This window comes from Klebsiella sp. GN_Kp190 (genome assembly GCF_040061795.1).
Classification (GTDB): domain Bacteria; phylum Pseudomonadota; class Gammaproteobacteria; order Enterobacterales; family Enterobacteriaceae; genus Klebsiella; species Klebsiella michiganensis.
The window spans coordinates 1-56213 of sequence record NZ_JBEAFN010000005.1 but is presented as its reverse complement, the minus strand read 5'-3'; the positions used below and the strand labels follow the sequence as shown (position 1 = coordinate 56213).

At 56.4% G+C, this 56213-nt stretch carries 53 protein-coding genes and 3 pseudogenes (1 of these 56 running past the window's edge); 33 read left to right on the top strand and 23 right to left on the bottom strand.

The annotated features are described in order from the left end of the window. From ABLU67_RS02275 to ABLU67_RS02250, 6 genes are all read left to right on the top strand, one after another. Window positions 1–360, top strand: the end of a protein-coding gene (locus ABLU67_RS02275) for a LysR substrate-binding domain-containing protein (protein WP_009653045.1). The gene continues 558 nt to the left of window position 1, outside the view; the window shows 360 of its 918 coding nt (coding positions 559–918); its start codon lies off the left edge, out of view; its stop codon occupies window positions 358–360. Between the two features lie 169 nt (window positions 361–529). Then, window positions 530–1789 (top strand): NAD(P)/FAD-dependent oxidoreductase, encoded by a 1260-nt coding sequence (locus ABLU67_RS02270; RefSeq protein ID WP_348852135.1) that lies wholly within the window; start codon window positions 530–532, stop codon window positions 1787–1789. Between the two features lie 23 nt (window positions 1790–1812). Then, window positions 1813–2247: a RidA family protein gene (locus ABLU67_RS02265; RefSeq protein ID WP_014838322.1), complete on the top strand. Its 435-nt coding sequence runs from the start codon at window positions 1813–1815 to the stop codon at window positions 2245–2247. Next, a complete protein-coding gene (locus tag ABLU67_RS02260) occupies window positions 2244–2918 on the top strand; it encodes a DUF1028 domain-containing protein (protein WP_014229145.1) in 675 nt (224 codons plus the stop codon). The genes ABLU67_RS02265 and ABLU67_RS02260 overlap by 4 nt, the downstream gene beginning before the upstream one ends. Then, window positions 2911–4080, top strand: a complete 1170-nt coding sequence (gene argE, locus ABLU67_RS02255; protein WP_348852134.1) for an acetylornithine deacetylase — start codon at window positions 2911–2913, stop codon at window positions 4078–4080. Before ABLU67_RS02260 ends, argE begins: the two co-directional genes overlap by 8 nt. Window positions 4081–4103: 23 nt before the next feature. Continuing rightward, on the top strand, window positions 4104–4919 hold the full coding sequence (locus tag ABLU67_RS02250) for a phytanoyl-CoA dioxygenase family protein (RefSeq protein WP_116280026.1): 816 nt from the start codon (window positions 4104–4106) through the stop codon (window positions 4917–4919). A 109-nt stretch (window positions 4920–5028) separates the two neighbouring features. Here ABLU67_RS02250 and ABLU67_RS02245 read toward each other — a convergent pair. After that, window positions 5029–5344, bottom strand: a pseudogene (locus tag ABLU67_RS02245) (DUF4158 domain-containing protein); the annotation flags it as partial. A gap of 379 nt (window positions 5345–5723) precedes the next feature. Between ABLU67_RS02245 and ABLU67_RS02240 the strand changes: the two are divergent. Further along, on the top strand, window positions 5724–6521 hold the full coding sequence (locus ABLU67_RS02240; RefSeq protein ID WP_064375766.1) for a hypothetical protein: 798 nt from the start codon (window positions 5724–5726) through the stop codon (window positions 6519–6521). A gap of 351 nt (window positions 6522–6872) precedes the next feature. Here the strand turns inward: ABLU67_RS02240 and ABLU67_RS02235 are convergent, their stop codons facing one another. From ABLU67_RS02235 to ABLU67_RS02210, 6 genes are all read right to left on the bottom strand, one after another. Further along, a complete protein-coding gene (locus tag ABLU67_RS02235) occupies window positions 6873–7409 on the bottom strand; it encodes a dihydrofolate reductase family protein (RefSeq protein WP_049082238.1) in 537 nt (178 codons plus the stop codon). A 72-nt stretch (window positions 7410–7481) separates the two neighbouring features. Beyond that, entirely contained in the window at window positions 7482–8600 is a 1119-nt protein-coding gene (gene asd, locus ABLU67_RS02230; protein ID WP_348852133.1) for an aspartate-semialdehyde dehydrogenase, read from the bottom strand. 373 nt (window positions 8601–8973) lie between these two features. Then, entirely contained in the window at window positions 8974–9774 is an 801-nt protein-coding gene (locus ABLU67_RS02225; protein WP_049069654.1) for a hypothetical protein, read from the bottom strand. Window positions 9775–9929: 155 nt separating this feature from the next. Then, window positions 9930–10802: an HlyD family secretion protein gene (locus ABLU67_RS02220; protein WP_116280028.1), complete on the bottom strand. Its 873-nt coding sequence runs from the start codon at window positions 10800–10802 to the stop codon at window positions 9930–9932. After that, the gene (locus tag ABLU67_RS02215) at window positions 10799–11014 is read right to left on the bottom strand and encodes a DUF1656 domain-containing protein (RefSeq protein ID WP_143440187.1); all 216 of its coding nucleotides are present in this window, start codon (window positions 11012–11014) and stop codon (window positions 10799–10801) included. The genes ABLU67_RS02220 and ABLU67_RS02215 overlap by 4 nt, the downstream gene beginning before the upstream one ends. Then, window positions 11004–13043: an FUSC family protein gene (locus tag ABLU67_RS02210; protein ID WP_202019782.1), complete on the bottom strand. Its 2040-nt coding sequence runs from the start codon at window positions 13041–13043 to the stop codon at window positions 11004–11006. Before ABLU67_RS02210 ends, ABLU67_RS02215 begins: the two co-directional genes overlap by 11 nt. A gap of 77 nt (window positions 13044–13120) precedes the next feature. Between ABLU67_RS02210 and ABLU67_RS02205 the strand changes: the two genes are divergently transcribed. Continuing rightward, window positions 13121–13915: a helix-turn-helix transcriptional regulator gene (locus tag ABLU67_RS02205; protein ID WP_009653008.1), complete on the top strand. Its 795-nt coding sequence runs from the start codon at window positions 13121–13123 to the stop codon at window positions 13913–13915. Between the two features lie 74 nt (window positions 13916–13989). Here the strand turns inward: ABLU67_RS02205 and ABLU67_RS02200 are convergent, their stop codons facing one another. Further along, on the bottom strand, window positions 13990–14364 hold the full coding sequence (locus ABLU67_RS02200) for a helix-turn-helix domain-containing protein (RefSeq protein ID WP_004850429.1): 375 nt from the start codon (window positions 14362–14364) through the stop codon (window positions 13990–13992). A 336-nt stretch (window positions 14365–14700) separates the two neighbouring features. Here ABLU67_RS02200 and ABLU67_RS02195 point away from each other — a divergent pair, with 336 nt between their 5' ends. Both ABLU67_RS02195 and oqxB read left to right on the top strand, forming a co-directional pair. Next, entirely contained in the window at window positions 14701–15876 is a 1176-nt protein-coding gene (locus ABLU67_RS02195; RefSeq protein WP_064358477.1) for an efflux RND transporter periplasmic adaptor subunit, read from the top strand. A 24-nt stretch (window positions 15877–15900) separates the two neighbouring features. Continuing rightward, window positions 15901–19053: a multidrug efflux RND transporter permease subunit OqxB gene (gene oqxB, locus ABLU67_RS02190; RefSeq protein ID WP_014229160.1), complete on the top strand. Its 3153-nt coding sequence runs from the start codon at window positions 15901–15903 to the stop codon at window positions 19051–19053. Between the two features lie 63 nt (window positions 19054–19116). Here oqxB and ABLU67_RS02185 read toward each other — a convergent pair whose 3' ends face one another. Both ABLU67_RS02185 and ABLU67_RS02180 read right to left on the bottom strand, forming a co-directional pair. Beyond that, a complete protein-coding gene (locus ABLU67_RS02185) occupies window positions 19117–19596 on the bottom strand; it encodes an Rrf2 family transcriptional regulator (protein ID WP_004121015.1) in 480 nt (159 codons plus the stop codon). Between the two features lie 248 nt (window positions 19597–19844). Continuing rightward, the gene (locus tag ABLU67_RS02180) at window positions 19845–20465 is read right to left on the bottom strand and encodes a histidine phosphatase family protein (RefSeq protein ID WP_038424436.1); all 621 of its coding nucleotides are present in this window, start codon (window positions 20463–20465) and stop codon (window positions 19845–19847) included. A gap of 283 nt (window positions 20466–20748) precedes the next feature. Between ABLU67_RS02180 and ABLU67_RS02175 the strand changes: the two genes are divergently transcribed. The 4 genes and pseudogenes from ABLU67_RS02175 to ABLU67_RS02160 all read left to right on the top strand — a co-directional run. Continuing rightward, window positions 20749–21438: a YafY family protein gene (locus tag ABLU67_RS02175; protein ID WP_064358476.1), complete on the top strand. Its 690-nt coding sequence runs from the start codon at window positions 20749–20751 to the stop codon at window positions 21436–21438. 70 nt (window positions 21439–21508) lie between these two features. Beyond that, on the top strand, window positions 21509–22255 hold the full coding sequence (locus ABLU67_RS02170; protein ID WP_025107943.1) for an SDR family NAD(P)-dependent oxidoreductase: 747 nt from the start codon (window positions 21509–21511) through the stop codon (window positions 22253–22255). 558 nt (window positions 22256–22813) lie between these two features. After that, a complete protein-coding gene (locus ABLU67_RS02165; RefSeq protein WP_014838337.1) occupies window positions 22814–23362 on the top strand; it encodes a tetratricopeptide repeat protein in 549 nt (182 codons plus the stop codon). A gap of 22 nt (window positions 23363–23384) precedes the next feature. Then, a pseudogene (locus ABLU67_RS02160) lies at window positions 23385–23522 on the top strand (RNA polymerase sigma factor); the annotation flags it as partial. An 87-nt stretch (window positions 23523–23609) separates the two neighbouring features. On the opposite strand, the gene ABLU67_RS02155 reads toward ABLU67_RS02160, so the two are convergent. Beyond that, complete coding sequence (locus ABLU67_RS02155) at window positions 23610–25106, bottom strand: PLP-dependent aminotransferase family protein (protein WP_064358475.1); 1497 nt, start codon at window positions 25104–25106, stop codon at window positions 23610–23612. A gap of 38 nt (window positions 25107–25144) precedes the next feature. On the opposite strand from ABLU67_RS02155, the gene ABLU67_RS02150 reads away from it, so the two are divergent. Then, window positions 25145–25912, top strand: coding sequence for an arylamine N-acetyltransferase (locus tag ABLU67_RS02150; protein ID WP_064358474.1), 768 nt, complete (start codon window positions 25145–25147; stop codon window positions 25910–25912). Between the two features lie 621 nt (window positions 25913–26533). After that, window positions 26534–27505 (top strand): hypothetical protein, encoded by a 972-nt coding sequence (locus ABLU67_RS02145; protein ID WP_064358473.1) that lies wholly within the window; start codon window positions 26534–26536, stop codon window positions 27503–27505. A 291-nt stretch (window positions 27506–27796) separates the two neighbouring features. On the opposite strand, the gene gap is transcribed toward ABLU67_RS02145, so the two are convergent. From gap to ABLU67_RS02130, 3 genes and pseudogenes are all read right to left on the bottom strand, one after another. Further along, window positions 27797–28807 carry a type I glyceraldehyde-3-phosphate dehydrogenase gene (gap, locus tag ABLU67_RS02140; protein WP_049078942.1) on the bottom strand — a complete coding sequence of 337 codons (1011 nt, stop codon included), beginning with the start codon at window positions 28805–28807 and terminating at the stop codon, window positions 27797–27799. 78 nt (window positions 28808–28885) lie between these two features. Next, entirely contained in the window at window positions 28886–29866 is a 981-nt protein-coding gene (locus ABLU67_RS02135) for a helix-turn-helix domain-containing protein (RefSeq protein WP_014229170.1), read from the bottom strand. Window positions 29867–30099: 233 nt separating this feature from the next. Beyond that, a pseudogene (locus ABLU67_RS02130) lies at window positions 30100–30311 on the bottom strand (hypothetical protein). A 200-nt stretch (window positions 30312–30511) separates the two neighbouring features. Between ABLU67_RS02130 and ABLU67_RS02125 the strand changes: the two are divergent. Then, the gene (locus tag ABLU67_RS02125; RefSeq protein WP_014229171.1) at window positions 30512–30964 is read left to right on the top strand and encodes a GNAT family N-acetyltransferase; all 453 of its coding nucleotides are present in this window, start codon (window positions 30512–30514) and stop codon (window positions 30962–30964) included. 287 nt (window positions 30965–31251) lie between these two features. Here ABLU67_RS02125 and ABLU67_RS02120 read toward each other — a convergent pair whose 3' ends face one another. After that, complete coding sequence (locus tag ABLU67_RS02120; protein WP_049082507.1) at window positions 31252–32163, bottom strand: LysR family transcriptional regulator; 912 nt, start codon at window positions 32161–32163, stop codon at window positions 31252–31254. Window positions 32164–32259: 96 nt separating this feature from the next. Between ABLU67_RS02120 and ABLU67_RS02115 the strand changes: the two genes are divergently transcribed. Further along, the gene (locus ABLU67_RS02115) at window positions 32260–33249 is read left to right on the top strand and encodes an NAD-dependent epimerase/dehydratase family protein (RefSeq protein ID WP_207171423.1); all 990 of its coding nucleotides are present in this window, start codon (window positions 32260–32262) and stop codon (window positions 33247–33249) included. A 114-nt stretch (window positions 33250–33363) separates the two neighbouring features. On the opposite strand, the gene ABLU67_RS02110 is transcribed toward ABLU67_RS02115, so the two are convergent. Then, on the bottom strand, window positions 33364–34191 hold the full coding sequence (locus ABLU67_RS02110; protein ID WP_049082513.1) for an aminoglycoside phosphotransferase family protein: 828 nt from the start codon (window positions 34189–34191) through the stop codon (window positions 33364–33366). A gap of 227 nt (window positions 34192–34418) precedes the next feature. Beyond that, window positions 34419–35024, bottom strand: a complete 606-nt coding sequence (gene gstA, locus ABLU67_RS02105; protein ID WP_134898015.1) for a glutathione transferase GstA — start codon at window positions 35022–35024, stop codon at window positions 34419–34421. Between the two features lie 120 nt (window positions 35025–35144). Here gstA and ABLU67_RS02100 point away from each other — a divergent pair, with 120 nt between their 5' ends. Further along, window positions 35145–36020: a LysR family transcriptional regulator gene (locus ABLU67_RS02100; protein WP_048263567.1), complete on the top strand. Its 876-nt coding sequence runs from the start codon at window positions 35145–35147 to the stop codon at window positions 36018–36020. A 47-nt stretch (window positions 36021–36067) separates the two neighbouring features. Here the strand turns inward: ABLU67_RS02100 and ABLU67_RS02095 are convergent, their stop codons facing one another. Further along, the gene (locus ABLU67_RS02095; protein ID WP_071846104.1) at window positions 36068–36295 is read right to left on the bottom strand and encodes a DUF1272 domain-containing protein; all 228 of its coding nucleotides are present in this window, start codon (window positions 36293–36295) and stop codon (window positions 36068–36070) included. 308 nt (window positions 36296–36603) lie between these two features. Between ABLU67_RS02095 and ABLU67_RS02090 the strand changes: the two genes are divergently transcribed. Both ABLU67_RS02090 and ABLU67_RS02085 read left to right on the top strand, forming a co-directional pair. Beyond that, window positions 36604–37467, top strand: coding sequence for an alpha/beta fold hydrolase (locus ABLU67_RS02090; protein WP_348852132.1), 864 nt, complete (start codon window positions 36604–36606; stop codon window positions 37465–37467). 170 nt (window positions 37468–37637) lie between these two features. Next, entirely contained in the window at window positions 37638–38063 is a 426-nt protein-coding gene (locus ABLU67_RS02085; protein WP_025107933.1) for a VOC family protein, read from the top strand. A gap of 194 nt (window positions 38064–38257) precedes the next feature. Here ABLU67_RS02085 and ABLU67_RS02080 read toward each other — a convergent pair whose 3' ends face one another. Together ABLU67_RS02080 and ABLU67_RS02075 are read right to left on the bottom strand one after the other, a co-directional pair. After that, entirely contained in the window at window positions 38258–38911 is a 654-nt protein-coding gene (locus tag ABLU67_RS02080) for a LysE family translocator (RefSeq protein ID WP_064358468.1), read from the bottom strand. 354 nt (window positions 38912–39265) lie between these two features. Then, on the bottom strand, window positions 39266–39592 hold the full coding sequence (locus ABLU67_RS02075; RefSeq protein WP_025107931.1) for a gamma-glutamylcyclotransferase family protein: 327 nt from the start codon (window positions 39590–39592) through the stop codon (window positions 39266–39268). 115 nt (window positions 39593–39707) lie between these two features. On the opposite strand from ABLU67_RS02075, the gene gcvA reads away from it, so the two are divergent. Continuing rightward, window positions 39708–40610: a transcriptional regulator GcvA gene (gene gcvA, locus ABLU67_RS02070; RefSeq protein WP_227632921.1), complete on the top strand. Its 903-nt coding sequence runs from the start codon at window positions 39708–39710 to the stop codon at window positions 40608–40610. Between the two features lie 55 nt (window positions 40611–40665). On the opposite strand, the gene ABLU67_RS02065 is transcribed toward gcvA, so the two are convergent. The 3 genes from ABLU67_RS02065 to paaZ form a co-directional block, all read right to left on the bottom strand. Next, window positions 40666–40998, bottom strand: coding sequence for a cupin domain-containing protein (locus ABLU67_RS02065; protein ID WP_046877267.1), 333 nt, complete (start codon window positions 40996–40998; stop codon window positions 40666–40668). A gap of 176 nt (window positions 40999–41174) precedes the next feature. Then, a complete protein-coding gene (tynA, locus tag ABLU67_RS02060) occupies window positions 41175–43433 on the bottom strand; it encodes a primary-amine oxidase (protein ID WP_106510550.1) in 2259 nt (752 codons plus the stop codon). Between the two features lie 190 nt (window positions 43434–43623). Continuing rightward, window positions 43624–45669 (bottom strand): phenylacetic acid degradation bifunctional protein PaaZ, encoded by a 2046-nt coding sequence (gene paaZ / locus ABLU67_RS02055; protein WP_049082512.1) that lies wholly within the window; start codon window positions 45667–45669, stop codon window positions 43624–43626. A 286-nt stretch (window positions 45670–45955) separates the two neighbouring features. Here paaZ and paaA point away from each other — a divergent pair, with 286 nt between their 5' ends. From paaA to paaK, 11 genes are read left to right on the top strand one after another with little or no spacing between them, the layout of a single operon-like run. Further along, window positions 45956–46885: a 1,2-phenylacetyl-CoA epoxidase subunit PaaA gene (gene paaA, locus ABLU67_RS02050; protein WP_025107926.1), complete on the top strand. Its 930-nt coding sequence runs from the start codon at window positions 45956–45958 to the stop codon at window positions 46883–46885. Window positions 46886–46896: 11 nt separating this feature from the next. Continuing rightward, entirely contained in the window at window positions 46897–47184 is a 288-nt protein-coding gene (paaB, locus tag ABLU67_RS02045; RefSeq protein ID WP_004850493.1) for a 1,2-phenylacetyl-CoA epoxidase subunit PaaB, read from the top strand. A gap of 7 nt (window positions 47185–47191) precedes the next feature. Further along, window positions 47192–47947 carry a 1,2-phenylacetyl-CoA epoxidase subunit PaaC gene (gene paaC / locus ABLU67_RS02040; protein WP_046877270.1) on the top strand — a complete coding sequence of 252 codons (756 nt, stop codon included), beginning with the start codon at window positions 47192–47194 and terminating at the stop codon, window positions 47945–47947. A 12-nt stretch (window positions 47948–47959) separates the two neighbouring features. Next, a complete protein-coding gene (paaD, locus tag ABLU67_RS02035; RefSeq protein WP_004850498.1) occupies window positions 47960–48457 on the top strand; it encodes a 1,2-phenylacetyl-CoA epoxidase subunit PaaD in 498 nt (165 codons plus the stop codon). 7 nt (window positions 48458–48464) lie between these two features. Beyond that, on the top strand, window positions 48465–49535 hold the full coding sequence (gene paaE / locus ABLU67_RS02030; RefSeq protein WP_046877271.1) for a 1,2-phenylacetyl-CoA epoxidase subunit PaaE: 1071 nt from the start codon (window positions 48465–48467) through the stop codon (window positions 49533–49535). Beyond that, window positions 49532–50299 (top strand): 2,3-dehydroadipyl-CoA hydratase PaaF, encoded by a 768-nt coding sequence (paaF, locus tag ABLU67_RS02025; RefSeq protein ID WP_025107923.1) that lies wholly within the window; start codon window positions 49532–49534, stop codon window positions 50297–50299. Before paaE ends, paaF begins: the two co-directional genes overlap by 4 nt. A 2-nt stretch (window positions 50300–50301) precedes the next feature. After that, window positions 50302–51090: a 2-(1,2-epoxy-1,2-dihydrophenyl)acetyl-CoA isomerase PaaG gene (paaG, locus tag ABLU67_RS02020; protein WP_202019931.1), complete on the top strand. Its 789-nt coding sequence runs from the start codon at window positions 50302–50304 to the stop codon at window positions 51088–51090. 3 nt (window positions 51091–51093) lie between these two features. Continuing rightward, complete coding sequence (locus tag ABLU67_RS02015) at window positions 51094–52515, top strand: 3-hydroxyacyl-CoA dehydrogenase (protein ID WP_301718659.1); 1422 nt, start codon at window positions 51094–51096, stop codon at window positions 52513–52515. Further along, the gene (gene paaI, locus ABLU67_RS02010; RefSeq protein WP_025107920.1) at window positions 52505–52927 is read left to right on the top strand and encodes a hydroxyphenylacetyl-CoA thioesterase PaaI; all 423 of its coding nucleotides are present in this window, start codon (window positions 52505–52507) and stop codon (window positions 52925–52927) included. The genes ABLU67_RS02015 and paaI overlap by 11 nt, the downstream gene beginning before the upstream one ends. Continuing rightward, on the top strand, window positions 52927–54132 hold the full coding sequence (gene pcaF / locus ABLU67_RS02005; RefSeq protein ID WP_025107919.1) for a 3-oxoadipyl-CoA thiolase: 1206 nt from the start codon (window positions 52927–52929) through the stop codon (window positions 54130–54132). Before paaI ends, pcaF begins: the two co-directional genes overlap by 1 nt. A gap of 28 nt (window positions 54133–54160) precedes the next feature. Then, the gene (gene paaK, locus ABLU67_RS02000) at window positions 54161–55477 is read left to right on the top strand and encodes a phenylacetate--CoA ligase PaaK (protein ID WP_004850513.1); all 1317 of its coding nucleotides are present in this window, start codon (window positions 54161–54163) and stop codon (window positions 55475–55477) included. Window positions 55478–56213: the final 736 nt, after the last annotated feature.

Sequence of the window (56213 nt, the reverse complement as noted above, 5' to 3'; positions counted from 1 at the left end):
ACGCTCCAGGAATTAAGCCGGGAACCGATGATTTTGCTCGATGCGGTCCCCAGCAAAAACTATTTTGTCTCGATATTTAAAGAGAAAGGTTATCACCCGGAAGTGGCCTACAGTTCGCCGTCCATAGAAATGGTGCGCTGTATGGTCGGGCAGGGATTAGGCTTTTCGGTACTGGTTACCCGTCCGCTGTGCGATATGACCTATGACGGCGAAAAGCTGGTGCAGCTGGATATTGCCGACGAAATGCCTGCGTCAACATTAATTATGGCGCATCTTGCCAATAATGAACCCACGCGTCCGACGCAGCTATTTATGGATTATTGCCGCAGCATAGAATTAACGCCGCATCAGCACGCGTAATTTAATTAACGCGGCCGCAAGCGTTATTTTCTTGTCGCGTTATTCAGCCTCGTAAATTTCTATTCAGACGATCGTTTTATAATAATTTACCATTTCATCACACTTACTTAACCTGAGTTCTGTCAATCCCGGCGGATAAGCCGGACAACCGTGCTTGAAGGACACAGATATGACAGAGCAGATTACAGAGATCGATACCCTGGTGGTAGGCGCGGGGCAGGCGGGCGTCGCCATGAGCGAGCATCTGACGCATCACGGCATTCCCCATCTGGTGCTGGAAAAAAAGCGCATCGCTGAGGCCTGGCGCAGCGGCCGCTGGGATTCGCTGGTGGCCAACGGCCCGGCCTGGCACGATCGGTTTCCCGGCATGACCTTTCCCGACTGCGACGCCGACAGCTTTGTCGCCAAAGAGCAGATCGCCGACTACTTCGCCGCGTATGCCAAAACCTTTAATGCACCGATCAAAACCGGCGTTGAGGTCTTTAGCGCCGAGCGTTTAAAAGGCCGTCCGGGATTTCGCGTGGAAACGTCACTGGGCGTGATTGAGGCGCAGCGTATCGTCGCCGCCACCGGGCCGTTCCAGCGCCCGGTGATACCGGCCATCGCGCCGCAGGATAGCGCTGTACAGCAGATTCATTCCGCACACTATTTCAACCCGCAGCAGCTTCCGGAAGGCGGCGTGCTGGTGGTTGGCGCGGGGTCGTCCGGCGTGCAAATCGCCGATGAGCTCCGCCGGGCGGGGCGCGCGGTGTGGCTCTCCGTCGGCGCGCACGATCGCCCGCCGCGCCGCTACCGCCAGCGCGATTTTTGCTGGTGGCTGGGGGTGTTAGGGCTGTGGGATGCGGCGGCCAATCAGCCCGGCAAAGAGCACGTGACGATTGCGGTCAGCGGCGCGCGCGGCGGTCATACCGTTGATTTTCGCCAGCTGGCGCACCAGGGAATTACCCTGGTCGGACAGACGCACGGCTTTACCGAGGGCAAAGCCGTATTCCGTGCCGATCTGGCGGACAACATTCGTCTCGGCGATGCCTCTTATCTGGCGCTGCTCGACGCAGCGGATGAGTATATCGCCCGCAACGGGCTGTCGCTGCCGGAAGAGCCGGAAGCGCGCTTTTTCCTGCCCGACCCCGATTGCCTGACCCAGCCCCTCACCGAGCTCGACCTGGCAGCCGCGGGGGTGAGCTGCATTATCTGGGCTACCGGCTATACCACCGATTACCGCTGGCTGAAGGTCAACGCCTTTAATGAACAGCAGCGCCCGCAGCACCACCGCGGCGTCGCCAGCGAACCGGGCGTCTATTTCCTCGGTCTGCCGTGGCTCTCCCGCCGTGGCTCAACCTTTATCTGGGGTGTCTGGCACGATGCGAAATATATCGCCGACCAGATTGCCATTCAGCGCCAGTATCAATGCTATCAACCTTCCTGCTAATGCCTGATTTGAGGACGCAACCTATGCCAACCCATACCCGTATTCGGATGTTTAACACCAAAGAAACCTATCCCAATCAGACGCTCAATAACGATCTGTGCCAGGCGGTGCGCGCGGGAAACACCGTGTACGTTCGCGGCCAGGTGGGTACCGATTTTGACGGCAATTTGATTGGGCTGGGCGACGCGCGCGCCCAGGCGGAACAGGCGATGAAGAACGTTAAACAGCTGCTGGAAGAGGCCGGCAGCGATCTGACGCATATTGTGAAAACGACGACCTATCTGATCGACCCGCGCTACCGCGAACCGGTGTACCAGGAGGTGGGGAAATGGCTCAAAGGCGTGTTTCCCATTTCGACCGGCGTGGTGGTATCGGCTCTCGCGCAGCCGCAGTGGCTGATGGAAATTGACGTCACGGCGGTGATCCCTGACGACTGGCATGCGCAGGAGGCACCATGACCCTCTCTATTTCCGCCCTGTGCCCGGAGTCGGGTCAACTGGGCATTGCGATTAGCTCATCCAGCATTGCCGTCGGCGCTCGCTGCCCGTGGCTGCTGGCGGGAGTTGGCGCGGTGTCCAGCCAGAACATCACGCTGCCCGCGCTCGGACCGCAGATCCTTGCCGGGCTTGAGGCGGGGCTCACGCCGCAGCAGGCCCTGACGCAGGCGCTGGGCGAAGACCGGTTTAGCGATTATCGCCAGGTGGCGGTCATCGACGCCAGCGGCGAGAGCGCCGTGTTCAGCGGCGAACATACGCTCGGCATCTGGCAGCTGGCGCAGGGCGAGAACTGCGTGGCGGCGGGGAATATGCTGGCCAACCCGCAGGTGATTACCGCCATGACGGCGGCGTTCGAAGCCGCCAGCGGCGAACTGGCCAGCCGCCTGATCGCGGCTTTGCAGGCGGGTATCGATGCGGGCGGCGAAGCCGGGCCGGAGCACTCGGCGGCGCTTAAAGTCGTGGAGGATTACGCCTGGCCGGTGGTGGATTTACGCGTCGACTGGGCGGAAGAACGCCCGGTAGCGGCGCTGGAAGCGCTGTGGCTGGCCTACGAGCCGCAGATGGAAGCGTACATCACCCGCGCGCTTGACCCGCGCGAAGCGCCGACCTACGGGGTGCCGGGCGATGAATAACCGCGTGCGTGAGATCCTCGGCGAGCTGCTGGCGTTTGATACCACCAGCCGCGAGTCGAATCTGGCGCTGATTGCCTGGATCGGCGACTTTCTGCGCGCGCGCGGCGTGACGTCGCAGCTGTTTTATGACGACGAAGGGCGCAAGGCAAACCTCTATGCCCGCCTTGGGCCAACCGGCCCCGGCGGGGTGATGCTCTCCGGCCATACCGACGTGGTGCCGGTGGATGGTCAGGCGTGGACGGTGCCGCCGTTCGCCCTTACCGAACGTGACGGGCGCTACTACGGTCGCGGCAGCGCGGATATGAAAGGGTTTATCGCCTGCGTGCTGGCGTCGCTGGAGGCGTTTCTTGCCGCGCCGCTGCGGATGCCGCTGCACCTGGGATTCTCTTATGATGAGGAGGTTGGCTGCCTGGGCGTGCGCAGCCTGGTGGATTTTCTCCGCGCCTCCGCCGGGAAACCGGCGCTGTGCATTATCGGCGAGCCGACCGACATGCGCCCGGTCTACGGCCATAAAGGCAAGCTCGCGGTGCGCTGCCGCGTGGAAGGGCACGCCTGCCACTCGGCCTACGCCCCGGAAGGAGTTAACGCGATCAGCTACGCGGCCAGGCTGATTTCCCGGCTGGACGCGCTGGGTGAAAGCCTTGCGCAGCAGCAGGATAGCCGGTTTTCGCCGCCCTCGGGCACGCTGCAGGTGGGGACGATTCACGGCGGCGCGGCGCTGAATATCGTTCCGCAATCCTGCTGGTTCGACTTTGAGATTCGCTATTTACCCGGCACGCGCCCGCAGGCCGTGACCGACGCCCTGGGCGATTATGCCCGCGAGCAGCTGCTTCCGGCGATGCGCAAGGTGGCGCAGCGCAGCGATATTCATTTCCAGACGCTGAGCCACTATCCGGGGCTGCTGAGCGACCCGCAGTCAGAGTTCGCCCGCTGGCTGGCGCAGTGGTGCGGCAGCGACGATTTCACCACCGTCGCCTACGGCACCGAAGGCGGCCTGTTTGACGAGGCGGGCGTCGCGACGCTGATCTGCGGGCCGGGCAGCATGGCTCAGGGCCACAAGGCGGACGAATATATCAGTATCCCCCAGACCGAACGCTGTATGGCGATGCTGGAAAACCTTTGCGCCTGGATGCGCGCCGATCCCTCCGATTCTCTTCGCTGATTTATCAACACAGGATGGCGACTATGCAAAACCCGAACTCCCCGCTTATTGATCAACAGACCATCGACCGCTGGCAGGCCGACGGCGTCGTGCTACTTAAAGGCGTGTTCACGCCGTGGATCGAGAGCCTGTCGCGCGGCGTCGCCGCGCTGATGGCGAACCCCAGCGAGTACGGTCACGCGCGAACGGTGATCCCCGAGGACGGCTCGGCGCCGTTTTTTCAGGACTATTGCAACTGGCAACGAATCCCGGAATTTCGCGATTTTGTTTTTCAGTCGCCAGCGGCGGAGATCGCCGCGGCGCTGATGGGGTCGCAGACGGCGAAGTTTTTCCACGAGCACACGCTGGTGAAACAGCCCGGCGGCAGTACGGTAACGCCATGGCACCACGATCAGCCCTATTACTGCGTGGAGGGGCGGCAGAATGTCAGTCTGTGGATCCCGCTCGATCCGGTAGCGGAGGCGATTTCGCTGCGCTGTATTCGCGGTTCCCATCGCTGGGACGATGAGTTCAGCCCAACGCGGTTTAACGGTTCAAAGCTCTATTCCCATTCGCGCTTTAAAGAGCTGCCGGACATTGATGCCCATCAGGAGGATTACGATATCGTCAGCTGGGCGCTGGAGCCGGGCGATGCGGTCGCTTTTCATTTCCGCACGCTGCATGGGGCAAAGGGCAATTCAACCGCCCGCGCGCGGCGGGTATTTTCCGCCCGTTGGGTAGGGGATGATGCGACATTCGCCGACCGCGGCGGCGTGACGTCGCCGCCGTTTCCGGGGCTTAAGCTTCGCAACGGAGAGCCGCTTGTCGCCGATGAGTTTCCGCAGGTCTGGCCGCGGTAGCGTGCCCAACCACGTTGCGGATAGATGTTTTTACTCTACGACTGAGGGGATCCAAAGCCCATTCCCTCTTCTTTTTCTGGTTGTTCCAGTTGCCAACCAGCTTTGTCATAAGTTCGATTGAATGCTCACAATGGGTCGTATCCCTGCCGCAAAGGTAAGCGGGCCAGAGGTTCCCTGTGAGTTTTAACCTGTTGGCGATATGCTTCAGTAGCGCATCAGAGGGGGGGGGATATCCGGGGCAAAGCCGAAATTTTTCAGATAGCAAAGAAGGACGGCAAAACCAAAACGGCTGGCGGGTTTACGTTGACCACTTATAAGGCCAGATCATGCTTACTGAATGGCCCACTTGGACTGCGTTAATTCATCGTATGGCAATGCGAGTAATGATTCTCTTCCGACAGAGAAAAAATATGCCTCCTTGCCATATAGTTTCCCTAATAAATTATTCGATTTCTTATTTTTAACAAAAATGGTTATCGCATCAGGGTAGGCCTAATATGCGATAGGTAAACCCATTCAATAAATAGCTTGCTGAATAACACTATCATAATACTGAATGCCCCTAAAAGATCATTGCGACTTATATTTCAGCGTGATTATATTCGCATAAATGATTAATCATTAAGAATTGATCGGTTTTTATAATATATACGCTAAATTTAAGATCCTTATCACATTTTAAACGTTCTTCCACGGGCATCATTATTAATGAAGGCCGTACCCGAATCATAAGGATATGTAGCATATTACATATTTTTGGCGTTTCTATGCCTTCTGTCATATATCTATTAATGAGGGGGATTTATGATTATTGAAAAATTAGTCGGAGCTGATATTTGTAAAACTGTTAATGCAGGTTCCGTCCCGTTGGATTCATACACTTTCGCATCACCTGCACTCACAAAAAATGCAGGTGGTAATTTTATGGCTGCGAGTAACGGTGATACTGAGAAGGAAGCCCAATTCCGAATGAACCAAACGGGAAATATATTTTATGTGTCTACTACACCGGAACTTACTCACAGGACTAAAGATCTATTTGATAGTGTCACAGTATTGTTCGCTGCCATGACCGCAGCGCTTCATGAGACAAAAAAATCATTATTCGATTATGAAGCATGGAGTAATTTAATCGGTGGATCTGGATTTTTTGTTGAAGTGCAAAAGACCAGAAACATGATGACCATTAAAAACAGCGGTGTTACCGTTAACACTCAGATTATTCAGCAGCTTCTTCCTGGTTTAAGTGGCGGCAGCGCTATGGAGATTGCAAAAGGTGTACTGAGTGCAGTAAATGGTGAGTTTCAGGCGGTTGAGCGCGATGAAAATGCCAAACTTGGCCACATCCTTTTCATCTGTGAAGAGCTTTTCGGCGCTCCAAGCGTGACCGTACGCTTGTTCTTTGCGTCAAAAAAATCGCACAGTGCAATCACACAATCGCCGTGCCACAAATCTGTCACTACAACCTTTGAACAATTGCAGGAGTCCAATACGTTCCTGTTTGTATCACCGGACACTATAGCTAAATACGCCAAACTATTCACTGAGCAACCGGAGGAATATACGAACTTAATCGGTCGCCTTAAAGAATTGATTAAATAAGTCAACACAGAAATCCACGATAGGCTGTGAATCAACAGCCTATAATGATACTGAATCGCCACGGGTTTAACAGACCGACCCCCTGCGTCAGTGTGAAAAATATTAAGTAGTTCAGAAACGAATTACGTGGAAAACAATATGGTTATGGTCGCCCGAAAATAGTGAGGCAGGACTGAGGAGATGTCATGGAAGTTTACGATCTGTTTGGTTACCGGCTCTGCTTCTGTTAAAGCTAATTTGCGCTGTTCAATGCAAAGGGAGTAGCCAGAGGTATCGCAAGAACAAGGTAAGTACCGCTGGCAGGGCGGCACTGTTGCTTTAGCGTAGGCCGCCGTCAGGTTTATAGGCCGTTTATGACGTCAGCCGATAGTGCGACTGCACCAGTCCCGAAGGGAAGCTGCGGCTTGATAACAGCGTCAAATCGATATCCCTGGTCAGGGATCCGAACAATGGTTTTCCCGAACCAAGCAGGACAGGAACGGTCGTGATAACGATATCGGCGACCAGACCTTCACGCAGGAACGACTGTATTACCTGCCCGCCATCCAGATAGACGCGATGCGCGTTTTGCACCGCCAGGTCAGCAAGCACTTCCCCCGGCGTGCGGCTTGAGAGCTGCACTTTGCCCTTCAGCGCCTCGGGAATGGCGGTATCGGTTAGCTGTCGGGAGAGAACCAGCACGGGTCGATCGTAAGGCCATTGGTCAAAAGTCAGCGCTTTCTCATAGCTCCCCCGGCCCATAACGATCCAATCTTTGTCCGCGATGAATGCGGCATAGCCATGATCTTCTGTTGGGTCATCGCGCTGCAACAGCCAGTCGATATCGCCATCCTGTCGGGCGATATAACCATCAAGACTGACCGCGATAAAAACATGTGTGGTGACCATCAAGTGCTCCGTATACAGCTTATATTTATGCCGTTGAGTTTAGGGGGAGGTGTTTTGTCCACATAATATGATTCAAGCTTTTCCAGCCAAAATATTCAACATGCGGCGCAATGGTTCCGCTGCTCCCCACAATAGCTGATCGCCGACCGTCAGGACCGAGTAGATCGGTTCATTGTTTAGCGACATTTTCTTGTAACGACCAATACCCACCTTAAGCGAACCGCTGATACAGGCCGGTGTCAGGGTACTGACACTCTCTTCCTTGTTATTGGGCACATAGTTAACCCAGGGGTGGGAATTCATCACTAATTCGGCAAATTCCTCTTCGTTGACTTCACGCTTGAGCTTAAGGGTTATAGCAGCGCTGTGGCAGCGGATCACGCCGACGCGTATGCATAAGCCGTTTACCGGGATCGTACCGGGAGAAAGGCCTAAAATTTTGTTGGTTTCCGCCTCACCTTTCCATTCTTCACGGCTATTGCCATCGCCTAAATCGCTGTCAATCCAGGGAATGATGCTGCCCATCAAAGGTGCACCGAAGTTTTGGGTCGGCATATCAGCGCTGTTAATCCATTCACTGACCTTATTAACTAACGGAAGCACTGAACCTGAGGATGCCAGCTCATCCGGAGATAAATGGCGGCTTATGTAAGCACTTTGCGCAATGAGTTCCCGTACATACTGTGCACCAGCACCCGATGCGGACTGGTAGGTCATCACACTCATCCATTCGATCAAGTCAGCCTTTATCAACCCAGCCAGCCCCATAAGACTCAGCGTAATGGAACAGTTGCCGCCGACAAAAAGTTTAATACCTTCTTTAATTGCACGATCGATATTGTTGCGGTTGACGGGGTCGAGAATAATGCAGGCTTTCTCATCCATCCGCAGCGCTGAAGCCGCGTCAATCCAGTAGCCTTCCCAGCCATGGTTAAGCAAAGCAGGGTATATTGCTTTGGTATAATCCCCGCCCTGGCAGGTTATGATGATGTCCATTTCGGCCAGCGCACTCACGGAATTAGCATCTTTAAGTGTGTAGCTGACGCCATCAATGACAGGACCGGCGGCTCCTGCACTGGAGGTGCTGAAAAAATGCGCTGATATATTGTCGAAGTCGTTCTCTTCGATCATTCGCTGTAGCAAAACAGAACCGACCATTCCTCGCCAACCAACAATGCCAACCTGCTTCATTTGCTTAACCCTAATTAAGTTATGAGAATGTTAATTTTCTTCGAGGCACGTTATATCTCATTCCAAATTAAAGGTCATTACGAACAACATCCGATTCCGTCATTATTAAAATGTTTCATATAGCATCAGCGATTTTTATCTCTTCCATAGCTAAAAATCCATTGCAAGTATTTGATATGAAATCAATAATATTCAGGTCGATATCCTGCGGTATTCGCATTTAAAGGAAAGAACAGGCTTAAGACATCCGCTTCTGGCATATAGCTGCCAGACTCAACAAAGCCAGGGTTTGCAATGAGGAGGAGCGGGCCTTCAATGATGTGTATCAGACTCTCTTTTACATTCCGGCCACTTAAGCGGCCGGAAGTATCGTTTAAACCCGTTCAGAATACGCTTTCAGCATGGCAAGGAGCGCCCGTCGTGCCGCATCGTCCGCGATATTTTCAGGCAGCGCATCAGCGCGGAGATTGATATAAGCGTCAACCGCCTTGCTGATGGCGATGCTGACGGAGTCACGATCGTGCGTGGCCAGCGTGGAGGTCAGCAGGCCCTCAGGATCGATATTGTGGCATTCAATGCGGCGAACCCCACGCTGCGGTAGATTGGCGCGGCGGTACAGCATCGGTCCCAGCACTTGCTCCCGGAAGAATGACAGCATACCCATCGCTTCGAAAAGTTCGCCCCTTCCCAGTTTAACCACCGCATAATGAAGCCAGATCCAGGCTCGGGACTCAAACCACTCCGGCGTCATGTCAGGCCACTGGGCCCGAAATTGTGCCAGATGTCGCTCCAGGGCATGGCGATCGCGAGAAAATAACACTACCGGCTCCTCAACGCGTTGAGTGAGCATGTCCAGGGTGACAAATTTCAGATCGACATGGAGGAGTTCAGGGCCATACAGGCATATCAGCAGGCGAGGCTCTCCGACATGTTCCCCGGTGAACGCATGCAGCAGGTTGCCTGCTGTTCCGGCGAACGCCACACGCTGCGCCATGATTTCATCGTAGTAGAGAGGGTCTACCACAACGACAAAATCCAAATCGGAGTATTGATCAAATCCGCCATGAATAAGCGATCCGCCCCCGAGCAGGGAGTGAATCCGGGCGTCAGACTGAACGTTAAGCTTGAGTTGCTCTGCAAAACTTCTGTGTAAATCGGGTAACGTACTAAGCATACTTTTTCCTGTTCACAAAAAATACAAAGCATTACAGAATATCGAGTTCGGTATATTCGGGCCAGATATTTTTGCAGGAAGCGTCGTTTCCTCATTGAGTCTTGTGTCTACTATGGGTGGATAGCCTGAGCCACGTAGCACGCCGTCAGGGCTATTCATGGCTTTTCAGGCAGGATAGAAACGCTGGCGGATAGTCCCGCCACCAGTTCAATCCCTTCCGGTATCTTATCTAACTGAATACGAACGGGGACTCGCTGCGCAAGTCGCACCCAGCTGAAGGTGGGATTGACATCCGGCAGCCCCAGTCCGCCCGTCTCGTCATTGCTATCATCGATCCCCCGGCCGATACTCTCCACGTGCCCGGTGATGAGCGGGTCAAACCCCATCAGAGAAATGTGTGCGGCGCTTCCGACGCGAATATGACGCAGCTTAGTCTCTTCAAAATAGCCCACCACCCAGAAACTGTGCGCATCGATCACGGCGATCTTTGTCTCTCCCGCCGCGGCGTAGTCGCCGGGGCGGAGCCGAAGATGCGTCACGTAGCCGGTAACCGGGGCGCGCACCGTTGCATGGGATAAATTCAGCTGCGCCAGTTCCAGCGCAGCCAGCGCCCCCTGATAATTGGCCGCCGCGACGCGCGCTGCGCTGCCTGTTTGCTGGATATCCTCGCCGGAAATGACCCCTTTGATGAGCGCGCGTCGCCGGGCGGCATCCTGGCGCATCAGCATTTCATGACGTTTTGCTTCGACGTCGGCCTGCGCGCTGAGCACCGCCAGCTTCAGCCAGCGCGGGTCGATGGCATAAAGCACATCGCCGCGGTTAACCCACTGATTATCCCGCACCGCCACGCTGCTCACCGGCCCGGAAACATCCGGCGCAATCTGCACCACATCTGCCCGAACCCGGCCATCGCGCGTCCAGGGCGTCTGCGCATACTGTTTCCAGAAAATAAACGCCACGCAGGCCGCTACCGCTACTGCGATTAACGTCAGCGCGTAACGGCCCAGCAAAGAGAAAAAAGATTTCATGCGAATAACCCCAGTGTGGTCAGGCCCTGCAAAAGCAGGAAAAAGGTCACGATATAGGTTGAAACATCAAGCAGCGGGCGTAAGGGCAAGCGGCGGTAAAGCCTGCTGCAGGAGAAAAGCGGTACGAGTAGCAGCGTACAGACCAGGGCAATGAGCGCGGTCAGCAGCAGTCCGGGGATAAAAACACCCCCGATATTGATGTCATCTATCATGGGTGGGTTCCTCGTTCTGCGTCCGTAACGCGCAGTGCAGATCGACCAGTCGGTCGACAAACTGGCATGATTGTTCCTCCCTCGCGGGCAAGCAGCGGTTCGCCATGGCGGCAATGCGCTCGCGTAAGGCTTCGGTCTCCGTTGTGTGGGTAAGACGAGAAAGCATCTCGTGGATATCGCTGCCGGCGGGCGTTTCGCAACGGCGCAGGCGCATCACGCAGAGGCCTATGCGCAGAAAGTGCACCAGGCGATCGAGCGCCCGGGCGGAGGACTGCCCGCTGCGCGGCAAGCGTGGTAGCAGCAGGGCGGCCCGGTCGATCATCAGATTGGTCCAGTGCGTTTCGTCGCCTTTAAATACGCCGCTCACGCTGCGGCGAATATCTCGTTGGCACAGTTTCAGCAGACGCTTTATCGCCGCGTCCGCCTGTACGGTTTGCAGCAGACTCATGCCGATAACCGCAAAGCCGGTCGCGAAAAACAGGGCGATCGCGGTGTTGGCCGCGTCGGCGAAGTCGCCGCTGTAGCGCGCGCCCAGCTCGCACAGTACCGGCAGCGTCAGGGTGATCCCCATGGCCATAAAGGTCGTGGGGGGCCGCGCCTGCAGCGATCCGGCAAGCAGATAGACCGGGGCAAGCACCGCCACCAGCACGGGGAAATCGCTGAGCGGAGGAAGCAGGGCGAAGCTATAGATAAGGCTTATCACTACGCCCCAGACAGAGCCGATAATATATTTCACAATATGCGGGGCCGGCGTGTCGAAACTGCCAAACAGCGTGCAGCAAACACCAAGAATTGACACCGCCGTGCCGCCATCGGGCCAGGCAGAGTAAATCCATAGCAGACAGCCGCTCAGAATGATGACAAAAGCGCCCAACGCCGTGCGGGCGGCGCTGAGGGGATCGCGATGGAAAACGTATCCTGTCGCCGCACGATCTTCCGCCTGCGCTGGCGCAGGCCTGGCGTGATGAATGGCCTCCGAAAGCCGCTCACACTGTTGCAGTAGGGTAATCAACTCAGCGATGTAGCGTAAGAAATTTACCCGCAGCGCATCTTCAAAGGTCAGCGCCTGCGCCGCGAGCCGCTGCGCTAACTGCGCGCTGCGCTGGTGCAGCGCTTCTGCGGCGTTTTTGCGTTGGCCGGTATCGTCGCAGGTCAGCCAGACCTGCACGTCATTCAGTAGAGCCTGCATCGCGGCGGGCATCTCGGCGATGATCTGCAAACGATCGCGTACTTCGCCGTTGACAATCACTAACCGCGCCAGCCTGTCATGGAGCGCTTTCCTGGCCTGGCGGGCCGGAACCGAAAGGGCAAAATCATACGGGATATGGTGGCTGATGCCCTGCAGAAACTGTAGCGCCAGCGCCAGATGCAGCGGCTCTGACTGCGCGTCGGCCTTGCCTGCCAGGGTGTCGGCAATCCGCTGGCGCGCGGCGTGCAGCGTCTGGGCTAATTTGCTGTTAAACAGCCCTGATATCCGGGCAGGTAAAATGTAGCGGTGAATCAGCGCGGCGCAGACGATACCGATCGCGATTTCCTGTACCCGGATGAGGGCGATGTTAAACACCGTGCCGGGATCGGCGACGGCGGGAAAACCAATCAGGCTTGCGGTATAACCGGCCAGCACAAAGGCATAGGCGCGGGGCGTGCGTTCAAGCAGGGATAAATAGAGGCAGAAGGTGATCCAGCCTGCCAGAATTACGCTACATAGAATTGGCGTATTCACAAACGTCGGCACAATCAATACCGTGGCCCCCGCGCCGGCCACGGTACCGGCCAGGCGATAAAGGCTTCTGCTCAGGGACGCGCCCACCGAGGTTTGCGACACGATGTAGACGGTGATGATGGCCCATGAGGGCCGTTCAAGGCCAATCGCCAGGGCAACGTAATAGGCGAGCATCGCGGCGGCAAAACTCCTGACGGAATAGAGCAGGGCATGGGCGTCGCTCAGCAGCGAGGGAGAGGCTATGCGGCCTGACCAACGGCTTATCGCGTGTAAAAAACGGCTGTGATGGGAAGTTAATGTGCTCATGCCGGGAATTATTCCCGCTTTGCGCGTCTCCTTAAATGCTCTATTCTGTCAAAAAATACCTAAATGTTGCCAATGAGATGCCATCCAGACTTGCCCATACCCTGTTTGATCCCGATAGCACGCCGAGCCCTGCCGTCGCGCGGCATATTGATTTCGTTGATTACGCGGCAGAAGTGCCGGTTCATACCCACCGCAAGGGACAACTGATCGTTGCCCTCTATGGGGCGGTGATTTGTCGTGCGGAAAACGATATCTGGATAGTGCCGCCAGACTGCGCGGTGTGGATCCCCGGCGGGATCCCGCACAGCGCCAAAGCGACCTGGAATGCGCATCTCAACTATTTGTTTATTGAACCCGGCGCCGCCGCGCTGCCGGAGAAATGCTGCACGCTGGCGATTTCGCCGCTGATTAAAGCGTTAGTTGACCGCTTAACGAATGCGGACGTCGATTACGCCGCGGAGAGCCATGTCGGCAGGCTGACCAGAGTGACGCTCGATGAGCTGGCCACCATGCCGCAGCAGAAACTGAGTCTGCCGGTTTCGGCGCATCCTAAGATCCGCGCCATGGCGGATGCGCTGGTCAGCCACCCGGAGGATCGCAGCACCTTTAAAGTTTGGGCGAAACGGCTGGCGCTCAGCGAGCGCTCATTAGCGCGCCTGATGCTGCGCGAAACCGGCCTGACCTTCGGGCGATGGCGTCAGCAGCTGCATTTGATTATTGCCCTGCGGGAGCTGGCAAGCGGGGTATCGGTGCAAAACGTGGCGGCTAATCTGGGGTATGAGTCGGTCAACGCGTTTATCACCATGTTCAGAAAAACGATGGGGAGCACCCCCGCGCACTATTTTGCCGGTCGAAGAACGGCAGATCCCTGAGCTGCGCGCAGGTTGGATGCGGAGTGAGGCGCTTAATATCCGCCGCGGCCACAGCGCCGCGGCGAGCGCAAAATTTAGTCAGAGAAGGGCGGGGTCGGCTGGCGTAATCCCGTCGTATCCGGGTTGCCGATGCTGCGGCGCCATGCGCCGGGGGCCTGGCCGAACTGACGCTTGAAGCTGCGGTTGAAGGACTGCTGGGAGTCAAAGCCCAGGGCGATCGCCACGTTCAAAATCGGTTCGTCGCTGTGGGCTAAGCGCTCGACCGATTTTTGTAGCTTTTGCGCGCGAATATACTCGGCAAGAGGATAACCGGTATGCTCCTTAAATAGCCGCTGCAGATGCCATTTCGAATAGCCTGCTCGCCTGGCGACGGTGCCAATATCCAGACGGCTATCAAGATTGTTGTCGATCCAGTCGAGTAAATCGTGAATGAATGCGCCAGTGTTCATCTGATGTACCTCTACGCAGCGTCTAAAAAAGCATCTTTATCTGTTGCATTTAAAGGTGGCCCGTTTTTGCACTAATTGCAAGTTTTATTGTTGCATTTAAATCCATGCCGGAAACGCGCCATTTTTAGGCGCCAGGAATAGCACATAAAGTGCAACAATTATTCTTGCACTAAATTTAGCGCCTTCCTACAATCGCCGCGATAGTGTATTCGCAACTGTTACAGTTTTGTGGCGATGAACGACACAAATGGCCTTAAGCCAGACCGGACAAAGGAAGTGGCGCGGTGTCTTCCCGCTGCGTCTTGCCCGGCGGCTACCAATACCGGAATAAAAATAATGAGCCTGCAAAAATACTGGGGTAACTTTCATCTGACTGTGCCGGGCGTGATGCTGCTCTCCGCGCTCCTCGTTGGATGCGATGAGGGCGTCGCGCAAAACGCCGCGCCGCAGGCGCCCGCCGTCAGCGCCGCTGATGTGGTCGTCAAATCCATTAGTCAGTGGGACAGCTTTAACGGTCGGATTGAAGCGGTGGAAAGCGTCCAGCTGCGACCCCGCGTCTCCGGCTACATTGATAAAGTGAATTACACCGACGGCCAGGAGGTGAGAAAGGGGGAGGTGCTGTTCACTATCGATGACAGAACCTATCGCGCCGCGCTGGAACAGGCGCAGGCGACGCTGGCGCGAGCCAAAACGCAGGCCAGCCTGGCGCGAAGCGAGGCTAACCGTACCGATAAATTAGTCAATACCAACCTGGTCTCCCGCGAAGAGTGGGAGCAGCGCCGCGCCGCGGCCACTCAGGCGCAGGCCGACATCCGCGCCGCGCAGGCGGCAGTCGACGCCGCGCAGCTTAACCTGGACTTCACCAAAGTGACCGCGCCTATCGATGGCCGCGCCAGCCGGGCGTTGATCACCAGCGGTAACCTCGTCACCGCCGGCGACAGCGCCAGCGTGCTCACCACGCTGGTGTCGCAGAAGACGGTTTACGTCTACTTTGACGTGGACGAGTCGACCTACCTCCATTATCAAAATCTCGCCCGCAGCGGGCAGGGCGCGTCCAGCAATCACCTGGCGCTGCCGGTTGAGATTGGCCTGGTTGGCGAAGAGGGCTACCCCCATCAGGGCAAAGTGGATTTTCTGGATAATCAGTTAACGCCGAGCACCGGCACGATCCGGATGCGCGCGCTGCTGGATAACGCGCAGCGTCAGTTCACGCCGGGTCTCTTTGCCCGCGTCCGCCTGCCGGGCAGCGCGGAATTCAACGCCACGCTTATCGATGATAAAGCGGTGTTGACCGATCAGGATCGCAAATATGTTTATGTCGTTGATAAAGAGGGTAAAGCGCAGCGCCGTGATATTACGCCGGGGCGTCTGGCCGACGGTTTGCGCATCGTGCAGCAGGGGCTGAAGCCGGGCGACAGAGTCATCGTCGATGGTCTACAGAAAGTGTTTATGCCGGGCATGCCGGTTAACGCGAAAACCGTGGCCATGACCGCCAGCACCGCCATCAACTGATCCCTTGACCTGAGAATCCAACCCATGGACTTTTCCCGTTTTTTCATCGACAGGCCGATCTTTGCCGCCGTTCTGTCGATTCTGATTTTTATCACCGGATTAATCGCCATCCCGCTGCTGCCGGTGAGCGAATATCCTGACGTCGTACCGCCCAGCGTGCAGGTGCGCGCGGAGTATCCGGGCGCCAACCCGAAAGTGATTGCCGAGACCGTGGCGACGCCGCTGGAAGAGGCGATCAACGGCGTTGAAAATATGATGTACATGAAGTCCGTCGCCGGTTCTGACGGCGTACTGGTGACCACCGTAACCTTCCGTCCGGGTACCGATCCCGATCAGGCGCAGGTTCAGGTGCAAAACCGGGTATCGCAGGCCGAAGCGCGTCTGCCGGAAGATGTGCGGCGTTTAGGGATCACCACCCAGAAACAGTCGCCGACGCTGACGCTGGTGGTGCATCTGTTTTCGCCCGGCGGTAAATACGATTCCCTGTATATGCGTAACTACGCCACGCTGAAGGTGAAGGATGAACTGGCGCGCCTGCCCGGTGTTGGCCAAATTCAGATTTTTGGCTCGGGCGAATACGCGATGCGCGTCTGGCTCGATCCCAACAAGGTGGCGGCGCGCGGGTTGACCGCGTCGGATGTGGTCACGGCGATGCAGGAGCAGAACGTCCAGGTTTCCGCCGGGCAGCTTGGCGCCGAGCCGCTGCCGAAAGAGAGCGACTTCCTGATCTCCATTAACGCCCAGGGGCGCCTGCATACCGAAGAAGAGTTTGGCAATATTGTCCTGAAAACAACGCAGGACGGTACGGTCGTCCGCCTGCGCGACGTGGCGCGTATCGAAATGGGCTCCGGCAGCTATGCGCTGCGTTCCCAGCTGAACAATAAAGACGCGGTCGGGATTGGTATCTTCCAGTCGCCGGGGGCGAACGCCATCGATTTGTCTAACGCGGTGCGCGCCAAAATGGACGAGCTGTCGAAGCGTTTCCCGCAGGATATGAAATGGGCGGCGCCTTACGACCCGACGGTTTTTGTCCGCGATTCCATTCGCGCGGTGGTGCAAACGCTGCTGGAAGCGGTGGTGCTGGTTGTGCTGGTGGTGATCCTGTTCCTGCAAACCTGGCGCGCGTCGATTATTCCGCTGATCGCGGTGCCGGTTTCGGTTGTGGGTACCTTCAGCATTCTCTACCTGCTGGGCTTCTCGCTGAATACCCTGAGCTTGTTCGGGCTGGTGCTGGCCATCGGCATCGTGGTGGATGACGCCATCGTGGTGGTGGAAAACGTCGAGCGAAATATCGAGGAAGGGCTGGCTCCGCTCGCCGCGGCGCATCAGGCGATGCGTGAGGTGTCCGGCCCGATTATCGCCATTGCGCTGGTGCTGTGCGCGGTGTTTGTGCCGATGGCGTTTCTCTCGGGCGTAACCGGCCAGTTCTACAAGCAGTTTGCGGTGACGATCGCCATCTCCACGGTGATCTCCGCCATCAACTCGCTGACGCTCTCTCCGGCGCTGGCCGCGCTGCTGCTAAAACCGCACGGCGCGCCGAAAGACTTCCCGACCCGGCTTATCGACCGTCTTTTCGGCTGGATTTTCCGTCCGTTTAACCGCTTTTTCCACCGCAGCTCGAACGGCTATCAGGGGCTGGTGGGAAAAACGCTCGGACGACGCGGGGCGGTGTTTGTGGTCTATGTGCTGCTGCTCTGCGCGGCGGGCGTCATGTTTAAAGCGGTACCCGGCGGATTTATACCGACGCAGGATAAACTGTATTTAATCGGCGGCGTGAAAATGCCGGAAGGTTCTTCGCTGGCGCGCACCGATGCGGTGATCCGCAAAATGAGCGAAATCGGGATGAATACCGAAGGCGTGGATTACGCGGTCGCGTTTCCGGGGCTTAACGCGCTGCAGTTCACCAATACGCCGAATACCGGAACGGTCTTCTTTGGCCTGAAGCCGTTCGACCAGCGTAAACATTCGGCGGCGGAAATTAACGCTGAGATCAACGCGAAAATCGCGCAAATCCAGCAGGGCTTTGGCTTCTCTATTTTGCCTCCGCCGATTTTAGGGCTCGGCCAGGGTTCCGGCTATTCGCTCTATATTCAGGACCGGGCAGGTCTTGGCTATGGTGCGCTGCAAAGCGCGGTAAACGCGATGTCCGGTACCATTATGCAGACGCCGGGGATGCACTTCCCGATCTCCACCTACCAGGCGAACGTGCCGCAGCTGGATGTCCAGGTCGATCGTGATAAGGCGAAAGCGCAGGGCGTGTCGCTCACCGATCTGTTTGGTACGCTGCAAACCTATCTGGGATCGTCTTACGTCAATGATTTTAACCAGTTCGGGCGGACCTGGCGCGTGATGGCGCAGGCTGACGGCCCGTTCCGCGAAAGCGTGGAGGATATTGCCAATTTGCGCACGCGGAATAATCAGGGCGAAATGGTGCCAATCGGCAGTATGGTGAATATCAGCACCACCTACGGGCCGGACCCGGTGATTCGCTACAATGGCTATCCGGCGGCGGATTTGATTGGCGATGCCGATCCGCGCGTACTCTCTTCCTCGCAGGCGATGACGCAGCTGGAGAAGATGTCCGGCCAGATATTGCCGAACGGGATGAATATCGAATGGACGGATCTGAGCTTCCAGCAGGCCACGCAGGGCAATACGGCGCTGATCGTCTTCCCGGTGGCGGTGCTGCTGGCGTTTCTGGTGCTGGCGGCGCTGTATGAAAGCTGGACGCTGCCGCTGGCGGTGATTCTTATCGTGCCGATGACGATGCTCTCCGCGCTGTTTGGCGTCTGGCTGACCGGGGGAGATAACAACGTGTTCGTACAGGTGGGGCTGGTGGTGCTGATGGGGCTGGCTTGTAAAAACGCGATTCTGATCGTGGAATTTGCCCGCGAGCTGGAAATCCAGGGGAAAGGGATCATGGAAGCGGCGCTGGAGGCGTGTCGCCTGCGTTTACGCCCGATTGTGATGACCTCTATCGCCTTTATTGCCGGGACCATCCCGCTGATCCTCGGTCACGGCGCGGGCGCGGAAGTGCGCGGCGTTACCGGGATCACGGTGTTCTCCGGGATGCTGGGGGTGACGCTGTTTGGTCTGTTCCTGACCCCGGTGTTTTACGTGACGCTGCGTAAATTCGTGACGCGCGGTAAACCTGCTGAGGACGTTTCGCCGGCGTAGGGTGCGGCAGATAACAAAAAACCGCCTTCACTGTGAAGGCGGTTTTTTGGCGCTCAAGGAAAATTAATGGGCTTCTTTATATTTGGCGATAAGTTCAGGCACCGGATCGCACCCGCTGGTATCGGCTTTTTTCACTTCTTCCAGCGCGCTTGCCACGGTGTGGCGTGCCAGTACCTGTAGCGAAGCCTGCTCCGCTTCATCGGCGATAGATTTGAAGTACCAGCACGCGTTTGCGCTGACCACGCAGCGAGCGGGGACGTCAGGGCGCGATGCCCACAGTTTTTTATCTTCGATAACGGAGACGTAGATATCGCGCAGGGTGATCTCTTCCGCCGGGCGGCCAAGATGAATAGAGCCGTTGCGGCCAAGCGTTGAGACAATTATGCCGTCACGGGTGAGAGGAACCATGAGTTTGCGGATAAAGCTCGGGTTCGCTTCCAGGCCGTAGGCCAGAATCGCGCTCGTCGAACGTTCACCCAACTGCTCCGCCATTGCTACGCTGAGAACCATCTGCAAAGCTGTCGGGAAGCGGTAATCTAACATTTTCTTATCCTGGGTAGCGGTGAATCTTGTTCTTTTTGGCACCGCAGAGGTGAGTAAGCAATAAACAACAATATACCAAATACGGTAATTTTTTTGAAGCAATCTGCGCTTTTCCCGCCAGGTAAAAAAGCGTGAGTGAGAGCGGGGCCAGCCGACGCTTCACGCCATGGCGTGAGGCACTGATGAAAAAGGTATCAGCATTTAATACCCGCTCGGGCACACAGGACCCCCGGGGTCTTAATGGGAGTTTACCGTTGAAGTTGAATGAGGTGGGTAGCTATCCCCCATCTGAGCGCGGCGCATTTGCCGTCCGTAAAATCGAAAACAGAGTAACTCGCATTGGGGTGAGCATAGCGAGAGAAGTTATCGAGAGTCCCCTCTTTAAGTAACGCCAGCACGCCCTGACTGACATGCCCGTGAGAAACAACACCGACGATCTGATGTTCATTGGTATTTTGCAGGTGTTGTAAGAAATTTATCACGCGTCGAGTCGCCTGGGCTAACGACTCTCCCTCCGGGGGACAATAGGCTGCATCAAGGGCGAGCAACGCATCTGCATCACGCGGATTGTCTCGCCTGAAGTGCTCGAAAGATATCCCTTCAAAGCAACCAAACGACTGTTCCTTAAGAGATTCTTCAACTTTTAACGGGCAGCCAAGACCTTCAGACAGCTTCAGCCCCATGTGCAAGGCGCGCCCAAGCGGGGAGCTGTAAACACATTCTATCGGATATGCCTCTTTCGTCAGCGCTGTCAGTAACGCCGCTGTTTCTTGCATACCGCGGTGGGTTACGAAGCTGTCGCGACGCCCCTGAATAATCCCTCTATGATTCCACTCGGTTTCTGCGTGCCTCACCCATATCACTTTCATCGTATTTGAGATCCGTTATCCAACGTGACTACCCGTTTGTTTATCTGATTCAGGGCGAAAGTGTAGCATGGTGAACGTTTGAAGCCGGTTTCTGGATATTATCCAGCGATAATGTCCGCTTCTGGCACAAAGCACTGCCTACCAAACTCACCCTATGTCCTGTCGCGGTGTATTAAACAACGGGGAGCCACTCAGCTTAAGCATGTACGTTTGCTTTATACTAAGATATTTATCCAACAGAGGCGTTAAGATATCGTCTCAGGATCAAGATGGATTTATCAGCATGACCAGAACAGAAAGGCTTCTCGAATTACTACAGATATTAAGGGCGCAAAGATATCCGATCACGGCATCCGCTCTCTCAGAAAGATTAGAAATAAGCGTGCGTTCCCTTTACAGAGATATAAAAACGCTACAGCAGCAAGGCGTGTGCATTGAAGGGGTGGCTGGAATGGGTTATATCGTTAAGTCTGACTTTCATTTGCCGCCCCTAAATCTTTCTCATGAAGAAATCAATGCTATTATACTTGGGCTTAATTGGGTTTCTCATAATACGGATCATGATTTCAAAAAAAACGCAAGGAATGCGCTTGCCAAAATACATACCGTTATTCCCGGTGAATTAAAAAATCTTATTGAGAGTCAATCCTATCTGACCGGTCCCACAGAAAAGAATGAGGTGTTTTTTGAAGACTTGCGTAATGCGATTAAAAAACGAAAGAGGATCAAAATAAAGTATTGTGATAAGAGCAATGTTAACTCTTCTCGAGTCATATGGCCCATCGCATTGGTATATATGGAGTCATGCTGGCTTTTGGTTGCATGGTGTGAAATGAGAAAGGATTTCCGTCATTTTAGAACGGACAAAATACAAGGCATTGTGCCGCTGGATTCCAGGTATAGTGAAAGCAGGTTAGTTTTATTGAATAAATGGAGAATGAAAGAGGGGATCGGCCCGGAGAAAGAGTACTGACAAAAACTGTCACTGCGAATTTGTATACTTCCTCAGATGTAAGACTCAATGCTACGTCATAGGGGGGATTATGAATTTTCAAAATAAAGTGGCTGTTATCACCGGCAGCACTGCAGGTATAGGCGAGGCAGTCGCAGAGCAGTTACACAAACATGGCGCGAAGGTCGTCATTGTATCCCGCTCGTCAGAGGAGGCGAAACAAAAAGCGAAACAATTGTCTTCACAGGGACAACCAGCAATGGGGATCGGATGCGATGTGTCACAGCCCGAACAAGTACGGCAAATGATAGATGACGTTATCAACTATTTTGGCAGGCTTGATTATGCTGTCAATAATGCAGGCATAACAGGTGAGCATGGTAAAAAGATAACAGAGCAGACAGTTGAAAACTGGGATAAGGTCATTGCCACCTCATTGAGCAGCGTTTTTTACTGCCTAAAATACGAGATACCTCAGATGATGAAGATGGGGGGCGCTATCGTTAATTTATCTGCAGTAAATGGTCTGGTTGGCATTCCTGGGCTGGCGCCTTACACCGCCGCTAAGCATGGTATAATTGGTTTAACCCAAACCGCAGCGCTGGAGTTTGCATGTCAAGGCATTCGCATCAATGCCGTCGCTCCGGGCTATGTCCAAACCCCACGAATAAGCGAATTCCCTGAAAATATCGTACGCAGTTTCGCAAATAGCCACCCTATGAAAAGGATGGCAAAAATGCAGGAAATCGCAGACTTCATATTGTTTTTGTTGTCAGATAAATCAGCGTTCTGTACCGGAGGCGTTTATCCCATTGATGGTGGTTTTTTAGCTGAGTGACATTCCCGTTAGGTTTTTTAAGCCTCCGTTTTACCGCGTCAGAGGCCAGGGGCATGCCGGGCCGTTCCGTCAACGTCAGCCCGGCGCTGGCTATCACTGATATTTGGCGACCAGATACTTCTCTTCGCTGCGTCGCCAGAAATGTGAAGGAATAAACGGGGATATATACTCATACGAGGGCGCGAAGAAGGATCGTACCTGAGCCCGGCGATAAAAAACGAAAAAACGTATTTTTTATCGAATAGATTAAAAGGTTGTGGCGTTAACTCATCATCAACGTACTGATGGAGTCATCATTTATGACTGCAACAACGCAACCGCTAACACAACAGTGCCGCGATAGTTTTACCCTGGCACGGCATTGGGTCACCGCAGCCAATGTCATTTTCCTGTTTGTAAGCGCACATATCCGGGAGCCGCTGGAGCGGGGAACGCCCCTGAAAAATGGGTGGCGGGCCGGTCATATTTGCTGCGCGCTTTTCCCTCACTATTTGCTACGGGACAGCATACCGCGTCGTATGCTGCCTTGCCGTTCTTTTCGTTAACCCGGAGTTCACTATGAACACGTTGTCGTTTTTACATTCCGCCATTAATCAACGTCTGCTGCTGCCCGTGGTGTTTGCTCTGCTGACCACGCCGGTTTTGGCCGCAGGTGACAATAGTACCAATAGCAAAACGCCGGACTGCCCCAGCGGACAGGTGTATGACAGCACGAAAAAACAGTGCGTCCCTGAAAAAACAAGCCAGCTCAGCGATGAAGACAAAACGCGTTATGCCTATCATCTGGCCAAAAAAGGGGAGTACCAGGCGGCCCTGGACCTGCTCAACACCCTGAAAAATGGCGATACCGCGGAAGCCTGGAATTACCGGGGCTATGCCACGCGTAAGCTGGGCCGTACCGATGAGGGCATCGGCTACTATCAGCGTTCAATCGCGCTCGATCCGACCTATGCCAAAGTACGTGAATACCTTGGTGAAGCATGGCTGGCGAAAGGCCGTCCTGACCTGGCAAAAGAGCAATTGAAAACTATCGCCACGCTGTGCGGCCATAGCTGCGAGGAGTACCGGGATCTTCAGGCAGCGATCGACGGTCATCCTGAGTCCTGAATAAGAGTATGAGGATAAAAAAATTACGACCAGCGGCGTCCGTCAGCATCTTGCTGCATATCTGACACGCCTGTGGCGCTATGGGCTGGTTCTGGTTGTCGAAGAGCTGGTTCAGTCTGCCTGTGTCCGCGCGCTTGAAAAAAGCGCGCGGTTCACCCCGAGGAGGCGGCCGACACGTTGCCCGTCCCGATTGGTTACCCTATCCTGGTTTTATCTCCAATTGACCGGCCCCGGGCAATAGCCGCTGTCAATGTTCCCTGGCCAATTCGTGGCATACGATACCGAGCTGTTCAACGGCATGCAAAAGCGCGGGGGTGGGTTCATTCGCACCGTTCAGGCGCAGGTAGTTTTGCAGTTCCGCCGCGCCCGGGGAAAACAGCGGCCCCGGACTGACGCCAATGCCCAGGGCGAGTGCGCGACGATGTACCTCCAGCGCATCTATCCTGGAGGGGAGTTGTACCCAAATCAAAAAGCCGGCTTCCGGAGCCGCGACGCGCGTGCCCGGTGGGAAGCAGGCTTCAACTCGGGTGATGATAGCGCGCATACCTTCCGCAATCCGCAGCTTCAGATGCCGCAGGTGCCTGTCGTAATCGCCGCTGGCGAGGATCTCGTTTGCCGCGGCTTCAATCAGCGGCGCGCCTGCCCATTCTCCGGCCATGCGGGCCTGCAATACCGCGGAGTGATAGCGTCCGGCAGCAATCCAGCCAATTCGCCAGCCCGGCGCCAGGGTTTTCGACAGCGAACTGCAATAAATCACATTTCCGTCCCTGTCGAAGGCTTTACACGCGGGCGGACGCTGCGCGCCACCGGCCAGATCGCCGTATACATCGTCTTCAATTAAAGGGATGCCCTGATCGGCAAGCAGGGCCACCAGCGCCTGCTTGCGCGCGACGGGCATGCTGGCGCCCAGCGGATTTTGCACCGTGGGTGAGGCAAGCACGGCCGCAGGGCGGTGGCGCTGGATAGCCTCTTCAAGGGGCGTCAACAATAAGCCTTCAATCGGGTCTGTGGGGATCTGTAACGCTTTCAGACCCAGATCTTCCAGCAGCAGAAGCGTGCCGAAGTAGGCGGGCTGCTCTATCGCGACAGCATCGCCCGGCTGGCATACCGCGCGAAGCGCCAAACGTAGCGCCTGGGTTGCGCCTGCCGTAATGATAAGGTCATCCGCGCCAAAAAGAGCGCCCCACTGCGCAGCGCGTGCGGCAATCTTTCTGCGCAGATCCGCTCTTCCCGGGGGCAGGCTGTAGCTCTGCCCGCGCGCATCAAGCCGACGACCGGCGGTGTGCAGTGCCCGCTGTAGTGCATCCACGGGAAGCCAGGCGGGATCGGGTAGCGCGGCGCCAAGCGGCACCAGACGCGCTTCAGCGCTACCGAACAGCGACCGGGCAATGGCGGACATAGTCACCGGCACCGGACCGGGCAAAGAGGCAGCGCGCTGTTCGTTTCCGGAGGCGGCTGGCTGGCGGACAAAATAGCCTGAACGCGGTCGCGCGATAATCAGACCCTCCGCCTCAAGATAACGCAGCGCTTCCAGGGCCGTGGGGAGGCTGACCTGCTCGCGTTCGGCCAGTTTACGCGCGGAGATAATGCGATCGCCTGCCCGTAAAGCGCCTGAAGCAAGCGTCAGCCGCAGCATATCGGCTATACGGCGGTAGTGGGGCGTCGGCGGGGATATTTCGGACATCGTCATCTGTATAGTCTGCTTTTTGATAAATCTGACTATACAGGCGAAGCGGAGCGCCATCTATAGTGTGTTCCACACCAACCAGCCGGGGAAATCACATGCACAGCGACAGTTTTGACCTTTCACTTTACTTCCGCCGCATAGGCTATAGCGGGCCTGCGGCAGCGGATACCGCAACGCTACACGCGCTCATGCGTCACCAGCTCTTTGCCATCCCCTTCGAAAATCTGGACGTACAGGCAGGTAAAATCGTGTCGATGGCGCCCGATGATATTGCCAACAAGCTCTTACGGCAGAGACGGGGCGGCTACTGCTATGAACTCAACGGGCTGTTTACCATGGCGCTGGAAGCGCTGGGCATTGCCTGGCGGTTTGTCGCGGCGCGGCCCATGTTCTATCCCGCGCGCCGGCCTAAAACCCATATGGCGGTCGTCGCGGAAGTCGAGGGCCGTCAGTGGCTTTGCGACCTTGGCTTTGGGAGCTACGGTATTCGCGCGCCGCTGGCCCTGGATGAACTTGATACGGACATTATCCAGGATTTCGATACGTTCCGGCTTAGCCGCGATGCGCACGGTGAGTATCTGCTGCAGGCAAAAGTTGAGGGAAGCTGGGCCAATCAATATGGTTTTGACCTGTCACCTCAGGAATGGATTGATTTTGCTCCGGCCAATTTCCTTAACTCCACGCACCCCGACGCGGTCTTTGTACAAAAGCTGCTGGTTATACAGCATCAGCCCGAGGGGCGCTTTATTCTGCTGGGCAATACGCTCAAGAGCATTACCGCGGATCGGGTAGAAAAGCAGCGGCTGGAAGACGATGAGATTGCGCATGTACTTGAGCAGCGCTTTGCGTTGTCTGCCCGCTAATTAATCAAAAGGGCCAATGAGTCCGGGGCGGAACGGGCATGAAGCAGGGATGCCGGGGGAGCCATCGCGATCGCTATGAGGCGGGAGTGACCGCTTCCCCGTGCCCCTCTCAATCTGTTCATCTGCTGCGATATCAGCAGCGGGCGATTATTTACGTTGCCGGCCGGTATATGAAATAGCAGATAATGCAAATAAAAAACTAACGCCACTTTTAATAAACAAGGCTATTCAGTTAATTACCACTACAAAAATAAGATAATTCTATCTGAGCTGGCCAATCCGTATCCGTAGTACATATTTTCGCCACGCAATTCCCTGCGCCTGGAAATTCATTGCTAACAAGTAGTTACAGCTATGCGGCAATATTTTTGGCGATAAAAAATGGTTAAAATAAAATCATCTACTAAAATCAAATTGTTGATTAAATTCATACACTGCTCGTTCGTATTAATTTAGATAATTGGCTCTGTGTCGAATGCCCAAAATTTAAGCAGCGAGTGATGGCTGCTGACGATAATTATCCCGCTCGATATTGCCCTGGGTCTGGCAGGTAAATTCCTGCTCTGGACGTTTGTGTAAAACGACACCGGGCTAATTGAGTTATTTCAAAGGACAACGTAAATGACGAATATCTACGACTCTACCAATATAAGCAGTCAGGAAGCGGCCAGGCACTTGCCTGCGGCTGCTGTAAACAGCGCGAGCGCGGTTTCATGGGGGGCGATATTTGCAGGCGCCGCCGCTGCCGCCTCGCTGGCGCTTATGCTGCTCATGCTTGGCGCCGGATTAGGCCTCACCTCAATCTCTCCCTGGGAAAATCAAGGCCTTGCGGCGGGTACCGTCGGTATTGCCGCCATCGCCTGGCTGACGTTTACCCAAATTGTGGCGTCAGGAATGGGGGGATATCTGGCCGGACGGCTTCGGACTAAATGGGTTGATACGCATACCAATGAAATCTATTTCCGCGATACGGCGCATGGCTTTCTGACATGGGCGGTGGCGCTGCTGGTATCAGCCGTTCTTTTAACCACCACCATCAGTTCACTCATCGGCGGCAGCGCAAAAGTCGTTGGTTCCGTTGCCGGGGGCGCGACGGCAACCGCCGTGAATAACGCGGGGGAGGGATCATCGATGTTATCGAAGTCATCGATGGAATATTTTACCCGCTCGCTGTTCAGGGCTAGCGGCTCCACTCCGGCAGGTAACAGCAACGCATCGGGCAATGATGTTATGGCCATGAATCAGCCGGCGCCGCCAAAGGCGGAGTCACCCGCTCAATTAGCCGAGGTGACGGGCATTTTTGCTAACAGTATTTATTCTGGCGCGCTTCCCAAGGATGATCTGACCTATGTGGCGCAGCTGGTTTCTCAGAATACCGGCATCAGTCAGCAAGAGGCCGAGCAGCGGGTACAGGCGGTTTATGATAAAGCCCAGGCTAATTTGAAAGAGGCAAAAGATAAAGCGCAGCAGGCCGCAGACGCTGCCAGAAAAACCACCAGCTACGTCACTCTGTGGTCATTTATTTCTCTGTTAATTGGCGCTTTTGTTGCCAGTCTCTGTGCCACCTATGGCGGCCGTCAGCGTGATTTATAACGTCTAATACTCATTATACGGGAGGAACCTATGCGTTCAATATTGCTTTTCTTTCTGGGTGTGCCAATCCCTATCATTATTTTAATCGCGCTATTTGTGCACTGACTATTTTCCGGCCCCGCAGGAATAATGGTTAAGTAAATACTGACCCTCGCACATTACCGCTAAAGCATAAATGCCCTTCGAGGGCATTTATGCTTTTTATCAGGCGCTCAGAGGAGCCTGCTGCGCGTCACCAGGGAATCTCTCCGGGACAGAGTGATGTCAACTATCAATAACACCCGCAGTGAATTAACGCTCACGCCTTGCCATCATTAGCGCCAGGTCAACGAGGCGGTTAGAGAATCCCCATTCATTGTCGTACCACGCCAGAATTTTAACCATATTGCCGCCAATCACCAGCGTTGACAGACCGTCGATAATCGACGAGCGCGGGTCACCCTGGTAGTCGCTGGAGACGAGCGGTTCATCGCTATAGCCGAGAATCCCTTTTAGCGGCCCCGCGGCGGCGGCTTCACGAAAGGCATTGTTCACCTCTTCGGCCGTCACCTCTCGCGCCAGCGTCACGGTCAGGTCGACAATAGACACCACCGGTACCGGGACGCGCAGCGAGTATCCCGTTAAGCGGCCATCCAGCTCAGGAATAACTTTGCCCAGCGCCTTCGCTGCGCCGCTGGAGTAAGGCACTATCGACAGCGCGGCGGCGCGAGCGCCGCGCAGATCTTTTTCCGGCTGATCGTGCAGGGCCTGGCTGTTGGTGTAGGCGTGGGTGGTGTTCATTAAGCCGTGCTTAATACCGAAATGCTGGTGCAGAACTTGGGCGGCAGGCGCCAGACCGTTGGTGGTGCAGCTACCGTTGCTGACCACGTAGTGTTTATCCGGGGAGTAGAGGCTATCGTTAACGCCCATCACGATGGTTAAATCATCGTTTTTGCCGGGGGCGGAGATAATCACGCGCTTTGCGCCACCGCGGTGGATATGCACCGCCGCCTTGTCGCGATCGGTGAAGAATCCGGTGGCTTCAATGACGATATCGACTTCACGCTGATGCCACGGGATATTGGCCGGGTCGCGTTCGCTGAATACGGTTATGGGTTTACCGTCAACCACAAGCTGCCCTTCACCGGCGGTAACGTCCGCGTCGAGCTTACCGAGCAGCGAATCGTATTTTAGCAGATGCGCCAGCGTTTTGCTGTCCGTCAAATCGTTGATCGCCACAATCTGAATATCCGAATTGCCCAGTGCAGCGCGCAGTACGTTGCGTCCGATACGGCCAAAACCGTTAATACCGACCTTTACCATGATTAACTCCTTATCCATTGTCTCTGGCGTCAGAGTAGGCCGGGCAGGCTTTGGCGTAAATGACAAAAAAGGATCACTTTACGCCATTTTGCGACAGTGAAATCGCTGGCGATATTCCCCGGGTGTGAGGTGAAGCTGTTTTTCAAACAGCCGTCGCAGGTTAATGCTGCTGCCAAATCCCGTTTGTTCGGCGATACGATCCAGCGTCTCGTTAGTTTGCTCCAGACGCTGCCGCGCGGCGGCCAGACGGGCTTCGGCGACGTAGCGCGCCGGCGAAGCACCGGTTTCCCGGGTAAATACGCGGGTGAAATTCCTTGGACTCATGGCGACCCTTTCCGCCAGTTTATCCACGCTGAGATCGGCGGTGAGGTTTGCGAGCAACCACGCCAGCAGATCGTTAATGGGGCCCAGGGTGCTGGTCTGCTGAAGGTTGTAGCGGCTAAACTGCAGTTGGCCGCCGGGACGACGCAGGTACATGACGAAATCCTGAGCAATATCGCGCGCCAGGCTGAAGCCGTAGTCCTCTTCAACCAGCGCCAGGGTGAGGTCGAAGCCGGAACTGACCCCGCCAGAGGTCCATATGTGTTCGTCCTGAATGTAGAGCGGACCGCCTTCGACACGTACCTGGGGAAATTCCGCCTGCAGGGTATCCAGTAGCTTCCAGTGGGTAGTGGCTCGCCTGCCGTCCAGCAGCCCGGTTTGCGCCAGCAGCAGGGCTCCGCCGCATATGGAGGCAATGCGGCGGGCATGGGGAGCCGCAAGGCGCAGCCAGTCAACCACCGCAACCCCTTCCTGCGGGTTTTGACCTCTGCCGGTAATCATGATGGTATCGAGCGGCTCGCGAGGGTCTATCTCATGAAGGCGATGATCGGCCAGCAGATTTAAACCGGACTGACCATGGATCACCTGATGCGGCTGGGTGGTCGCTAGCTGGACCTGGTAGCAAAGCTCCCCGGCGCCTTCCGGGTGCAGACGGTTGGCCTGCATCAGAATGTCGGCAATACCGGCGGATTCAAAAAGCATGCCGCCATCCGGGACAATAATAAGTATCTTCTTCATGTCCTGAAAAGTAATCTTTTTACAGAATAAGTCAACAGAACAAACGGGGAAGGGGAAATTTTTGCCACCGCAGCGACGCTCTCGTCTCGCTCGCTGATGGCGTGACGTCGACGGGATTGGGTTGCCTGATGAGGCTGGTCTCGCACAAACTGGACTGGAAAAATAGTACCGAATGTCTGCTATGAGCGAGGAATGGAAGTTGAACACTCTGCTCAACGTCGCCAAATGGAGCCTTAATCTCCCAGTTTTTCGCGAGTGGGACCTTCAAAGTTGATGCTACTTATATGGCAACTACGCGGTTGACCTAACAAAAAACGAATGGTTTCCCAGATCGAGCGCCCCTTCATTAAACGTTCCCCATTTTTGATGGGCTATCTATAAACGTATCTAACCCTGTCAGTTCGAAATCCGGGGGGACAACCCGGTCACACGTATACTGTTTAATAGCGAACCAGGGAGAAGACAACGTCTGATCCTGGCACGGAGCGGACGAACTAACTGAGTTGAATCTCCGCTATGAGCTAATAGCAGACATAACATCCCCGGGATAGTTTGGGAAAGGATACTCTTCCAGCATCAGTTTCGGTTCATGCTTTCTGAGGCAGGATACTTTATGCTGGTTACTCTCATTTATAGGATACGACCATGATAACTGTAGAGAAATCCGATCCATTTTCTTCAGAGTCCCATCGCTTAATCGAAATGCTATCAGCTGAACTTGCCGCTATTACGGGGGATAGTGGCAAAAGCAATTTCACCGTTGAAGCAATGAATGATGACAAAGCCTTATGGGTATTGGCAAAGAATACTCATGGCGAAGCAATAGGATGCGGCGCTATTCGGCCGATAACGCAAAATATAGCCGAGCTTAAAAGAATGTTTTCAGACCGAAGCGTGCCTGGAGTTGGGGGAGCTTTACTCACTTTTCTGGAAACATCTGCAAAAGATATGGGATATAGCGAACTCAGACTGGAAACCCGACACATCAACCATCGGGCAGTAAATTTCTACGAGAAAAATGGATATATCCGTATTGAAAATTACGGCCCCTATGTCGGTAGGACAGAAGCCGTGTGTTTCTCAAAAGCATTGCGCTGATTGTATTAATTGGACCCGCTTTCCGCTCAAGGCACAACGCTGTCTACCAAACTCCACCAATGCCCATTTAGCTATAGCGTTAAGGCTGTGAGAGTAAAGACAGATAATGATGATGCGCAGGATCGTGTGTTGCGCTCATGCAGAACCATGGTCATCGCGGCTTCTGCATCGACGCGGAGCTGCCGGAGGAGTGCGTAGCGGCCGGCATGACCGAGGAGCGGGATTCCTCCCGGAGAAAACGCGCGGAGTATACAGGCACTTTAAAGGGACCATTTCTCCATGGCGATTCACTGTGCCTGTTTCTGGCCGATATATTCCTCTAATCCCTTTGCCAGAACATCGAAAACCAATTTGCAGCACAGACTATTGCGCAGGTCTTCGTGCATGACGATCCAGGTATCAAGATAGAAAGAAAAGAAATTCGGCAGTAATCTCTGCAGTGGAACAGAGCCATTGGCCAACTGCACCTGGCATATGCCAATGCCGGCCCCGGCGCGAATAAGATTCAGCTGAGCCACGTCGCTGTCGGTGCGCATGGAAAATGCATTCCGGCTTAGCTGAGGGAATTTTTCCAGGGCCTTACGGATGAAAGGCGTATCCTGATCAAAGCCAATCAGCGCATGTTTCAGCAGATCTTCGCTATTTTCAGGCGTGCCATGTCGTGCAAGATAGGACGTCGATGCGTGGAGACCGAGTTCAATGCGGCCAACGCGACGCGCAATAAGCTGTTCCTGTACTGGCGTGGTCATGCGTACAGCAATATCGGCTTCCCTGTGCAGTAAATCCTGAACCCGGTTCGACAGAACTAATTCAATCGTTATTTGTGGGTGAGACTCCCTGAGCCTGGCAATAAGCGGCGGCAGAACTTCAACGCCGATAACGTCACTCGCGGAGACGCGGACGACGCCATGAATGGACGCGCTGTTATGACTAAAGTTGGAGGCTGTGCGCGCTAGCGTATTCGCGGTGCTCTCCATCGCTTCGGCATGCACCCTCAGCGCCAGCGCCGTTTCAGTCGCCAGCAAGCCTGTCTGCGACCGCGTGAACAACACCTGGCCCAGAGCGGACTCGAGCGCAGCGATATGCCGTCCCGCCGTAGGCTGCGTAATCGAAAGCCTGCGTGATGCGCCGGAAAGCGAGCCTTCCCTGAGCACAGCCAGAAATGTTCGGTACCACTCCCATGGGATAGATGTATTCATACAAATTTGTATAGCTGCCCTATAAAGATATGCAATTCCATTTAGCTCTGCCTGTACGTACGCTGTCAAGGTCAAATCAGCAAAGAGGCAGACAATATGGAAACCCGAGGCAAGGTCCTGATACTTGGCGCAACCGGCGGAATCGGTGGTGAAACGGCGCGCCGGCTCATTCAGAAAAAATGGGACGTTCGTGCACTAAAACGAGGACTTCATGGCAGTGAACGACGTGGTGACATCCAGTGGGTAGGGGGCGACGCTCTCGATCCGGAGCAGGTCGCCGCTGCGGCAGCAGACTGTAGCGCGATCGTTCACGCCGTCAATCCGCCCGGCTACAGAAACTGGAAGCATCTGGTGCTGCCTATGCTGCGCAACACGATTGGCGCAGCAGAACGAACCGGCGCCTTGATCGTGCTTCCCGGTACCGTTTACAACTATGGTCCTGACGCTTTTCCGCTATTACGGGAAGACACTCAGCAGACGCCGGTCACCAGGAAGGGAGCGATCAGGGTACAAATGGAGAAAGAACTGGCGGCCTATTCGCAGCGTGGCGGACGGGTATTGATCGTCCGCGCGGGGGATTTTTTTGGTCCGCGCGCCGGTAATAACTGGTTTTCTCAAGGTCTGATTAAGCCCGGCAAGCTGCCTGGCGTCATTGCCAATCCAGCTTCGTTTGCAACCGGTCACCAGTGGGCTTACTTACCCGATGTCGCGGAAACGATAGCTGCGCTGCTGGCACGACGCGAGGAGCTTGAGCCCTTTGCACGTTTTCATATGCAAGGTCACTGGGATGCCGACGGCAGCGAAATGGTCAGCGCGATTCAACGCACAGCGGCACGCTATGGCGGCATGGCCAAAATACAATCATTTCCGTGGTGGTTGATGTACCTGGCAGCACCTTTCAACGCAACCTTACGCGAACTTCTGGAGATGCGGTACCTGTGGCGCCAGCCGGTTCGCCTGGACAATACGAAACTGGTGAATTTTTTAGGTGCCGAGCCTCACACCCCTCTTGATGAAGCTGTCCATGCGACATTACAGGGCCTGGGCTGTATTGATCATACCGAGATGCCTCGTATAACAATATAGAGACGCTCCAGGGTCGCATCTGGCACGAGGCGGACAGGCTAACTGGGCTAAAGGTCCGCTATGAGCGAGGAGCGGACGTACAGGAAACCATTACCCCCATTGTCGACTTCCCACTCACCGTTCCAGTTCAGTCATCGCCAACTCGGCAACTTTTATTGTTGTTGAAACAGTATCGTTACTTGAGAGGGACCAGGCGGTTGAAAGACCACACCATGCAATTATCCATTTGAGCAGGCGTTCTCTGTCCAGGTCAGCCATTCTGGTGACGATGCTTAGACGCTGTTTAAATGTCTCCGGTACAGCCGCAACAGGAGGTACTGGATTACCAAGATCCGGATTAGTAAAAATATTAGCAAAGTCGAATCCCCGTTCACCTATTAGCCCTTTGGGGTCAATGGCAAGCCAGCCAGATGTTTCAAAATCAAGCACATTTCCGTGATGTAAATCGCCATGCAATACGACCACATCTCGAGGAGAAGAAAGCAATTCCTCTGAAATTTCTGCGCAACGTGTCAGGATACCGCCATATTTCAAGGCTGCTGGTTTTAGAGGATTAAACCATTCATGTAAAGGCGTAAGCTGGGGAAACGGTCTTTTTGCGCATGAATGAAGTTGGTTCGCAGTCATACACAAAATATGACAGGCTACGTCATCCTTATCTCCACGGGACATTGCTGATAAAGAGGAGGAACCTGTGGCTCTTGAGAGAAGAATTGCTTCATTTTCATGTGCAATCACCTGTGCCGCACCATTCCCTTCCCACCATGCCATTAGTGCATTACCGGCTTGTTCATCAAGGTCATCCGTAACTTTTAGCATGGCTTTAATACCATGTGCTGCTGTTTTGACCGGATACAACTGTGATGTATGAGTTATAAATGGAGTGCCATCAGGAATGAGGTTCCAGCGACTTAGCCAGGGTTTTAACTTGAACGTATCCATAAAGCTTTCTTTGAAATCCTTACAATCAAAGTGGTAAACAGGTATGCATTCAGGCATTTTACCCCATAGGTGAAGCGCTTTCCTGCATGCTGTCTTCTGGTAAGACAATGTCCGCTTCTGGCACGCAGCAGACGGCCATCGGACGCGCAATCCGCCATGGACGAGGAGCGGACTTTCTATTTTGCAGATACTCAAAAGCGGTGTCCCGCAATCAGCGATTACCAACCTTAAAGCGACGCCTCGGCCAGTAATGCGGCCTGTACCGCAGGACGGGCATTGATCGTTTCCCTGTACGCCAATAGCGCAGGCCAGCGATCCAGTGGGATTGAGAAAAATTTACACCAGCCCAGCACAGTGAAGAGGTAGGCATCAGCCACGCTGAAGGATGGGCCAGTCAGATAGGTTTTTTCGTTGAGAGTCGCCTGAAGGAAATCGAACTGTCGGAACAGCTTCTCACGAAAAATCGCTCTGACCTCTTCGGGCAGCGCGGGATTGAACAACGGTGCCGAGCCAGCGTGTATTTCACTGGTGATAAAGTTAAGCCATTCCTGCAGACGCACCCGAGCCCAGCTGTTCGCACGCGGCGCCAGGCCGTGTTCTGGTTTTAGATCGGCGAGGTACTGCACGATGGCCGGGCCCTCAGTGAGTATCTGACCATCATCGAGCTCAAGGGCCGCGACATAACCTTTAGGGTTAATGGCGCGGAAGTCGCGACCATCAGCGGTGATCTTGCTTCTGTTGTTGACTCTAACCAGTTCAAACTCAAGTTGCAGTTCGCGCAGCACAATGTGCGGCGATAACGAACAGGTATCCGGGGCGTAATAGAGTTTCATTTTGTCTCCGTTAAAGGTGAAAAGCCGTCGGGGGACGTCCTGAATCCACTGTATTTGACGCGTAATGCGCTGTAAAATTAATGATAAAGAAACCAACTATTAGCTGAGCTACTGATAATCATGATGAACCTTTTACATTGGCGCTTACTGGTGGCGGTGGCGGATGCCGGCAACATCTCGCGCGCCGCAGAGGAGATAGGAATGACTCAGTCCGGCGCCAGCCAGGCAATCGCCCAGCTAGAGTCTTCACTGGGATTTTCGGTATTTATACGTGAGCGACGATATATCGGCGTGACCGCGCTGGGCGGGCAGGTTGTTGAACACGCAAGAAACATGCTTTCGCAGCTAAATGCCATCCGCGAACTGGCCGATGAGAGCCGGGGTTTAAATCGCGGGCGCATTCGCCTGGCCAGCTTTCCATCAGTGACGTCCACCTTGTTGCCTGGACTGCTGCGGGACTTTAAGCGCCTGCATCCGGGTATTGACGTCGTCATCCTGGAAGGCTCGGACGAGGAGGTCGAGGAGTGGCTGGCCGCAGATACCGTTGAGCTGGGGGTAATCATGAATCCCGAACCCGGCCGTGCTGACGTTGTATTAGGGCAGGATGCATGGGTAGCGGTACTGCCAGCCACTCATCGGCTGGCACATCATGCCAGGACGTGTGGCATAACGCTAAAGGCGCTGGCAGACCAGCCCTTTATTCTGGCGACAGGCGGATGCGCCGTTAATGGCAAAAGCCTGATGGAAAAGGCGGGTCTGCAACTTGTTGATATACGCGTGACGGTACGCGACTGGATTAGCGCCTGTAAGCTGGTCGCGGAAGGGATGGGCGTCGCCATTGTGCCTGAATCAGCCCTGCCAGAGGCGTTGCGCAATCTGTGCGTGGTGCCAGTGACGCCTGCCATACACCGTGAGTTTCGGCTGGTCTGTTCGTCATCCGGAACGTCTTCCGGCGCAACGCAGGCGCTACTTAACGCGCTACGTAAACGAGGATGAGCGGGCACGCGGCGAACCGGATCGTCAGCGATAAGTGACAAACCGGCTTATTGTTTATATCGGCGCAGGCTGGAGGCGGGATGCCGAAGAAGGGCTGATTCGGGGCGTATTGGGCGGCGCACCAGCTCTCCCCCACAGTTCGGGCACCGGCCTTGCAGCCGCTGAGTCACGCAGTCAACGCAAAAGGTGCATTCGAATGAACAGATGTACGCGCTTGTTGATTCTGGCGGCAGATCGTTATCACAGCATTCACAATTAGGGCGAAGTTCAAGCATGGTGATCTCCTGCTATTAAATAAAGGGGCGTCATGAGCGCGCGAGGGGCATCTGCCTGTCCCGTATTCGAACCGCTGCGCTTAATCTGCACGAGATGAGCATGATCGACAGGTCGAAAAAAAGCAAGAGATTGAGTGGCTTATCAGTACCAACCGCTTCTGGCGCTGGTGGTTGGGGGAAAAGACCGCTGAGCCTGTGCAGCGTGAGAAGAGGACGTTAATAGAGGAATAAAAACATCGCCAGATTTGCCCGTGGCGGCTACAGTTAAGATTATTTAACTGGTATGACCACATGGGCGGATATCTTTTATGAACCTGATAACAATCCCTGTAAAGCAGGGGGGTGTTCTGGCTGCCACAGTATGGGAGAGAAGCGATGCTAAAGCGCTGGTGATCCTCCATCCTGCCACCGCGGTATCACAGGCGTTTTACAAGGACTTCGCTGAGTATCTTTACGCAATGGGATTCAATGTTCTGACCTACGACTATCGGGGGATAGGTCATTCCAGGTCAGGCACGCTACAACACTGTCATGTCTCAATGTCTGACTGGATCGAGCAGGATGTCGGCTGCGTTACCGCCTGGGCAAAGCTGCGCTTCCCCAATCTTCTGCTGATGGCGGTAGGGCACAGCGTTGGCGGGCACGCTATTCTGCTTTCAACGGCCACCCGGTCGCTGCATGCGGCGGTTCTTGTTGCTTCGCACGCTGGCGTCACCCGCACAATTAAACAAACGCAGGAAAAGCTCAGAGTCTGGTTTTTATTACGTATTCTGGCGCCGGTTCTGTGTCGTACCTTTGGCTATATGCCTGCCAGACGCCTCGGGCTGGGGGAAGATTTACCCGCGCCCGTCATGCTGCAATGGGGGCGCTGGAGTGCCATGCCCGACTATTTTTATGACGATCGCGCCTGGGATGCGCGCCGACGGGCAAGCGAAGTCACGTTACCCCTTCTGGTACTCGGTTTTAATGACGATCCCTGGGCTAATTCTGCAGCGATTACGCGCCTGATGGCGCCGGTGGAAAACGCAAAAATTGAACGCCGCGAGATCCGGCACGCGGATTATGGTATTCCGGTCATCGGCCACATGGGCTTTTTCCGTACCCGATGTGCGGAAAAAATATGGCCTGAAGTCGGTCGCTGGCTGGCAAGCCAGTGTCAACCCCGGGGATAATGTCTTTCCGGCTATTTTTCTTATAGTCGAAGAGATTAACAGGGCATGCTATGCCGTAACCGTCGGTGCTCAGGTTTCAAAGCGGCAACAGGCGCATCCGGGGAAATAGTTCATCGCGACTCAGAGAGATATCATGTCTGTTCAAAAAAGGGCGAAGAGGATGCACTAAGATGCTGGCTTATATCACTATAGGTACAAATGACTTTCAGCGCTCCGTGGACTTTTATGAGGCTATTTTTAAAGTTCTTGGCTACTCACGACTGCCAGCCTGGACAGAAAGCTGGGCAATGTGGGGGGATGAAAATAACCCACATGAGGTATTCAACTTCTGTATTTGTCCTCCTTTTGACCGGCATCCCGCAACGGCGGGAAACGGGACAATGTTCGCATTCCATGCAGACAGCGCTGACCTTGTCAGGCGGTTTCATGCAGCAGGCCTCCTTGCGGGAGGGGAGAATGAAGGCGAGCCAGGGACACGAACCGCATACGGCCCCGACTTTTATGTTGCCTATCTGCGCGATCCTGACGGGCATAAGCTGGCATGCGTTTGTCAGCATTATTCTCCTGAAGCAGATAAGTTCGTAGATGAAGAATAGTGGCTTCACTTATCACATTTTAGGGTTTTGAGCGTTTATAACGCTTAGCGGTGAAAGGCGGCATTTCCGGCAAAGACACTCAATATCGTCTTCGGCTTGCACAGTCCGCTCCCGGCACAAAGCGGACCGTCTGAAGCGTCGCGAGGTCTGCTATGAGCGAGAGGCGGACACTGGGTTTACTGTTTCGGTAAAACTTACCGGGCAGATTTCGAGACTACACCAGACCCGCTAAACAACATGCGGATACCAAGGCCTATCATGACAACGCCTGTAAATCGTTCCTGCCATTTGATAAAGCTTGGGTGTTTACGTAGCCAGTTTCCAAATGTCCCTGATGCCATTGCGACTGACCCCAGGGAAACAATTCCTGCCAGCTTTTGGATACTCCCCAGAACAAGCAATTGCAGCCAGACAGGACCCGCGGCGGGATCGATAAACTGAGGAAGAAAAGCAAACATGAACAGCAGGGATTTTGGGTTCGTCAGGCTGTTCAGGGCACCTTCCTTAACCGCATTCCAGTCAGAAATTATTGCGGTTTTTCGCAGCCGAGTATCTGTGCCTGAAGTCGCTATCATTTTTATGCCCAGCCACATCAGATAAGCCGCACCAGCCCACCTTAGCAGATCCAGCGCAACTGGCCAGGCATGCACAACGGTCACCAGCCCAAGAACAAGAAAAGAAACTTGCACAAAACCTGCGACAAAGACATTGCCCAGAACCGTAAGCAGTGCAATACGTCTTCCCTGACCGACTCCTCTGGCGATGGTCAGCATCATGTCTGGCCCCGGAGAAATTTCCAGAAGCGTCAGCGCGAGAAGGAAAGTCATAAACGTTTCGATGGAAGGCATCGTGGTTGAGTCCGGAAAAAAATTTCTGCTACGTTACCTCAGACTGATTCGAGCCGAAAGTGGAAGATACTGCAACGTCCGCCTACGGCACGAAACGGACAAGTGCAAAGGTCCGCTATGAGTGAGAAGCGGACATAGATAGGGCTAAAGATTTGTGCATGATGCATTCAAGGATGATTTATTCTCTGTTTTAGAACCTGTAGAGCGTTTTAGCATCATTGGTCGTTCAATCAGCCATATATGAACTGGCTTGCTGACATCGTCAGATTACCTGTAACCGGCCGACAGTCGCCTTTATTTGTTAACAGACACAGTTATAAATCTCGACCTGAACCAGGACCAGCCGCTAACAGTTTATGCTTTGAGCATATAGAGATATGATTGCACTGTCTGACCGTTCGATGTGGTTACCTCTACAGGAACCCGTTCATACTCAGAACCTTCGAACTCATCGAGTAGGTGCCAGTAATTATGTAAATTCTCTGACTTGAAAAGAAAACCCGGTACACGATGACCTGAGTCATCCAGTACAATTCCCGGATAACCCATCTCTGCACCCCAGCCTTTCTCTAATAAAGAACCCCCAACGTGGCCTTCCTGCCATGTTCCCCCGATATTTTCAAGAATATGAGCATTAGGCCGGCCAGGTCCGAGTGTCCCGTAAACAAATAAACTTTCCATTGTTCCTCCAGGTATCGCTATGAAAATAATAATGTTCTTTTGTTAATTTTGATTTTTGGACTCTGGCCTGACAAATCATTTGTTCTCACAACACGCGTGAATTATTATCACGCGTATGATGTTCGATCGCCTTCCCCCATTGCAAACTCTGCGCGCTTTTGAAGCCACAGCCCGCCTCTCAAGCATGACGCTGGCGGCAGCGGAGTTGCACGTTACGCATGGCGCGATAAGCCGGCAAATCCGGAAGCTCGAAGAGCATCTGGGGTTAAAGCTATTTTTCAGGCTGACGCGGCAGATAATTCTGACGGAGCAAGGGGCTGAATTTCACCAACTGGTTACCCGTCTTTTGAGTGATTTAATGCGGGAGTCCGAGCGTCTGCGAGGAAGAAATCTGATAAAAAGTTTACGAATAAGTACAACGGTTTCATTTGCCAGTAAGTGGTTAGCACCGCGTTTAAGCCGGTTCAGGCAGAGATATCCTGAATTTGAAATTGAGCTGGATGTTACTGACGTTAATGTGGATCTTAATGATGGTCAGGTAGATGCTGCCATTCGTTACGGCCTTGGCAATTATCGAGATGTTTCGTCTGAACGTATGTTCGATGAAACAGTCACTCCTGTCTGTAGCCCAGATTTTCTTGAGAAACATAATGGTCTGACAGAGATTAAGGGACTTTTAAATTGCGTTCTTCTGCATGAGTACAGAATGCAGGCGAACTGGAAGGCATGGTTTGAGATGGCCGGAGAAAAAAATTTTAGCTGCCAGCAGGGTCCCTTATGGACTCTTGGCAGCATGGCGACTGAGGCGGCTATACGTGGCGAAGGCGTTGCTCTGGGACGCAGCGTTCTGATTGCAGATGATGTCGCTGCTGGAAGGCTTGTTGTTCCGTTTCCACAGTTCAAACTTAAGGCTGAGCGGGGGTACTATTTAGTCTACCGTTCAGATAATCAGGACTCTTTTAAAATAAGCATTCTAAGACAATGGCTCGCTGAAGAATTGAGCTCGTTGAAAGATTGAATGGCTGTCTAAAAAAATCCGCTTTTGGCACAACGCTGTCTACCGCACATTTCACTTAATCAGCAGGGGATGCGCCGCTGAAACCGCTGTCTGGTAAATCTATAATCACCAGGGTGCCAAAGCTGCCTGCTTCTACCGTATGAGGAATTCCCGCTTTGGCTATATAAAGCTGGCCGGGCGCGACGGAAATTTTTTTCTCCTGCACGCTCAGTTCCAGACGTCCGTCTATAACCAGTAATCCCTCGTCATATTCATGTACCTCCTCAGCGACAGAGTGGGCATCCATGCGCAGGACTTTGAGATTCGTTGCCCCAACGCGGCCTAAGATCCGGGAGCGCCAGGACGCCGGCAATGCCTGCGCTTCGGTTCTGAGATCGTAAAGCGACATAAAGCCATTCTCATTGATATTCGTTGCCTGCTTTTATGCCATATAAGTTAATCGCCGACATCTAACATATATGGCAAAAGAAGTTGAAAAACAGGCTATACCGGTCCTGCTGCCCGCTGCATGTGCATTGACCGCGGATAAATAAAAACGGCCCCATCGCTGAGGCCGTGACGTGCCTATTGTTTCTTCTCGCCCAGCGTCGGCGTCTCGTCAAAGAAGTTCCACGGTTTCAGCAGCGCGTGCGCCCACTCGGTCGGCATAATCGGCCACTCCTCGGCGCGGGCCACGTGGGTGGTGCCGGTGGTGATCCACACCACGTCATCATGGTTGTCCAGCGACTCGTCATCTTTCGCGTACTGGCCGAGGCCGGTGTCGTGAATCGAACGGTTAGGGTACTTGCCTTCCGGGAAGCGCTCGGTGGGATGATAGCGGGTGACCCACAGCTGCTTATCCATAAAGCTCAGACGATGATAAATCCACTCATCAGGCGCGAATTTTGCCCCGGTGGCGACCGGATGCGTGCCGCCCGCGTAGGGGATAATCTGATACGACACCGGGTTACCCATCCGGTTTTCTTTCGTGGTATTGCTCAGCAGACGGATGGTGCCCGGGTCAAATTTCTGCGCCGCTTTCTGCTCGCTATCAATCGTGTACTGATTGATCTGCATGGTGCTGGTACGCGGGCCGCCGGCGGTATTCGGCTTCACTTCCGGGTCCATGGCTACCAGCGTGTTGTTCTCGCCGTCAACGTCAAGATCGAGGCGGAAGTTGTAAATATGCTGGTGGGTGGTGCCGACAATATTATGGTCAATCAGCGTGCCGTAGCGGGTGTCCTCTTTGGCGCTCGGATCGTGCATGGTCTTCGCCTGCACGCCTTTCACCGCTTCGATGCCGGTCGCCCCGGCATCAATGCCGATGGTGCCGTTTTCGTGGAATACCCAGTCAAAAATATAGTCGTAGTTGCCGACGGTGCTGATCCAGCGCACCACCAGCTCGCGGCGCTCGGTACTGACGTTCGGCTTGCCCATCTCCTGATGCTTATACTCCGGCCCGGCGTAGCGTTCGAAGATGGCGATTGCGCGCGGGATGGTCGTGGGCGTGCCGGTATAGTCGGCGATGGTTTCATCCAGCAGGACCGCGTTAGACGGCGCGTCCTTGCCGCGCACGATAGGTGAGGTCAGGGTGCCCATACCGTAGTCGCCGGAATCGAGATAGGCCTTAAAGTACCAGCCCACGTCCGGGTCGCCGTAGGGGACGATCATCCCGCCCAGCGAACCTTCATACATCACCTGACGTTTCTTGCCGTTATCGTTATATGTCACGGTGGAGAGAATCGGCCCAACGCGGGAGTTCATGCGCAGGTGGAAATCCCAGTTTTGCCAGTGGATCATATCGCCGGTAATGGTGTAGTTTTTGCCCTCTGGCTCAATGATATCCAGCGGTTTAACCTTTGGCGCAACGCGGTCGCGCCCGTCATAGGGGCGGGCTGCCATAGGTACCGGGATCGTCGGCCCCTCTTCGATTTTGATGATCTTCTTCTGCTCAAGGTCGACCACCGCTACCAGGTTTTCAATCGGATGCGCCCAGTAGTTACCGTCGCCAACGTCAAGATAGCTGACCACTTTCAGCAGCCGCGCGTCCTGCTTGAGGCCATCTTTGCCGTCGAAGTAGCCGACGGTCAGCGGGGTGGTAATCACCTTGCTCGGGTCATCGATGCCGTGCTTTTTTAACACTTCGGCAAATTCGCTGCTGGCGTTGATGATGTTCTGCACGCTGGCGAAATCATCCAGCAGCACCATGCCGTGGGCGTCTTTAATCGGCGTCCATGAAAGCACTTTTTTATTCTGTAAATCCACCACCGCCTCAATAACGTGCTTGCCGTCGAGCATGATCACGTCGGCAGCGCGCGGGGCGTTGACCGGCGTACCGTTGAGGGCAAAATCCCACACCGCTTTTTTATCCGGCTCGCGCAGTGAGATCTCGGTGAATCGGGTATTGGGTTTGAAATCCGCCGCGGCTTTAACGATAGCGACCGCTGCGCTGATTTCCGCCGCTGACAGCGAGTTCAGCGGATGCGGGCGTTTTTCCACCTGGAAAGTCTGGTCAAGACCGGACTGAAACACGTCGTTGATAAAAGTGTCAGAAACCCACGCTTTGCCGTCTTTCATCACTACCGGCACCTGCAGCTCCAGGGTTTTACCATTGACGATGACCGTTTTCGCCCCCGGTTTTACCTTTACGTAAGCGCCGTCTTTAATCAGGGTAAACATTTGCGCGTAGTCATCCCACTGAACGTCCGCGCCAAAATCCTGCAGGGTTTTGTCAATCGGGACCATATGGGCTTCGCCGCCGTGGGCGAACGCCGGGCTTTGCCAGGCGCAAAACAGAGCGACAGCCAACGCCAGAGCCGTTTTGCGGGGAGAAAGAATCGCCATTGAGACCTCACCTTATTGTTGTGTTGTGCAGTGCCGCTGCGAATGTCGGCTTGTGTATCGTTAACCTAACAGCGGTCAGCGCCGAGGCGTTTGCCTGCTTTTGCCAGGTTGTTTGTCAGTTTTGCCAGTTACAAAAAATGCCTCCGCAGAGGCATGAAGATGGCGATAAAGATGGGCGAGTTTCTAATATTTACTCCGCAAAATCCCCCTGCTGGCGGGCCACCAGGGTCAGGATGGAGTAGAGCGCGACCGCCTGCTGGTGCTGGTTAAAAATCTCTACCGCCCACTCGACGACGCCGGTCGCTTTCTCCTCCGCGCTGCGCTGGCGTTTCACCGTTTTGCGTTTGCAGGTCAGGCGTACCTGGATGGTATCCCCCGGCTTCACCGGCTCGATAAAGCGCAGATTTTCCATTCCGTAGTTGGCGATCACCGGGCCGACCCCGGCGTCAACAAATAGCCCGGCAGCGGCGGAAATCAGGAAATAGCCGTGCACCACGCGCTCGCCGAAAATCGACTCCGCGGCGGCAATCTTATCCATATGAGCGTAAAAGTGATCGCCGCTCAGGCAGGCGAAGTTGACGATATCCGCCTCGGTCAGGGTGCGGCGCGGCGTCAGCAGGCTGTCGCCCGGCTGGATCTCCTCGAAATATTTACGGAACGGGTGAATGCGGTCTTCCACCACCTGCGCGCCGCGCACCCACTGCTGGCCAATGGCGGCGAGCATCGTCGGGCTGCCCTGAACCGCGGTGCGCTGCATATAGTGCTTCACCGCCCGCAGGCCGCCCAGCTCTTCGCCGCCGCCGGCGCGCCCCGGGCCGCCGTGTACCAGCTGCGGCAGCGGGGAGCCGTGGCCGGTGGACTCTGCGGAAGACTCTTCGTTCAGTATCTGAATACGCCCGTGGGCGCGGGCGGCGCCGAGAATAAACGCCCGCGCCAGTTCGCCGCTGGCGGTCACCAGGGTTCCGGCCAGGCTACCTTCGCCGGCCCGCGCCAGGGTCATGGCGTGCTCAACGTTCTGATACGGCATCAGGGTGGCGACGGGACCAAACGCTTCAATAGCGTGTACCGCCGGGGTCTCGTCCGGCTGCGGGCAGTACAGCAGCGTTGGCGGGAAGAAGGCGCCGGCGGCGCTGAAATCGGCCTGGCCGCCCAGCAGCACGTCACATCCAGCGGCCACCAGACGGTTGACGTTATCCTGCACGTCCTGACGCTGTTCGTGGTTCACCAACGCGCCCATCTTCACGCCTTCCTGCGCCGGGTCGCCGACCACCACTTTTTGCAGGCGCGCAATCAGCGCGTCGCTCACCGCTTTCACCTGCGCCTGCGGCACGATAATACGCCGGATGGCGGTGCACTTTTGCCCGGCCTTCGCCGTCATCTCTCGTACCACTTCGCGAATAAATAGCGCGAACTCCGGCTGCGCCGGCGTGACGTCGTCACCGAGTACGCAGCAGTTCAGCGAATCCGCTTCCATGGTGAAGGGAATGGACTTCGCGACCAGGTTGGGATGCACCCGCAGCTGCTGTCCGGTACGGGCCGAGCCGGTAAAGGTGACAACGTCCTGGCTATCGAGATGGTCGAGCAGATCGCCCGCGCCGCCGCAGATCAGGCTGATTGCCCCCTCCGGCACCAGCCCACTATCAACAATCATTTTGACCATCGCCTGCGTCAGCTGCGCGGTGGCGGTAGCCGGTTTGATGATGGCGGGCATACCGGCAAGCCAGGTGGGCGCCAGCTTTTCCAGCATGCCCCAGCAGGGGAAGTTAAAGGCGTTGATATGCACCGCCACGCCGGATTTTGACGTGAGCACGTGGCGGGCGGCGAAGCCTCCCTGTTTTGACAGCGGGATCGGCTCATCTTCCGGCCACAGGGTATCGTCCGGCAGCTCGCGGCTGCCGAGACCGGCGTAGGTGAAAAGAGTGCCAATGCCCCCTTCGATATCTACCCAGCTATCGGTGCGGGTGGCGCCGGTTTCGGCGGAGATCGCGTACAGCTCTGCCTTCTGCTCCAGCAAATATCTGGCGAGCGCCTTCAGCATCGCGCTGCGCTCAATAAAGCTCATCGCCCCCAGCGCTTTGCCGCCGCGCTCAATCGCGAAGCGTCGCGCCTGCGCCATATCCAGACCCGCGCTGGTGACTTCCCATAGCGCTTCGCCGCTGATGGCGTGATGGATGGTACGCGCGTGGCCCCGGCCGGTCTGCCACGCGCCGGACAAGTAGCTGGCTAACTGCTGCATGGTTTATCTCCAGATGTGTTACGTGAAATATCTATAAATAGTTCTTTGGTGAATCATAAAAATCAAGCTCACATTTAATAATTTATTAACATTGTGATCGGTGATGTTCTGCGTTATTCACTTAATACCCTGTTAATAAGGGTTTTTACAAAAGCTTTTGCGGTCGCTATCACAAAAAGAACAAACAAAATTTGTGGTTTTATTTAACCTGAATGTAACTTTTATAAAACAAAGTGATTCGAAAATTATTTTTAATCGAATTTATTGGAATCATAAAGGTGATGACGTGACAGAAGAACAACGCTTTGACCAGCGCATCGCGCAGGAGACGGCCATCGAACCGCAGGACTGGATGCCGGAAGCCTACCGCAAAACGCTGATCCGCCAGATTGGTCAGCACGCGCACTCGGAAATCGTCGGCATGTTGCCGGAAGGCAACTGGATCACTCGCGCGCCGACCCTTAGGCGCAAAGCGATTCTGCTGGCGAAAGTGCAGGATGAAGCCGGGCATGGCCTGTACCTCTACAGCGCGGCGGAAACCCTCGGCTGCGCCCGCGAAGACCTGTATCAGAAGATGCTCGACGGCAAGATGAAGTACTCCTCCATTTTTAACTACCCGACCCTGAGCTGGGCGGATATCGGCGTGATTGGCTGGCTGGTGGACGGCGCGGCCATCGTCAATCAGGTGGCGCTGTGTCGCACCTCCTACGGACCCTACGCCCGGGCAATGGTCAAGATCTGCAAAGAGGAGAGCTTTCACCAGCGCCAGGGGTTTGAAGCCTGCATGGCGCTGGCGCAGGGCAGCGACGCGCAGCGGCAGATGCTGCAGGACGCCATCAACCGTTTCTGGTGGCCGGCGCTGATGATGTTTGGCCCGGGCGACGATAACTCGCCAAACAGCGCCCGCAGCATGGCGTGGAAAATCAAGCTCCACTCGAACGACGAACTGCGCCAGCGCTTTGTCGATAACACCATTCCGCAGGTGGAAATCCTCGGTATGACCGTACCCGACCCGGATTTGCGGCTGGATGAAACCAGCGGCCACTACCGCTTTGGCGCCATCGACTGGCACGAATTTAACGAAGTGATTGCCGGACGCGGGATCTGCAACCACGAACGCCTGGGCGCTAAACGCAAGGCATGGGAAGAGGGCGCGTGGGTGCGGGAAGCCGCGCTGGCGCATGCGCAAAAACAGCAGGCTCGCGACGCCGCGTAAGGAGAATGAAGATGAGCAAAAACTACTGGCCGTTATATGAAGTGTTCGTTCGCAGCAAACAGGGACTGTCGCACCGCCACGTCGGCAGTCTGCACGCCGCCGATGACCAGATGGCGCTGGAAAACGCCCGCGATGCCTATACCCGCCGCAGCGAAGGCTGTTCGATTTGGGTGGTGAAGGCCAGCGAAATCGTCGCCTCGCAGCCCGAAGAGCGCGGCGCATTTTTCGACCCGGCGGAGAGCAAAGTCTATCGTCATCCCACCTTCTACACCGTGCCCGACGGCATGGAACATATGTGAGGCCACGATGAAAAACGATAACCCCGTTGCCGCTTATGCTCTGCGCCTTGGCGATAACGGCCTGGTGCTGGCCCAGCGTCTGGGCGAGTGGTGCGGCCACGCGCCGGAGCTGGAGATCGATCTGGCGCTGGCCAATATCGGCCTCGACCTGCTGGGGCAGGCGCGCCATTTCCTCAGCTACGCCGCCGAACTGACCGGCAGCGGCGATGAAGATACCCTGGCCTTTGGCCGCGACGAGCGCCAGTTTTGCAATTTACTGCTGGCGGAGCAGCCAAACGGCAACTTCGCCGACACCCTCGCTCGCCAGTTTTTCATCGATGTCTGGCACGTGGCGCTGTTCGGCCGCCTGGTCGGCAGTCGCGATGCGCAGCTTGCCGCCATCGCCGCCAGGGCGCTGAAAGAGGTGCGCTACCACCAGCGCTTTAGCCGCGGCTGGCTGGAGCGTCTGGGCAACGGCACGGCGCTTTCCGCCCAGAGAATGCAGAGCGCGGTGGATAACCTGTGGCGCTTTACCGGCGAGCTGTTCCAGGCCGATGAGCTGGAAATTGAGCTGAGTGCGCAGGGCATCGCCGTCGACCCCCGCGAACTGCAGGCCGAATGGCAGAACGCGGTGCACACGGCGCTGATCGACGCCGGTTTGCAGATCCCGCAAGAAGCGGCTTTCCGCAGCGGCGGTAAGCAGGGGCTGCACAGCGAACATCTCGGGCCGCTGCTGGCGGAGATGCAGTATTTACAGCGCGCCTATCCCGGCCAGCAGTGGTAGCAGGAGGGGATTATGCAACGTCTGGTTGATATCGCGCCCCCGGAGGTCCACGCCGTCTGGGATCTGTTAGGCGCCATTCCCGATCCGGAAGTGCCGGTGCTGACCATTACCGACCTCGGCCTGGTGCGCAGCGTGGAGCGCCGCGGCGATGGCTGGGTGATTGGCTTCACGCCAACCTATTCGGGCTGCCCGGCCACCGAACATCTACTGGGAGAAATCCGCGCGGCAATGACGGAAAACGGCTACGCGCCGGTGCATATCGTGCTGCAGCTTGACCCGCCGTGGACCACCGACTGGATGGGGCCGGACGCGCGTGAACGCCTGCGCCAGTACGGCATCAGTCCGCCGCAGGGCCATGCCTGCCATGCCCACATGCCGGAGGACGTGGTCTGCCCGCGCTGCGGCAGCCGCCACACCTCGCTGATTAGCGAATTCGGTTCCACGGCCTGCAAAGCGCTGTATCGCTGCGACAGCTGCCGGGAACCCTTTGATTACTTTAAATGTATTTGAGGTTGCGATGACGACATTTCATTCGCTTACCGTGGCGAAAGTGGAGCCGGAAACCCGCGATGCGGTCACCATCACCTTTGCCATTCCCGACGCGCTGCGTAATGCATACGCCTTCCGTCCGGGCCAGCATCTGACCCTGAAAGCGCGCCTTGGCGGGGAAGAGCTCAGGCGCTGCTACTCCATTTGCCGCAGCCGCTCGCCGGGTGAAATCAGCGTGGCGGTGAAGGCCATCGACGGCGGGCGCTTCTCGCGCTATGCCCAGAGCGACATTCAGCAAGGCATGGCGCTGGACGTGATGGTGCCGCAGGGACATTTCGGCTACCAGCCGCAGGCCGGGCGTTGCGCTGACTACCTGGCGATTGCCGCCGGCTCCGGCATTACGCCGATGATGGCGATTATCGACGCCACCCTCGCCACCGAAGTCGACAGCCGCTTCACGCTGGTTTACGGCAACCGCAGCAGCCACAGCATGATGTTCCGTCAGGCGCTGGCCGACCTGAAAGACCGCTATCCGCAGCGTCTGCAGGTGGTACACCTGTTCAGCCAGGAGTCGATGGACAGCGATCTGCTGCAGGGGCGCATCAACGGCGACAAGCTGCGCGAACTGGCCGCCCATCTGCTGGACTTCAGCCGCTTCGAGCACGCCTTTATCTGCGGCCCGGCGGCGATGATGGATGAAGCGGAGATCGCCCTGCGCGAGCTGGGCGTACCGGAGGACGCGATTCATCTGGAACGTTTTAATACCCCGGACAGCCGCGCCAGGCGGGCTACCGGCGTCCAGGCGGAGGGCCGCGCGGTCACGATTCGTCAGGACGGCCGCGACCGAATCATTGCCCTGAGCGCGGAGGATGACAGCATTCTTGACGCCGCGCTGCGCCAGGGGGCGGACCTGCCGTTTGCCTGCAAGGGGGGCGTCTGCGCCACCTGTAAATGCAAAGTGCTGCGCGGCGAGGTGGCGATGGCCGCTAACTACAGCCTTGAAGCCGACGAACTGGCGGCGGGCTACGTGCTGAGCTGTCAGGCGCTGCCCACCAGCGACGATGTGGTTGTCGACTTTGACGCGCGGGGGATGGCATGAGCGAACTGTTCATTGCTCGTCACGCGCGCGTACTGCAGCTGACGCTAAATCGCCCGCAGGCGCGCAACGCTTTGAATAACGCGCTGCTGACGCAGATCGCCGACGTGCTCGACGCGGCGGCGCTGGACCCGTCGGTCGGCGTCTGCGTCATCAGCGGTAACGAACGCTTCTTTGCCGCAGGGGCTGACCTGAACGAAATGGCGGAAAAAGATCTGCCCGCCACGCTCGATGATATTCGCCCGCGGCTGTGGGCGCGTATCGACGCCTTCAGTAAACCGCTGATCGCTTCGGTTAACGGCTATGCCCTCGGCGCCGGATGCGAGCTGGCGCTGCTCTGCGATCTGATTGTCGCCGGCGATAACGCCCGCTTCGGCCTGCCGGAAATCACCCTCGGCATGATGCCGGGCGCGGGCGGGACCCAGCGCCTGATCCGCTCCGTCGGTAAGGCGCTGGCCAGCCGGATGGTCTTGAGCGGCGAAAGCATTGATGCCCATCAGGCGCAGCGGGCGGGGCTGGTATGCGAGGTTTATCCGCCAGCGCTCACCGATGAATACGCGCTCGGCCTGGCGGCAACCGTGGCTCGCCACTCGCCGCTGGCGCTGCGCGCGGCTAAGCAGGCTTTGCGGCTGTCGCAGGAGGTGAGCCTGCAGGCCGGGCTTCAGCAGGAGCGCCAGCTGTTTACTTTGCTGAGCGCGACCGAAGATCGCCGCGAAGGCATCGACGCCTTTTTACATAAACGTACTGCGGAATTTAAAGGACGCTAATCGTGGAAGCTTTCATTCTCAGCGAAGTGGAACAGGGCGTGATGACGATTACCCTTAATCGCCCGGACCGTCTGAACAGTTTTAACGACCTGATGCACCAGCAGCTGGCGGCGTGCCTGAAACAGGCCGAACGCGACGACAGCATACGCTGCCTGCTGGTGACCGGCGCGGGGCGCGGTTTTTGCGCCGGGCAGGATTTAAATGACCGTAACGTCGACCCCAGCGGGCCGGCTCCGGATCTCGGGCTCTCGGTTGAGCGTTTCTACAACCCCCTGGTGCGCCGTCTGGCGGCGCTGCCGAAACCGGTGATTTGCTCGGTGAACGGCGTCGCGGCGGGCGCGGGGGCTACGCTGGCGATGGGCTGCGATATCGTGCTGGCGGCGCGTTCAGCGAAGTTCGTTATGGCGTTCAGCAAGCTTGGTCTGGTGCCGGACTGCGGCGGCAGCTGGTTTCTGCCGCGCGTGGCGGGGCGCGCGCGCGCGATGGGGCTGGCGCTGCTGGGCGATAGCCTGAGCGCGGAGCAGGCGGCGCAGTGGGGGATGATCTGGCAGGTGGTGGATGATGCCGAGCTGAAAGACACCAGCCTGGCGCTGGCCCGGCACCTGGCCGCCCAGCCGACCTATGGCCTCGGGCTGATTAAAAACGCGCTGCGGCTGGCGGAAACCCAGACCCTGGACCAGCAGCTTGACCTGGAGCGCGACTACCAGCGCCTGGCCGGACGCAGCGCCGACTATCGCGAAGGCGTCAGCGCTTTTCTGGCGAAGCGTCCACCTCACTTCAGCGGGAAATAGCCGATGAGCACAACGTTACCTACCGTCGCGGTGATAGGCAGCGGCACCATGGGCGCCGGCATTGCCGAAGTGGCCGCCGCCGCCGGGCATCCGGTACTGATTTACGACATCGCCCCTGAGGCGGTGGTTCGCGCCATCGACGGGATTCGCCAGCGGCTGGCCTCCCGCGTCAGCCGCGGCAAGCTGGCGGCGGAAAAGGCCGGGGCGCTGCTGTCGCGTCTGGCACCGGCTGAGGATCTGAGCGCTTTAGCCCGTGCGGAGTTGGTTATTGAAGCCGCCTCCGAGCGCCTGGACGTGAAAAAAGCGCTGTTCAAACAGCTGGCCGAAATCTGCTCCCCGTCAGCGCTGCTGGTCAGCAACACGTCGTCGATATCGATCACCGCCATCGCCGCGGGAATAAAACACCCGGAGCGGGTCGCCGGGCTGCACTTCTTTAACCCGGCCCCGGTAATGAAGCTGGTGGAAGTGGTCAGCGGCCTGGCCACCTCGGCGGAAGTCGTCGCACAGCTCTGCCAGCGGGTCAGCGACTGGGGAAAGCAGCCGGTTCGCTGCCGCTCAACGCCCGGCTTTATCGTCAACCGCGTGGCGCGGCCTTTTTATGCCGAAGCGTGGCGAGCGCTGGAGGAGCAGGTCGCCGCGCCGGAGGTGATTGACGCCGCCTTGCGCGACGGCGGCGGTTTTCCCATGGGGCCGCTGGCGCTGACCGACCTGATTGGCCAGGACGTCAACTTTGCGGTGACCTGTTCGGTATTTAACGCCTTCTGGCAGGACCGCCGCTATCTGCCGTCGCTGCTGCAGCAGGAGCTGGCGCTGGCCGGACGGCTGGGTAAAAAGAGCGGGCAGGGGGTCTACTGCTGGCCTGGCGAAGCGCAGCCTGAGCTGGCCTTGGCCGCCGTATCGGCAGAACGCGCAGCAAAGCGCATAAAACGTGACGTTGTCACCGAGCTGGACGAGGTGCTGCTGCTGGAAACGACCGGCGAAACCGCCCTGGCATTAAGCCTTCAGCACGGCCGCCCGGTGGTGGTCTACGACCATAGCGCAGGCGATACGGTGGTGCTGGCCAGCGCGGAAACCACCTCTCAGGCGGCGATCGATAAAGCGACTTTCTATTTTCAGCAGCAGGGCAAAAAGGTGCTGCAGATCGCCGACTATCCCGGCCTGCTGGTGTGGCGGACGGTGGCGATGCTGGTTAACGAAGCGCTGGACGCGCTGCAGAAGGGCGTCGCCAGCGCGGAGGATATCGATACCGCCATGCGTCTGGGCGTCAACTACCCGCGCGGCCCGCTGGTGTGGGGTGAATCACTTGGCTGGGGCCGGGTGCTGCGGCTGCTGGAAAACCTGCAGCAGCACTACGGCGAAGAGCGCTATCGCCCCTGTTCCCTGCTGCGCCAGAAGGCGCTGATGGAGAGACATCATGAGCAATGAAGCCTGGCACAACGCCCGCGCGATGTACGAGAACGATAACTGTGCGAAAGCGCTGGGAATTGAAATTATCGAGATGGACCAGGGCTACGCGCAGATGACCATGGCGATCACCCCGAACATGCTCAACGGCCACCATACCTGCCACGGCGGACAGCTGTTTTCGCTCGCCGATACCGCCTTCGCCTACGCCTGCAACAGTCAGGGGCTGGCGGCGGTCGCGTCGGCGGCGAGCATCGATTTTCTGCGTCCGGCCTTTGTCGGCGAGCTGCTGACCGCGACGGCGAGAGTTAAGCATCAGGGCAAGCTGACCGGGGTCTATGACATTGAAATTGTTAACCAACAGCAAAAAGTTGTCGCTCTGTTCCGCGGTAAATCGCACCGCATCGGCGGCACAATCACAGGAGAAGTCTGATGCGCGACGCCTTTATTTGTGACGGGATCCGCACGCCGATTGGCCGCTACGGCGGGGCGCTGGCCAGCGTGCGCGCCGACGACCTCGCCGCCATCCCGCTGCGCGAACTGCTGAGCCGTAACCCGAAGTTCGATCCGGCATCGATTGATGATGTGATTCTCGGCTGCGCCAACCAGGCCGGCGAAGACAACCGCAACGTGGCCCATATGGCGACGCTGCTGGCGGGCTATCCGCACACCGTACCCGGCACCACCATTAACCGTCTGTGCGGCTCCGGTCTCGACGCTATCGGCTTCGCCGCACGCGCCATCAAAGCCGGAGAGGCGGATCTGATGATCGCCGGCGGCGTCGAGTCCATGTCGCGCGCACCGTTTGTGATGGCCAAAGCCAGCGCCCCCTGGCAGCGCCAGGCCGAGCTGTTTGATACCACCATCGGCTGGCGTTTTGTGAACCCGCTCATGCAGCAGCGATTTGGCACTGACAGCATGCCGGAAACGGCGGAGAATGTAGCTGAATTGTTAAATATCAGCCGCGCCGATCAGGACGCTTTCGCTTTCCGCAGCCAGCAGCGTACGGCTCAGGCCCAGCGCGACGGCATTCTGGCGCAGGAGATCGTACCGGTAAACGTTGTCGACAGGAAAGGAGCGGTAAACGTCGTGCGCGACGACGAGCATCCGCGGGCGGACACCACCATTGAACAGCTTTCGCGGCTAAAAACGCCGTTCCGTCAGGGTGGCGTAGTGACCGCGGGTAATGCCTCCGGCGTCAACGACGGCGCCGCGGCGCTGATTATCGCCAGCTCGCAGCAGGCCATCGTCCAGGGGCTGACGCCGCGGGCGCGTATTGTGGCGATGGCGACGGCGGGCGTCGAGCCGAAGCTGATGGGGCTTGGACCGGTACCGGCGGTACGTAAAGCGCTGGAGCGCGCCGGGCTGAGTATAAACGATATGGATCTGATTGAGCTGAATGAAGCCTTCGCCGCCCAGGCGCTGGGCGTGCTCAGACAGCTGGGGCTGGCGGATGATGCCCCGCATGTTAACCCCAACGGCGGCGCCATCGCCTTAGGCCATCCGTTGGGAATGAGCGGCGCCCGGCTGGCATTAAGCGCCAGCCTGGAGCTGCAGCGCCGCGGCGGGCGCTATGCGCTGTGTACGATGTGTATTGGCGTGGGTCAGGGCATTGCCATGATCCTTGAGCGAGTGTGAGCGAATCTACCTGCGAGTACCCTACAAAATGACAACGATAACTCAATTAGACCCGATTGAAACCGCATCGCGCGACGAGCTACAGGCCCTGCAAACCCAGCGTCTGAAGTGGACCCTTAAGCATGCGTATGAGAACGTGCCGATGTATCGCCGTAAATTTGACGCGGCGGGCATTCATCCTGACGATTTTCACGAACTGAGCGATCTGAGCAAGTTTCCCTGCACCACCAAGCAGGATCTGCGCGACAACTACCCCTTTGATACCTTTGCGGTGCCGATGGAGCAGGTGGTGCGTATCCACGCGTCTTCGGGCACCACCGGCAAACCGACGGTGGTGGGCTATACGCAAAACGATATTGATAACTGGGCCAATATTGTCGCCCGCTCCCTGCGCGCGGCGGGCGGGACGGCAAAAGACAAAATTCATGTCGCCTACGGCTATGGTCTGTTTACCGGCGGGCTGGGCGCCCACTACGGTGCGGAACGTTTAGGCGCGACGGTCATTCCCATGTCCGGCGGGCAGACTGAAAAACAGGCGCAGCTGATCCGCGATTTTAAGCCGGATATGATTATGGTGACGCCGTCCTACTGTCTGAACCTGATTGAAGAGCTGGAGCGCCAGATGGGCGGCGACGCCAGCGGCTGCTCCCTGCGGGTGGGCGTGTTCGGCGCGGAGCCGTGGACCCATGCGATGCGGGCGGAAATCGAGCGTCGTCTGGGGATTTCGGCGCTGGATATCTATGGCCTGTCGGAGGTGATGGGGCCGGGGGTGGCGATGGAGTGTCTGGAAACCGCCGACGGTCCGACGATCTGGGAGGATCACTTCTACCCTGAAGTGGTGAATCCGGACACCGGTACGCCGCTGGCGGACGGCGAACACGGCGAGCTGCTGTTCACCACCCTGACCAAAGAAGCGCTGCCGGTGATCCGCTACCGCACCCGCGACCTGACGCGACTGCTGCCGGGCACCGCCCGCACCATGCGCCGGATGGATCGCATCAGCGGGCGCAGCGACGATATGCTGATTATCCGCGGCGTGAACGTCTTCCCGTCGCAGCTGGAAGAGGAGATCCTCAAGTTCGAACATCTGGCGCCGCACTATCAGCTGGAAGTCAACCGCCGGGGCCATCTTGATTCACTTTCGGTGCGCGTGGAGCTAAAAGAGAGCGGTCTGGCGCTGAACCACGAGCAGCGCTGTCAGATTTGCCACCAGCTGCGCCACCGGATCAAGTCGATGGTGGGGATTTCGACCGATATCAGCATTGTTAACTGCGGCAGCATTCCGCGCTCCGAGGGTAAGGCCTGCCGCGTGTTCGATCTGCGCAAGGTGGCCGCTAACGGATAACGCATTCTCCCGGAGGCGGCGCATTGTGCCTGTCCGGGCTACCCGATGCCGCAACTCCCGTAGCCCGGGTAAGGCGTTTACGCCGCGACCCGGGGAGAGTGCCGGGGTTGATGTATCAGCTCGGCCTCTTCCCGGCTCGCGCTGCGCTTAGCCGGGCTACGTGTTCATCGCCGTCTGCGGGCCGGTAGCCCGGGTAAGGCGTTTACGCCGCGACCCGGGGAGAGTGCCGGGGGGGATGTATCAGCTCGGCTTCTTCCCGGCTCGCGCTGCGCTTAGCCGGGCTACGTGTTCACCGTCGTCTGAGGGGCGGTAGCCCGGGTAAGGCGTTTACGCCGCGACCCGGGGAGAGTGCCGAGGGGGATGTATCAGCTCGGCCTCTTCCCGGCTCGCGCTGCGCTTAGCCGGGCTACGTATTCTTCATCGTCTGCGGGGCGGTAGCCCGGGTAAGGCGTTTACGCCGCGACCCGGGGAGAGTGCCGGGGGGGATGTATCAGCTCGGCTTCTTCCCGGCTCGCGCTGCGCTTAGCCGGGCTACGTGTTCACCGTCGTCTGAGGGGCGGTAGCCCGGGTAAGGCGTTTACGCCGCGACCCGGGGAGAGTGCCGAGGGGGATGTATCAGCTCGGCCTCTTCCCGGCTCGCGCTGCGCTTAGCCGGGCTACGTATTCTTCATCGTCTGCGGTCCGGTAGCCCGGGTAAGGCGTTTACGCCGCGACCCGGGGAGTGTGCCGGGGTTGA

Excerpts from the sequence above, each read along its gene's own strand:
- gap (WP_049078942.1), bottom strand. The coding sequence starts at position 28,807 with ATGGTAAAGGTCGGTATTAACGGTTTTGGCCGTATCGGACGCAACGTA.
- paaC (WP_046877270.1), top strand. The coding sequence starts at position 47,192 with ATGAAAAACGATAACCCCGTTGCCGCTTATGCTCTGCGCCTTGGCGAT.
- ABLU67_RS02115 (WP_207171423.1), top strand. The coding sequence starts at position 32,260 with ATGGAAACCCGAGGCAAGGTCCTGATACTTGGCGCAACCGGCGGAATC.
- ABLU67_RS02155 (WP_064358475.1), bottom strand. The coding sequence starts at position 25,106 with ATGGCGCTCCGCTTCGCCTGTATAGTCAGATTTATCAAAAAGCAGACT.
- ABLU67_RS02250 (WP_116280026.1), top strand. The coding sequence starts at position 4,104 with ATGCAAAACCCGAACTCCCCGCTTATTGATCAACAGACCATCGACCGC.
- argE (WP_348852134.1), top strand. The coding sequence starts at position 2,911 with ATGAATAACCGCGTGCGTGAGATCCTCGGCGAGCTGCTGGCGTTTGAT.
- ABLU67_RS02200 (WP_004850429.1), bottom strand. The coding sequence starts at position 14,364 with ATGAACACTGGCGCATTCATTCACGATTTACTCGACTGGATCGACAAC.
- ABLU67_RS02085 (WP_025107933.1), top strand. The coding sequence starts at position 37,638 with ATGCTGGCTTATATCACTATAGGTACAAATGACTTTCAGCGCTCCGTG.
- ABLU67_RS02145 (WP_064358473.1), top strand. The coding sequence starts at position 26,534 with ATGACGAATATCTACGACTCTACCAATATAAGCAGTCAGGAAGCGGCC.
- ABLU67_RS02240 (WP_064375766.1), top strand. The coding sequence starts at position 5,724 with ATGATTATTGAAAAATTAGTCGGAGCTGATATTTGTAAAACTGTTAAT.
- pcaF (WP_025107919.1), top strand. The coding sequence starts at position 52,927 with ATGCGCGACGCCTTTATTTGTGACGGGATCCGCACGCCGATTGGCCGC.
- ABLU67_RS02215 (WP_143440187.1), bottom strand. The coding sequence starts at position 11,014 with ATGATAGATGACATCAATATCGGGGGTGTTTTTATCCCCGGACTGCTG.
- ABLU67_RS02210 (WP_202019782.1), bottom strand. The coding sequence starts at position 13,043 with ATGAGCACATTAACTTCCCATCACAGCCGTTTTTTACACGCGATAAGC.
- ABLU67_RS02170 (WP_025107943.1), top strand. The coding sequence starts at position 21,509 with ATGAATTTTCAAAATAAAGTGGCTGTTATCACCGGCAGCACTGCAGGT.
- ABLU67_RS02080 (WP_064358468.1), bottom strand. The coding sequence starts at position 38,911 with ATGCCTTCCATCGAAACGTTTATGACTTTCCTTCTCGCGCTGACGCTT.
- paaE (WP_046877271.1), top strand. The coding sequence starts at position 48,465 with ATGACGACATTTCATTCGCTTACCGTGGCGAAAGTGGAGCCGGAAACC.
- asd (WP_348852133.1), bottom strand. The coding sequence starts at position 8,600 with ATGAAGCAGGTTGGCATTGTTGGTTGGCGAGGAATGGTCGGTTCTGTT.
- paaK (WP_004850513.1), top strand. The coding sequence starts at position 54,161 with ATGACAACGATAACTCAATTAGACCCGATTGAAACCGCATCGCGCGAC.
- paaB (WP_004850493.1), top strand. The coding sequence starts at position 46,897 with ATGAGCAAAAACTACTGGCCGTTATATGAAGTGTTCGTTCGCAGCAAA.
- ABLU67_RS02225 (WP_049069654.1), bottom strand. The coding sequence starts at position 9,774 with ATGCTTAGTACGTTACCCGATTTACACAGAAGTTTTGCAGAGCAACTC.
- ABLU67_RS02165 (WP_014838337.1), top strand. The coding sequence starts at position 22,814 with ATGAACACGTTGTCGTTTTTACATTCCGCCATTAATCAACGTCTGCTG.
- ABLU67_RS02135 (WP_014229170.1), bottom strand. The coding sequence starts at position 29,866 with ATGAAGAAGATACTTATTATTGTCCCGGATGGCGGCATGCTTTTTGAA.
- ABLU67_RS02015 (WP_301718659.1), top strand. The coding sequence starts at position 51,094 with ATGAGCACAACGTTACCTACCGTCGCGGTGATAGGCAGCGGCACCATG.
- ABLU67_RS02205 (WP_009653008.1), top strand. The coding sequence starts at position 13,121 with ATGCCATCCAGACTTGCCCATACCCTGTTTGATCCCGATAGCACGCCG.
- ABLU67_RS02110 (WP_049082513.1), bottom strand. The coding sequence starts at position 34,191 with ATGGATACGTTCAAGTTAAAACCCTGGCTAAGTCGCTGGAACCTCATT.
- ABLU67_RS02095 (WP_071846104.1), bottom strand. The coding sequence starts at position 36,295 with ATGCTTGAACTTCGCCCTAATTGTGAATGCTGTGATAACGATCTGCCG.
- tynA (WP_106510550.1), bottom strand. The coding sequence starts at position 43,433 with ATGGCGATTCTTTCTCCCCGCAAAACGGCTCTGGCGTTGGCTGTCGCT.
- ABLU67_RS02090 (WP_348852132.1), top strand. The coding sequence starts at position 36,604 with ATGAACCTGATAACAATCCCTGTAAAGCAGGGGGGTGTTCTGGCTGCC.
- ABLU67_RS02220 (WP_116280028.1), bottom strand. The coding sequence starts at position 10,802 with ATGAAATCTTTTTTCTCTTTGCTGGGCCGTTACGCGCTGACGTTAATC.
- ABLU67_RS02150 (WP_064358474.1), top strand. The coding sequence starts at position 25,145 with ATGCACAGCGACAGTTTTGACCTTTCACTTTACTTCCGCCGCATAGGC.
- paaI (WP_025107920.1), top strand. The coding sequence starts at position 52,505 with ATGAGCAATGAAGCCTGGCACAACGCCCGCGCGATGTACGAGAACGAT.
- ABLU67_RS02265 (WP_014838322.1), top strand. The coding sequence starts at position 1,813 with ATGCCAACCCATACCCGTATTCGGATGTTTAACACCAAAGAAACCTAT.
- paaD (WP_004850498.1), top strand. The coding sequence starts at position 47,960 with ATGCAACGTCTGGTTGATATCGCGCCCCCGGAGGTCCACGCCGTCTGG.
- ABLU67_RS02075 (WP_025107931.1), bottom strand. The coding sequence starts at position 39,592 with ATGGAAAGTTTATTTGTTTACGGGACACTCGGACCTGGCCGGCCTAAT.
- ABLU67_RS02235 (WP_049082238.1), bottom strand. The coding sequence starts at position 7,409 with ATGGTCACCACACATGTTTTTATCGCGGTCAGTCTTGATGGTTATATC.
- ABLU67_RS02125 (WP_014229171.1), top strand. The coding sequence starts at position 30,512 with ATGATAACTGTAGAGAAATCCGATCCATTTTCTTCAGAGTCCCATCGC.
- ABLU67_RS02195 (WP_064358477.1), top strand. The coding sequence starts at position 14,701 with ATGAGCCTGCAAAAATACTGGGGTAACTTTCATCTGACTGTGCCGGGC.
- paaF (WP_025107923.1), top strand. The coding sequence starts at position 49,532 with ATGAGCGAACTGTTCATTGCTCGTCACGCGCGCGTACTGCAGCTGACG.
- ABLU67_RS02185 (WP_004121015.1), bottom strand. The coding sequence starts at position 19,596 with ATGTTAGATTACCGCTTCCCGACAGCTTTGCAGATGGTTCTCAGCGTA.
- paaZ (WP_049082512.1), bottom strand. The coding sequence starts at position 45,669 with ATGCAGCAGTTAGCCAGCTACTTGTCCGGCGCGTGGCAGACCGGCCGG.
- ABLU67_RS02100 (WP_048263567.1), top strand. The coding sequence starts at position 35,145 with ATGATGAACCTTTTACATTGGCGCTTACTGGTGGCGGTGGCGGATGCC.
- gstA (WP_134898015.1), bottom strand. The coding sequence starts at position 35,024 with ATGAAACTCTATTACGCCCCGGATACCTGTTCGTTATCGCCGCACATT.
- ABLU67_RS02120 (WP_049082507.1), bottom strand. The coding sequence starts at position 32,163 with ATGAATACATCTATCCCATGGGAGTGGTACCGAACATTTCTGGCTGTG.
- ABLU67_RS02180 (WP_038424436.1), bottom strand. The coding sequence starts at position 20,465 with ATGAAAGTGATATGGGTGAGGCACGCAGAAACCGAGTGGAATCATAGA.
- oqxB (WP_014229160.1), top strand. The coding sequence starts at position 15,901 with ATGGACTTTTCCCGTTTTTTCATCGACAGGCCGATCTTTGCCGCCGTT.
- ABLU67_RS02260 (WP_014229145.1), top strand. The coding sequence starts at position 2,244 with ATGACCCTCTCTATTTCCGCCCTGTGCCCGGAGTCGGGTCAACTGGGC.
- ABLU67_RS02175 (WP_064358476.1), top strand. The coding sequence starts at position 20,749 with ATGACCAGAACAGAAAGGCTTCTCGAATTACTACAGATATTAAGGGCG.
- ABLU67_RS02270 (WP_348852135.1), top strand. The coding sequence starts at position 530 with ATGACAGAGCAGATTACAGAGATCGATACCCTGGTGGTAGGCGCGGGG.
- gcvA (WP_227632921.1), top strand. The coding sequence starts at position 39,708 with ATGATGTTCGATCGCCTTCCCCCATTGCAAACTCTGCGCGCTTTTGAA.
- ABLU67_RS02065 (WP_046877267.1), bottom strand. The coding sequence starts at position 40,998 with ATGTCGCTTTACGATCTCAGAACCGAAGCGCAGGCATTGCCGGCGTCC.